The sequence below is a fragment of the Bifidobacterium leontopitheci genome (assembly GCF_009193355.1).
GTDB classification, from domain to species: Bacteria; Actinomycetota; Actinomycetes; order Actinomycetales; family Bifidobacteriaceae; genus Bifidobacterium; species Bifidobacterium leontopitheci.
The window spans coordinates 1-52,679 of record NZ_WBVT01000022.1 but is presented as its reverse complement, the minus strand read 5'-3'; the positions used below and the strand labels follow the sequence as shown (position 1 = coordinate 52,679).

Here is a 52,679-nt window from a genome sequence, read left to right as displayed (position 1 = left end):
CACTGGCACTGCTACCCTTGACCATGGAGGCTCCTTCGCTAGAACGGATAGGTTTAAGGCACCACCCATTCTGCCTAGAAGCCTCTCGTCATATCAACCCACCCATCAAAACAACAAACACGGTCGCTGAACGCCGCCTGCATGTCACTCGTACATGGCTGTAGTATGGTGAATTTGCGATGAAATGCGCCCCTTCCGATGCGTGACAGCCGGTGGGGGTGATACGCTAATGGTCATTGTCCGTGGTACGTCATGCGATGAGGAGCATGACGGCTGTCGATAGGAGGAACATAGGTCATGGCACAGAACATGCCTGAAGTCAACGCCGAGTTCGGTGCGGCCCCGGTCATCACGTTCCCGACGCCTGAGGCGCCGAAGGGGCTCAAGGCCGTGGAGGTCGTGGAAGGCGATGGCCCCATGGTGCGCCGCGGCGATACGGTCACGGTGAACTACCATGGCGTCGTCTGGGGCAAGGAGGAGCCGTTCGACTCCAGCTTCGCCCGTCACCAGCCCGCCAGCTTCGGCATCGGCGTCGGCCAGGTGATCCGCGGCTGGGACCAGACCGTCCCCGGCCATAACGTCGGCTCCCGTCTGGTCGTGTCCATTCCGCCGGAGTACGGCTACGGCTCGCAGGGCATGCCGGCCGCAGGCATCGGCGGCGGCGACACGCTGGTGTTCGTCATCGACATCATCTCGACCCGCTGACCTGTGCGAGGCCGTCTGTGTGCGGCCGCTTCTAGGCAAACGTATCGGCGCGCCGCCGGCATGACCATGATGCCGGCGGCGTCATGCATCATCGACGGTGGCGGTGCGGAGGTTCCGCCGGCCGTCCGCTGGATATCAGGAGGAAACATGAGCGAGGAAAAAACCGTTCTGCTCACGCAGGACGCCTATGACAAGCTGAAGGACGAGCTGGCGCACCGCGAAGGCCAGTATCGCGAGGAGATTACCAAGCGCATCGCCGCGGCGCGCGCCGAGGGCGATCTTTCCGAGAACGGCGGCTACCAGGCCGCCCGCGAGGAACAGGCGCGCAACGAGGGCCGCATCAACGAGCTGACCGTCAAGCTGCGCAACGCCAAGATCGTCGAGGCGCCGAAGGCCGGCAAGGTCGGCAACGGCTCCGTGGTCACCCTGGAGCTCGCAGGCCGTGAAATGACCTACGTGCTGGGCTCGCGTGACATCAAGGTCGCGACCGAGTACGACGTGATCAGCCCCGAATCGCCGATCGGCGCCGCCATCCTTGGCGCGAACGCCGGCGACACGGTCAGCTACGCGGCGCCCAACGGCCGCGAGATCTCCGTGCTCATCAAGGAGGCGAAGCCGCTCGGCTGACGTGCGGTCGCACGCCGTCAGGTGCTGCCACGGTAAATCGCTGTAGGCTACGGTAAAGGGCGGGGCCCGGCATTCGTGTGGATGCCGGGCCCCGCCCTTGCCATGTCACGGTTATGCCGTCACGGCCACAGCTGGACGATCACCATGTAGATCGCCACCATGTGGCAGGCGTATCCGGCGACCGTGCCGCAGTGGAAGATCTCATGGAAGCCGAACACGCGGGGCCACGGATCCGGCTTGCGCAGCGCGTAGACGATGGCGCCGAGAATGTAGCAGGCGCCGCCGGAGGCGAGCAGCACCACGACGGCGGGGCCGGCGGCGGGGGAGTTCCAGAACAGGGTCATGAACGCGACTCCCGAGACGCCGAACACGATGTAGACGATGGTGTACAGCCATCGCGGCGCTCCGATCCAGATCACATGGATGACGAGCGCCACCAGCGTGCACGACCACATGCCCGCTATGATGGCGTTGCGGATCGGCGCGGCCAGCGCGAACGACACGGGCGTGTAGGTGCCGGCGATGAGCAGGAAGATGTTCATATGGTCGATGCGGCGCAGCACGTCGGTGACTCGCGGCGACCAGTCGCCGAGATGATAGAGCGCCGAATTGCCGAACAGGATCAGCGAGCAGGTCATGAACACCGCGCACGCCCACTTCAGCGCAGCCCCATGGGCGAGGCAGATGAGCACGATGCCTGCCGCCAGCGACAGCGGTGTCGCCACCGCATGGATCCAGCCGCGCAGCAAGGGCTTCGGCCTGCCGTGCACGTCGAGGCGTATCTTGCGCGCCACCTCGGCCGGCGCGATGCCCTCGATGCGGGCTGCGCGCGCCTCGCCCTTGGCGATGACGGCGGACGCCTTGGCCTCCGCCTTGTGCCGGATTGCCTCCGCTTTGGCGAACGACTTCGCGCGCACGGCGTCGGCCTTGGCCTGCAGGGCCTCCTCGCGCGCCTTGATGACCGCCGCGCGTTTCGCGTTCACGCGCAACGTCGCCTCGTCCGGCGCGGTGGTACCGTGCGTGGCATCATGGGTTGCCGCCTTCGCGTTGTCCTTCACTCTGGTGGTGCTGTTCTTGCCGTTGCTGCTGCAATCCGTCATATGACCTCCCGTACCCCGGTTCTATATTACGGAACCGTAAGTTACGATACCGTAGGTTATTGACTTTCGATGTTCCACGTCGCCCATGGCCTTGCGTATGATGGATACCATGGCTGATTTCACACATATCTTGGTCACGCGCCCTGATTTTACCGAAAGCGACCGTGAATGGCTGCACCACCTCGTCGGCGACTGGCAGGTGATAGCCGATCTGAGCTTCGCCGACCTGCTGCTCATCGTGCAGGACGGCGACGGCAACTACCGCATCGTGGAACAGTGCAGGCCTTCCACGGTGATGACGCTTCGCGTTGACGATGCGGTCGGCGCATTGGTGCCGCCCGAGATGGTGCCCGAACTCGACGCCGCGATGCAGTCCAAGAACGTGTTCCGCTCCACCGTGCTGCGCACGGTCGGCAAGTCGACGGTGTGCAACGTCTACGCGCCGGTGCGTCACAACGGCAAGACGCTGGGCCTGGTCGTGCGTGAGACCAACATGGCCACGCGCGAATCCAACGGCCGGTACGAATCCGAAAGCATCAACGCCGGCAAGCAGCTCTACGAGATGATCGCGCGCGGACAGTTCCCCTACGTCAACGCGATCATGAGCCAGCGTCACGTGGCCCGCGTCTCCGACGGGTTCATCATGCTCACGCAGGAGGGCATCGTCCGCTACGCCTCGCCGAACGCGATCAGCTGCTTCCGCCGTCTCGGCTGCCTGATGACCATGCAGGGCCACTTCCTCAGCGAAATCGGCACCGACCTGCTCCACCAGAACGATCCGGTCCCCGAAACGCTGCCGATGGTCCTCATGGGCAAGGACGCCGTCGACTCGGAGATCAACGCCAACCGTTCCGCCGTGTCCGTGCGCTCGCTGCCGCTGTACGACAACAACGGCCGCAACGGCGCGATCATCCTGTGCCGTGACGTGACCGAGCTGCGCCGCCGTGAGGCCGAGCTGCAGACCAAGGACGCGACGATCTCCGAAATCCACCATCGTGTGAAGAACAACCTGCAGGCCGTCTCCGCGCTGCTGCGCCTCCAGGCGCGCAAGACGAAGTCGGAGGAGGTCAAGAAGGAGCTCGCCGAGGCGCAGCGTCGCGTGCAGACCATCGCCATGGTCCACGAGGGGCTCAGCCAGACCGCCGACGAGATCGTCGACTTCGACAAGGTCATCTCCAACCTGCTGAAGATGGCCGTCGACCTGGCCACCATGAAGGACCAGACCATCACCGTCGACTTCATCGGCAAGTTCGGCATGATGCCCGCCCAGGACGCCACGCCGCTGTCGCTCGTGCTCACCGAGCTCATCACCAACTGCGTCGAGCACGGCTTCGAGGGGCGCAAGCAGGGGCACATCACCATCTCCGTCGGCCGCAGCGGCAACAACCTCAACGTGGTCGTGGAGGACGACGGCTCCGGCCTCGACACTGAGGAGCACAACGGGCTCGCGCGCTCGTCCGGCTCCGGTCTCGGCACCCAGATCATCAACACGTTCGTCACCAACGACTTCGGCGGCAGCGTCCGCTGGGAGCCGCGCCGCGAAGGCGGCACCCGCGTCGTGCTCGACATGACCCTGCGCGCCGCGCAGAACGACTGACCGGCCGCGACGGATACGCAAAACGGGTCCCCTCCGCATCGTGGAGGGGACCCGTTTTGCGTTGATGCCGGTATGTGAACCGCATAAGACCATTGCCCGGCCGCCGGATGCCGCACATGCAGAAAATGCAGATGGCCCGCACCATTGGCACCGGTAGCGGCGCAATGGCGCGGGCCATCAAGGCGTCGACAATAGCCGACCGTGTGGATTCACACCTGAAGCTGCATGGCCTGGGAGCGACGCGCGCGCATGGCGCGACGCTTCAGCGCGCGGCGCTCGTCCTCGCTCAGACCGCCCCACACGCCATAATCCTGGTTGGTATCCAACGCGCACTTCAGGCAGGCGTCAATCACCTTGCAGGTACGGCACACGGCTTTGGCCTCTTCGATCTGCTGATACGCGGCACCGGTGTTGCCCACCGGGAAGAACAGCTCCGGGTCCTTGTCCCGGCAAGCCGCCTTGGCACGCCAATCGAAAGCACTGCTCATGAGAATTCGCCCTCCTCCCATCGCCTGTTGCGGCGACGAGTCTACAAGTCAACTAATAGGTAACCACGAAACGATTGTTTTTTCAAGGGGTTTTGCGAGGAAAAAACGCTCACGGCGGCAAAAGCCGGTGATTCGGCGGTGACTTGCGCACCGTCGCGCATTGCATCCACATCGCAGCGCCCTGCCGCAGCAGCACCGCCCGGCCGGATGTGGCGATGTCGTCATGGTCACAGGTGGCGAGCAGTTCGGCGGGGATGCCGTCCATCAGGTCGATGGTGCGTTCGCCGGTGGGGAACACCACGCGCGTGGTGCAATGCTCGGGCACACGCACATGCTTGGACGTCTCCACGGCGAACACCACGGTGGTCGACGGATCGCCCAGCGCCTGCTGGAACGCGGCGGCATGCGCATCCGCGGCGAACGGGTCGAGCAGGGCGTCGGCGTCGTCCACCAGCCACAGCGTCCGCGGGGCTGTGGGAGCGGCCGAACCGGAATGGAACGTGCGGGCCGCCGCGGCGTCATGGTGCAGCCGTTCGGTCACCATCTCGCCGCCGATACGTTGCGAGCGTCTCACCGACAGCCCCGGCAGGTTGCGCGACATGGCGGCGAGCGTGTCTAGCAACGTGGTCTTGCCTCGCCCATGGCCTCCGATGACGCCGATGTTGCCTGCCATGAGTTCCAAGGCCAGTATGGCGACGCCGACGCCGTCGTCGCCCAATGCGAACGGTACCGCCACGCCGGCCGGCGATGTCGTGGCCGCCGCCCGCATTGACGCTGCCGCATCGAGGAGGAACGATGACGGCAGGGGAGGGGTGAACAGCGGCGCGGCCGGATCGATGCCATGGAACGCGGCGGCGGCGCCGATGGCCGACACCAGCGAGTCGATGTCGTGTGAGGGGGAGCACCGCATCGCCGTGACGGACTGCCCGTCCGCCACCCAGGCGCCGCCCGGCGAGTTCGGACTGATCGCCGCTGCCCGGCCGTCGCCGAGCAGCTCCGCGGATTGAAGGGCGTCACGCACCCGAAGGCAGATGTTGAGCGTCATGTTCGCCTTCATGTCCGAGCCGACCTGGCCGAGCGGATTCTGCGTGCAGGCGATCAGGTGCATGCCGAGCGACCGGCCGAGCGACGCGATGCGCACCAGACGGTCGATATAGTCGGGCAGCTGGTTCTTCAACGCATGGAACTCGTCGATGACGATGACCAACCGCGGTTGCGGCCGCCGCAGTTCATGGATGGCCGAGACCCGCTCCTGCGCGACCAGCCGTTCACGACGTGTCAGCTCAGCCTCCAACGCCCGCAGCGCCCGCGCCGCATGTTTGAGGTCGAGGTCGCACACGCTGCCGACCGCATGGGGCAGCCGCTCCAATGCGCTGAACGCGGAGCCACCTTTGAAATCAAGGAACACGAAACGCAGCGCATCCGGCGAATTGTTCAACGCCATCGCCAGACACCAGCTTTGCAACAGCACCGACTTGCCCGATCCGGTGGTCCCCGCCACCAGCGCGTGCGGCCCCTGCGCCGCAAGGTCGATGCAAAACGGGCCGTCCACGCCGACGCCTACCTGGGCGCGCATCGACGGCGCCGCAAGCCAGCGCGGGGCGACTACGCGCCAGAGCAGCGGGTCGCGGTCCAGCCCATGCAGCGCCTCCAGGGATGGCGCCGACAGTCCTGAGGGATCGCCGGCAGTCCGACCATCCGCCGCCGCGCCGGAAGCGGCTGCCTGCCCGTCTGAACCGTGCGGCAATCCGTCATTGGCATCCTGCGCTGCCGCGCCTGGCTTCTGTGATTGCAATGCGGCGAGCATCGAGGCGAGACATCCCACCAGCGACGGTGCGATCATGACGGCGAACATCCAACGGCGTTCCACCAGCATGGCGACCAGCATGACGGTCTGCGCGGCAAGCGGAGCCCCCAGCGACAGCATGGTGAGCGTCGACGCGCGGCGTGCGCGATGCGGCGGCTTGCGATTGCGTCTGGCCTGCCGTCGCTTGCTGATGCGTGATAGTACGGTCATCCATTCAGTGTGGACGCCGACGGCGCGCCGGTGCAAGCGCGGACGGGGTATGTGGTCGGAGCTTCGCGGTTATCCACAGTACGGCGTGTCGCGGTGCCGCTACGCTGCTGCGACACGCCGTACTGTGGCCGCGACACACCGTACGGCGACCGTGCAACGTGCCTTGTTCACTGCGCAAGGGTGCCGACGGTGCCTGCCTTGTGGCTGCCGGCGGCGAGTTCACTGAACAGCGACAGGTTCTTCGCATCGTCCAACAGGACCGACGACCCCACGCCGGTGACGTAATAGTCGGGGTTCGTCCAGTACACGCTGCCGGTCACGCCGTTGCCGGACGTGGCGTCGCGGAAGGCGAACACCATCTGCGCCAGCGTGTACGGATTCGTCTGCGAGTCGACGGTGATGGAGGCGAGCGAGGCTTCCAGCGTCTTCTTCACGGTGCCGAAATTGGTGAGCGTCTGACGGGACATCGCCTTCTTCGCGATGGCGGCGATCACCTGACGCTGACGCGCCGCCCTGCCGAAGTCGCCCTGCGGGTCCGAGTAGCGCATGCGCGAGAACGCGAGTGCGGTGGCCCCGTCGGCGTTGTGGCAGCCCGCCGTCCAGTTGAGGGTGGAACGGGCGTCGTTCACGGTGCGGTCATAGCACAGCTCCACGCCGCCGAGCGCGTCGACCACATGCTGCAGCCCGTCGAACTTGATCTGCGCCACATGGTCGATGCTCTGCCCGGTGATCGCCTCGACCTGGCTGACCAGCGCCTTCCTGCCGGCGAGCTGGGCGACCGCGTTGATCTTCATGTACTGCCCGTTGACCTTCACCAGCGAGTCGCGGGGGATCGAAATCAGCGACCGGGTGCCGGAATTCGGCTTGGTGAGCACCAGTATGGTGTCGGTGCGGAACCCGGTGATGGTCTTCGCCTCCTCGCCGCTGCGCTCGTCCGAGCCGAGGATCAGCCAGCTCGTGCCGGACGTGTCGGCCTTGCCGGTCAGCCAGTCCTGCTTGTTGAGCTGGCCGTTCACCCAGTTCCACATGCCGAACCCGCCCAGCAGCAGGGCGACCAGCAGTGCGATGACGACGGCCGCGGCGATCCGCAACGGCGACATCCGTCGCAACGTCCGTCGCGCAGTCCCGGCCCTGACGCCGCCACGGGCGAAGGAGCCTGAGGATGCGCCGGGGCCGGCGCCCGGCCGGCCGACGCGCCGGAACGACGCCGCGGAACGGCGTGACTGCTCGTCGAGATACGCGCTGCGGACGCCTTCCTGGTCGGACGCCGCCGCCACACGGCCGGATCCGGCAGCGCGCCGCGGCGTGCGTGTCGGCTGCTGCGGCTCATAACTGGACGACTGCCTGTCGGCACGGCCTTGCGCTGCGCCGCGACGGGCCGACGCCGGGGTGAAGCTCGGCAGGCCATGCGAGGATGATCCGCGCGAAGAGCCATGCGAAGACGCTGCGCCGCGGACGCCATGGGCGTGGCCGTCGTGCGAGGCGCCTGCGCGCGGCGCGTCCCCCGCGCCCTCCATGTTTGCCGCGGCGCGCGGAACCTGGCCGCTGGGACGGCGTTTGCGGCTCCCGGAGGGGATGAAGCTGGGAGGGGTCCCCTGTGGCGTGAGTCCGCTGGTTCCTTCGCTCATTACTCCTCCAATACGATTCGTTCTCAGTAACTTTTACACGTGACCGACCGTTGCCCCGGGGTATCGGCCATTCCTCTGCAGTAACGGCACATACGTGAAGGGTGCGTGGCGGTCGCGGACCGGTGGGCCGGCGCCGTCGACCGCGTCATCATTAGCACAACAAGCCGCCGAACGGGGTATTGACACGGGAGGATTTGACAAAACCTATACTCGGTGTGTGTAATTGCTGGGACAAATGTTCTTGTGGTAACCGGCCGGGAGGGGGCAACGCATGTGGGGAGTTGTCGATGGTCCCTCTCGTGATCCGATGATGGCGCTGTGGGGGCTGTTCAAGTCCGACAACGACGTGTCGTGGCAGCACAAGGCGCTGTGCTCGCAGACCGATCCCGAGGCGTTCTTCCCCGAAAAGGGCGGATCCACGCGTGACGCGAAGCAGATATGCGCGCGATGCGAAGTGCGTGAGCAGTGCCTGCAATGGGCTATCGAGCATGACGAGCGGTTCGGCATCTGGGGCGGTCTGAGCGAACGCGAACGCCGGCGATACAAGAAGGAGCATCGGGGCCGCGCCTGATGCACGCCCATGGCGTGTCCGCGCCGCACGGCCGGGTGCGGCGGGCGCGTTTTCGCTACGCGCATATCAACCGGCATATAGACTGGAGACTATGACTTCCGCAGGCATGAGCGATATACAGCGTATTCTGGCCGACGCCATGGCGAACCGGCCGTACTCCCACCGGCAGGACGTCGATTCGTCGATAGCCGCCGTGGTGACCGTCGAATCGGATCTGCGGTTCCTTCCCGACACCATTGCGGCGGTGCTGCGGCAGACCGTCCTGCCCGGCGTCATCGTCGTCGCCGACTGCACCGGCGACACAGCGCAGCCGGTGCACGCCTCCTTCGAGGTCATCCCCGCGCCGTCCGGCGTGCTCGGACGGGTTCCCTCGCCGCGCACCGTCACCGTCGAGATCGTCCGGGCCAAGGGCGCCCGCTCGTTCTATGACGCCGTGGCGAAGGCGCTCGGCTATGCGCGGCTTGATTCCTCGACCCGCGCGATCTGGCTGCTTCATGATGATTCGCGCCCCGCTGACGAGCACTGCCTCGAAGCGCTGCTGGAGACGTGGCATAACGACCCGACCGCGTCGGTGTTGGGCGCCAAACAGCTTGACTGGCAGGCCGAACACCTGCATGAGGTCGGTTCGTACGCCTACCGTCATCGCACGCAGACGCTCGTCGTGGACGGCGAGCCCGACCAGGAGCAGTATGACGGCCGTCGTGACGTGTTCGCCGTGTCGCTCGCGGGCGCGCTGGTCTCCGTGGAGACGCTCCATGAGCTTGACGGCGCCGACGACTGGTTCACCACGTTCGGCGAGTCGCGTGATTTCTGCCGCCGCGTCTGCCTGAGCGGCCGGCGTGTCGTCATCGTGCCGTCGGCGCGCATCGCGCACCGCAGGGCACGGTTCGAGGGGGTGAGGAACCGCGCCGGCGAGCCGTTGGACGAGGGGGAGTCCGTCTCGAGCGTCAGGGCGCGGGTGCGTGCGGCGCGCCGGTACCGGATCACGGACGAGCGTCTGCTGCTGTGGCCGCTGCTGTGGGTGCTGTCCCTGTTCTCCGCGTGCGCGAAGGCGGTGTCGCTGCTGTTCGCGAAGCATCCGTTCGAGGCATTGTGCGAGCTGGTATCGCCGTGGGCGGCCATTGCGGAGTTCCCGCATGCCGTGGCGGCCCGGCGCAGGGTGAGCCGTCAGGAGTCGGTGCCGATCTCGCGGCTGTCCTCCCTGGTCGCGAACCGCCAGCAGGTGGCGCAATGGCGCGATCGCGTCCGTGCGTTGAACGACCAGCGTCATGTGGAGCTGCTGTCGCCGCTGGCCAAGGCGCATCTGCGCCGTCGCGCGTTGGAGCGGTGGGGATTGGCGTGCCTGATGGCCGTCGTGTGCTTCGGCGTCGTGGTCTGGCTTGAGTCCGGCGCGTTGCGCGCGGGGTTCGCCGGTGGATCGTTGTATTCGCGTTCGCTGCTGCCGTCCGACGGCGATTTCGCTTCGCTGTGGCGGTCCGCGACGATGACGTGGGTGTTCGGCGAATCCGTCGCCGCTCCGCCGGCTCCCTGGCTGATGGTCTGGCTGGTCGCCAGCGTGGTGACGGGCGGCAACATCACGGCGGCCATCACGATGATCGTCTTCGCAGCGGCGCCGCTCGCCGCCCTGTCATGCTGGGCGCTGATCGGCGTGTTCACACGTTCCGATGGCGTCAGGGTGGCGGGCGGCCTCATGTGGGTTTCGGCCGCCATCGCCATGGGATTGTTCGCGACCGGCGACGTGGCGATGCTCACGGTCATGGTGTTCCTTCCCGCCGCGTTCGCCTTCGCGTTCCGCGCCGTCGGGTTCTACCGGACCGAGGATCAGGTGCGTGCGCATCCTTCGGCCCAGGCCGGCGCGTTGGCCGCGTTGTGCTTCATTCCTCCGGTCGCCGCCGAACCGCAGCTTATGATCGCCCTGCTGGTCGTGTTCGTCGCGTTCCTCGTCGTCGTGCCACGGCATCGTGCGATGCTCCTGCTCATCCCGCTGCCCAGCGCGCTGGCCATCGCCCCCACGCTGGTCAACGCCGTGCATCATGCCTCCGAAGGTGCGTGGCGTCAGCTGTTCGGCGATGTCATGAGGCCGTCGTCCGCGGTGAACGGTTCGCCGGCTGCGACCGATGCCGTCACCTTGGCGTTGCGCGCGTTGGGCGTGCGGGCGGATTCGGGATGGTGGAGCGTGCTCGGCCTCGCGAATCCGTCAGGTCTGGGCGTGCTCGTCGTGCTGCTCGTATTGGCGGCGCTGGCCGTCGTCTCCCTGTTCCTACCGTTCGCGTTGCGCGCCTCCCGCATGATGTGGGTGGTGATCGTCAGTGGCATGGTGCTGTCGATGGCGTCGACGCGCACGGTCATCGCGGTCGACGGCGACGGCCCGGTCGCCGGCTCGGCGAGACCCGGCGTCGCATTGGCGCTGCTCGGCTTGATCGCCTGCACCGCGCTCGTGTCGGGCATGGCGGTCCGTCGTTTCAGGCTGCTGCGCAAATCGCGCACGGCGCAGCCTGCGGCGGCCCTTCCGGCTGACGGTCTCATCACGGCACACGCCGCCGCGACCGCTGACTCTGCAGACGCCGACTCCACGAACGCCGTCGCAGCGCATACGAGCGCGGCGCGACGCACGTTCGGCGCCGCGGCCCGCATTGTGTTGCCGAAGTTCGGCCGGTCGGTCATGGTGCTGCTGCTGGTGGCGTCCAGCGCGCTGTTCACGGCCATGCCGTTCATCGGCGGTCAGGGGTACGGCTCGCTGAACGGCACCCGGGGCGGGCTTCCCATGGTCGCATCCGACTATCTGGCCAAGGATTCCGGCCATCGCATCCTCGCGTTGGGTGCGCAGTCGTCGACGCAGGTGAGCTACACGACGCTGCGCAGCGGCCGCGGCGACCTGCTGGACAGTTCCCCGGCGGTACGCGCCCGGCAGGCGAGCGGCGGCACCGGCGGCCGGGATGCGATACTCGCCTCCGCCGGCTCCCGTCTGATGGGCGCCGCGGATGCGCAGGCCATTGCGGACATCAGCGCCTTGGGATACGGCGGCATCTTCGTGGTCCGCGACAATGCCGATGCCGCGGCGTCGCAGGCCGTCGAGCAGCTGATCTCCAACATCACCGCAAGCGAGGGGACGCAGTCCGTGGTCAGCAACACCGCTGGCGTCTACTACCGGCTGACGCTCAACGACAGCGCATCCCAGCGGGTGGACGAGCGCGGCCTTGACGAGCAGCGTCGGAACCCGTACCGCCGTGCATGGCTGTGGTGCCTGGGCGTCGTCGTCCTGCTGTACTGCATCGTGGCGTTCCCGCGCAGCACCCGCCGCATCATCGAGGAGGATCAATGAGTCACGCAAAACATGGCGGCAGGGTCTGGACGGCCGCCGCCGCGGTCGTCTCCATGATCGCCATCATCGTCCTGTTCGCCGCCATCGTCCTGTGCCCCTGGGCGCTTCCGGTCGATTCCACCACGGTGCGCGCCTCGGCCGTCGCCTCGAAGGTCGGGCAGCGGCAGGTCATCGCCTACTGCCCGTCGCGCATGGTGCTGCCCGATGACGCATCCTACGGCGACAGCGCCTACCGCACCAGCGAAGGGAACATGACGTCATCCGCGCGGTACGCCGCGTTCGGCGCGGTGTACGCCTCGCAATCCGAACCCTTCGGCGTGACCGACGGCGGTTCGTCCACCGGGCAGGATTCCACGACGTTGAAGGACACCGACCCCACGGACTCGTCGAACGTGATCACGGCGTCCGGCGACGTCAACACGTCCGCCTCCCTGTTCACCACGCAGCTGCTTGACTCGGCGCAAGGCTCGGGCGCCGCCGCGGCCATCGCATCATGGGCCACCAAAGGCGACATCCGCGGACTGTCGGCCGCATCATGCCAGACCCCCGCATTGCAGTCGCGGTTCGTGCTCTCCGATTCGGCCACCGGCTCGTCGCACCAGCTGATCATCGCGAACCCGTCCTCCAAGTCCACGGCCGTGCAGGTCCGCATCTGGGGCACCAAGAGTGCCGGCGCGCTGTCGCTGTCCACTGGCAGCACGGTCACCGTCGACGCCCGGTCGCAGACCGTGTTCGACCTGTCGGCGGCCGCTCCCGGACAGGACGGCCTGTACGTCGTCGTCTCCAGCGAGCAGACCCCGGTCGCCTCGATCGTCCGCAGCGTGAAGGTCAGCGGCCTGACCGCGCACGGATCCGATTACGAGACCGCGGCGACGCAGGAGTCCAAGACGCTGACGTTCCCGTCCGTCTCCGAAGGCGACCGCGTCCGCCTCTACATCCACGCGGCCCATGACGGCGACGCCTCGGTGCACTGGCTGGGCGGGGGCAAGGATTCCAAGCACTCGTTCAAGGCCGACCGTGTGACGGTCATCGACCTCGGCCAGGCGGCCAAGGGCGCGCTCGGCCTCACCGTGGACGCGTCGCAGCCGGTCGTCGCGGCCATATCCGTCACCCGCGCCGCGCAGGGCGGCCAACAGGATTTCATGATGGTCAATGCGGCGCGATTCGACCGCCATGCCGCTGCCGCACTGCCCGGCTCCGTCACCGCCGAGGTGACGGTGGTCAGCCGCGCGAGCCGGCAGTCGGAGGTCACCATTGCCGGCTATGACGACAAGGGCCGGCAGGTCGGCTCGAAGAAGGTCACGGTGCCGGCCGAAGGCGCCGCCCGGCTGCCGGTCTCGCAGATCGGCGACAACGTGGCGGTGATCGCCACCGCGGACGGCAAGGACGCCGGCTTCGGCGTCAGGCTGTCGCAGAAGGCCGTGCAGGATGCGAAACTCGCCGGCGTCGCGCATCTGGACGCCACGTCGCTGATGCCGCGCAGGGAGACGATTCGTGCGGACAAGGACATGTCGCTGGTGAGATGACACGCCGCACGGCATCAAGCCACGGCATTTTCGACAAAGGCTGGAACAGGCGTTGAGCCATGTCCCGGCCTTTGCGTTGCCGGCGTCACGTGGACGCTCACATGTTCCAGTCGGGGTCGATCTCTTCAGGGCGGCGGCCATAGAGTTCCGCAAGTCTCAGCACCACCTCGTCACGGATGATGAGCTGCAGGTCCACCCGGTCCTGCGCCTTCGACTGGATCGGCATCCGGTAGAGCACGATGCGCGCGGGGATCCCATGACTGGCGGGGAAGCACTGGGAGGAGAACGACGGTTCCGGCTCCCACGGCGCCGGCTCGGACGGCGGCACATCCTCGACCGCGAACTGCACCGGGCGGATCAGCTGCGGCCAGGCGCCGTTCAGCCGTCGGATCTGCGCGGCCACCATATCGTCGAACATGCCGCTGCGCGTCCGGTATCGCGGCAGGCGCGTGCCGAACATGGGCGTGCGGCTGCCCCGTCCGTGACGGTTGCGGTATACGGTTCTTTCCCAAGGTAGTTGCTGCATGGATTCCACTGTAAGCCAAGGAGCCGGCATTACGCTACAATCAAAACAACCATGCTCTGCGCGAGAGGAGGACGCGATGGGCCTGATGCCGTCTGCGATATCGTCGGAAACCGCCATGCCGCCGTCCCCGTCCGCCATGTCTGAGCCAGCCGTGTCTGAGCCGGCTGTATCTAAGACTTCAGCTCGCGTGCGCATATGCGCATGGGACGCGCCCGACGCGGCGGTCGACCCCGATGCCGTGGATGCGTTCGCGTTCGACCTCGACAACACGCTCGCGGTCTCCAAACAGCCGATGAAACCCGACATGACCGCATGCCTGGCGGCACTGCTGCGGTATCGCCCCGTCGCCGTCATCACGGGAGGCTCGTTCGCGTTGGCGTCCAGTCAGGTGATCGCCATGCTCGACGGTCAAGCCGATCTCGCCGGCCTGCATGTCATGCCCACCAGCGGTTCCAGCTATTACGTGTGGGACGGGGGCGCATGGGTCGTGCGATACGAGCGCACGCTGTCGCAGCCGGACCGTGACGCCGCCGCGGCCTCGCTGCGCAGGCGTGCGGAAGAACTGGGACTGTGGCCCGAACGGCCGTTGGGCGAACCGATCGAGGACCGCGGCAGCCAGATCACGTTCTCGGCGCTCGGGCAGCTCGCCCCGGCCGGCGCCAAACAGCAGTGGGATCCGGACGGGACGAAGAAGGCCCGTCTGGTCGCCGCTGTCGCCGCCGACCTGCCGCATCTGCTGGTGCGTGCAGGCGGCTATACGAGCGTGGACGTCAGCGCCGGCGCCGACAAGTCGTTCGCGGTACGCGAGCTGGCGAAGGCGTTGGGGACGTCCGTCGGTCGCATCGTGTTCGTCGGCGACCGCATGACGCCGGGCGGCAACGACTATCCGGCCGCTTGCGCCGGCACGTTCGCCGTCGCCGTCACCTGCCCGCAGGACACGGTGCGCTGGTGCCGTGGCGCCATCGCCGTGCTGGAAGGCCGATCACGTGGTACTTCGGATGTTACGTGACGTATTCGTTCGGCTGGCCTCAACCGCAGCGGCCCTCGCCCGTCTTGCACGCGACCTGATGATCCCCCGCGGCTGCGCCGGCTGCGACATGCCCGACCGCGTGCTCTGCGGCGACTGTACGGCACTGATGACGGAGCATGTGCGGTTCGATCTGCCGGGCACGCTCACGGGGGAGGGGCTGGCGTGCGGCGCGTACCGCGGACCGGTCCGTCACGCCGTACTGCAGTGGAAGGACCATGGCGACGAGGAGTGCGACGGCCCGTTCTCCCGGCTGCTCGCCGACTTGCTGACCGGTTCCGGACGGCTGGACGGCAGGCCGCTGCTGCTCGTCCCAGCACCGTCCACCAGCCGTTCCATGCATGAGCGGGGACGATGGCATATGCGGCAGCTGACCGTACGCATGGCCTCGCGGCTCAAACGGGACGGGTACGGCGACATAGCGGTCGTCCCGCTGCTGCGCACGGTCGGTGCCGGAGGCAAATCGGTGCAGATGTCCGGCGCGGCGCAGCGTGCGCAGCGGCTTGACGGGCATATAGCCGTCACCCGGCGTGCGAACGCAACCGGAGAGCGTCGGCAGGTCGTTCTGGTCGATGATATCGTCACCAGCGGCGCGACGATGCGCTATTGCGTGGATGCGTTGCGGAGGGGCGGATACGATGTGCTCACCGCTGTGGTGCTGGCCCATACGCCGTTGCGCCGCGTCGATCCAGAGCCGGCTGCGGATGGAAACTGCCGGTCACCACACCCCAGATGACCAGATCGGCGTGCTCTCCTGGCGTGAAATCCGGGTATCGCGGATTCTCCGCGTGAAGCCTCGGCACGCCGGCATGCCAGGTCAGCCGTTTCACCGTCAGTTCGCCATCGAGAACGGCGACGACTATGTCACCGTCCCGGGGCTCGAGCGAACGGTCGACCACCATCCAGTCGCCATGGAAGATGCCGGCGCCCTCCATGGAATCACCGGCGACGGTCACGATGAACGTGTGCGCGGGATTGCGGATGATATGACGGTCCAGACTGAACCCGTCGTCATGCCCGTCGCCGACGGTGGCGGGGAAACCTGCCGGGACCGCCTCGCCGGCGAGCGGGACGGGAACCGGCGAGACGACGGCAGGCATGGCGGCAGCCGGCACTGTCATATTCGACTGTGCGACGACGACCGCCCTGCACGGCGTGACCGCAGCGTGCAGGGCGGAATCGTCTGAAGCCGTCGCCATGGAAGCTCCTACAGCCGGGTGCGCGAGACGTCGCGCGAATCGTCCTCGGCGACATGGTACTTCGGCAGCACCACCTCGAAGTCGGCGCCGCGAGGATCGTCCACCACGCGCACCGTGCCGCCGTGCAGCTGCGCCGCCCACCGGGCGATCGACAGACCGATGCCGGTGCCGCCCGACTCCGTGCCCGGCGTGCTGCGGCCCTTGACGAACCTGCGGAAGATGTCGGAACGCTCCTCGACGGGAATCTGCGAGCCGAAGTTCACCACGTTCGTGATGATGGTCCCGTTGTTCGTGTTCTCGCGGGCCTCGATGAGCACCTTCGTGCCGTCGGGGGAGTGCTTGAGCGCGTTGGCGATGATGTTGGTGAACAGCTGGCGCAGACGGTCCTGGTCGCCCTCCAGCCAGATGTTCTCGTCGACGTGCATGACGATGTCATGCGCATGCCCGGCGTCGGCGATCTCCAACGGCTCGACCGTCTCGTCAAGAAAGTCCAGCAGGTCGAACTTCTCGACGTTCAGGCTGGCGGCGCCCGCCTCCATGCGCGACAGGTCCAGCAGGAAGGCGATCAGGTCGGACAGCCGGTGCGTCTGGTTGAGGATGCCCTCCAGATTCGCCGGGGTCGGCTCCACCACGCCGTCCGCCATGTTCTCGACCATCGCCTGCAGTGCGGAGACCGGCGTGCGCAGCTCATGGCTGACGTTCGCCACCACGTCGCGGCGCATCTGGTCGGCGTGCTGCAGCTCCTCGGCCATCTCGTTGAACGTGCGGGCGAGCTGTCCGATCTCGTCGTTGCTTTTGGTGCCGAGCTTCACGCGCACGCTGTAGTCGCCCTCCGACATGGCTTCGGCGGCGTCCCGTAGCTGGCGCAGCGGCGCGATGAGGCCACGCGAGAAGAAGTAGGTGATGCCGAGCGCCACGACCATGGTCAGCGGCATGGCGATCCAGCCGCTCCAGCCGTACTTGAGCAGGAACCATACGAGGATGAACGCGATGGAGGTCGCCATGACGATCACCACGCTCAATTCGATCTTCAGGGACGAAAACAACCCGATCGGACGTTTGGGGTCCAATCGGGTTGTCTTCGTCCGCCTGTTTCGCGGATCGTTCATCGGCTGCTCACTGCTCCGGAGGCTCGAACGCGTAGCCCACGCCGTGCACGGTGCGAATCGTCTCCGAGCCGAGCTTGTGGCGCAGTGCCTTGACATGCGAATCCACGGTCCTCGTGCCTGAAGCGTCGACCCAATCCCACACCTCTTCGAGCAGCTTCTCGCGGGTGAGCACGGACTTCGGCTTGCGCGCCAGCGTGGCCAGCAGGTCGAACTCGGTGGGGGTCAGGTGCACCTGCTCGCCGTTGACCGTGACCAGCCGCTGCGCAGGGTCGATGACGAGGGAGCCGAAATCGAGGATTTTCTCGTTCTCGGAGTTCTTCGCGATGACCTTCGCGCGCTCCACGCGGCGCAGCAGCGCCTTGCAGCGGGCGATCAGCTCGCGCATGGAGAACGGCTTGGTCATGTAGTCGTCGGCGCCGGCACCGAGGCCGATCACCTTGTCGGCTTCGTCGTCCCTTGCGGTCAGGATCAGCACCGGGACCGGACGGTCGGCGACGATGCGTTTCGTCGCCTCGAGACCATCCATGACCGGCAGCATGATGTCCATGATCACCAGGTCGGGCCGCAGCTGCTTGGCCGCCTGGACGGCGCTTGCGCCGTCCGAGGCCACGCGCGCCGTCCAGCCTTCCGCCGTGATGCGCTGCGCGACCGCGGTCGCGAGCGTCGGTTCGTCTTCGACCACGAGGATCGTGTGCGAGGCAGGGCGGGAGGCTCCCGCATGTTGGGGGGACTGCTGGTACAGCCCCTGCTGCGATGGAGAGTTAAGCATGTCTATTCGCCTTTCAGTCTTCAGGCTTCAAGAATACCGCTCCCAGTGCCGGAATGGTGAGTTTCGCCGACCAGTCGCGGGAATGGTACTCTCCCTCGACCGCCTCGAACGTGCCGTTGTGGATGTCGGAGCCGCCGTACTTCTTGTCGTCGGTGGTCAGCACTTCGGTCCACTTGCCGCCCTTGGGCAGCGGGACCTGATAGTCCTGCCATGCCTCGCCGGAGAAGTTGACCACGACGACGATCGTCTCGCCGTGCGAGCCGACACGCATGAAGCTCAGCGTGTTGTGGTCGGCGTCGTCGCTGGTGAGCCACTGGAATCCGGCCGGGTCGAAGTCCTGGCTCCAGATGGCCGGCGTGTCCTTGTAGAACTCGTTGAGGTCGGCCACGAGACGCTGCACGCCACGGTGGTCGGGCCACTCGAGCGACGCCCAGTCCACGGAGCCGTCATGATCCCACTCGCCCCACTGGGCGACCTCGTTGCCCATGAACGTGAGGTTCTTGCCGGGGTGCGCCCACTGGTAGGCGAACAGGGCGCGCACGCCCGCGTAACGCTGCCAGTCGTCGCCCGGCATCTTGCCGAAGAGCGAGCCCTTGCCGTACACGACCTCATCGTGGCTGATGGGCAGCACGTAATGCTCCGAATAGGCGTAGACCATGGAGAACGTGATCTCGTTGTGGTGCCACTTGCGGTTGATCGGCGTCTCGTGCAGGTACTGGAGCGTGTCGTGCATCCAGCCCATGTTCCATTTGAGGCCGAAGCCGAGGCCGCCGGCGTCCGTGGGGGCGGTGATGCCCGGGTACGCGGTGGACTCCTCGGCGATCATCATGATGCCGGGGTTGTTCTTGTACGCGGTGGCGTTCGCCTCCTTGAGGAACGCGATGGCCTCCAGGTTCTCGCGTCCGCCGTAGATGTTCGGACGCCACTGGCCGGGGTTGCGGCTGTAGTCGAGGTACAGCATCGAGGAGACCGCGTCCACGCGCAGCGCGTCGACATGGTACTCGTCAAGCCAGAAGCAGGCGTTGGCCACGAGGAAGTTGCGCACCTCGTTACGGCCGAAGTTGAAGACGTACGTGCCCCAGTCCGGGTGCTCGCCGCGCAGCGGGTCGGGGTCCTCGTACAGCGGCGTGCCGTCGAAGCGGCCGAGCGCGAAGTCGTCCTTCGGGAAGTGCGCGGGCACCCAGTCCATGATCACGCCGATGCCGGCCTGATGGAACTTGTCGACCAGGTACTTGAAGTCGTCGGGGCCGCCCAGACGCGAGTCCACGGCATAGTAGCCGGTCACCTGATAGCCCCACGAGCCGGAGAACGGGTGCTGGGCCAGCGGCATGAACTCGACGTGCGTGAACCCTTCCTTGGCCACGTAGTCGACGAGCTCGTCGGCCAGCTCGCGGTAGTTGCCGATGCCCTTCTTCCAGCTGCCGGCGTGCACCTCGTAGATGCTCACCGGGCCGGAGTGCGGGTCGGTGGCGCGGCGGCGGTCCATCCAGGCGTCGTCATGCCAGGCGTGCGTGGAGTCCACGACGATCGAGCCGGTCGCCGGCGGGATCTCGTGCGACCGCTCCATCGGATCGGCCTTCATCTTCCACTCGTGGTTGGCGTTGAGGATCTCGTACTTGTAGACCTCGCCGGCCTTCACGCCGGGGATGAACAGCTCCCAGATGCCGGAGGAGCCGAGCTCGCGCATGGCGTGGCGGCGGCCGTCCCAGCCGTTGAAGTTGCCGACGACGCGCACGGCATGCGCGTTCGGCGCCCACACGGAGAACGAGGTGCCGACAACCTGCTCGCCGGCGGTGCCGTCGTTGCCGCCCATGGGATCGTCGTAACGGCGCACGTGCGCGCCGAGCGCCTCCCACAGCCGTTCGTGGCGGCCCTCGCCGAACAGGTAGGCGTCCATGTCGCCGATGGTGGGCAGGTAGCGGTACGGATCGTCCTCGACCAGCGTCGTGCCGTCGGCGAAGACGGTGCGCACGCGGTAGTCCGGCACGGAGTACGAGGGGGAGCCGTCACGCTGGGTGCCGTCGCGGTGCGCCGGGATGACGGCGGCGAACACGCCGTTGAACTCGTGCGCGGCGTTCGCCTCGCCATCCTGCGTGATGATGGTGACGCTCTTGGCCATCGGGCGCAGCACGCGGATGGTCACGGTGCCCGCATGGTCGCCGCTGCCGAGATGGCCGCCTAGCACCTCATGCGGGTTGTAGAACGTTGCATTGCTCACCGCGCTCAGGTCGCTCTGGCTCACCGGCACGGGGGCGATATCCTCATTGATGTTCGTTAATGTAGCCATGTGCAAAAGGGTAATACTTTTGGCCCCCGCGCGCGACGTCGCGGCGCGTCACGTCTCACCAGTCGGTATGGTCGAGACTTACTGGCATAATATGTAAGGTTTTATGTCATTTTTTCACGGAGGATTCATGGGGTACAAGGTCGGCGATATGGTCGTCTATCCGCGTCACGGCGCGGCAAGGGTCGAGGCCATTACCGAGCGTGTGGTGAAGGGCGTGAAGCGCGAATATCTGCAGCTGTCCGTGCTGTCGTCCGACGGGCTGGTCATCAATGTCCCGGTCGAGAACGCGCAGAAGGTCGGTGTGCGCGACATCGTCGACGCCAACGAGGTGGCGAAGGTGTTCGAGATCCTGCGCACTCCCATCGTCGAGAAGGAGATGAACTGGTCCCGCCGCTACAAGCTGAACGTCGAGAAGCTGGCCACCGGCGACGTGAACAAGATCGCCGAAGTGGTCCGCGACCTCGCGCAGCGCGACGTGGACGAGCACGGCCTGTCCGCCGGCGAGAAGCGCATGCTGACCCGCGCCCGTAGCATCCTCACCTCCGAGATCGCGCTGTCCGAGGACCTCGACGAGTCCGAGATCCAGCGTCTGCTCGACGTGAACCTGGGCTTCAGCGAGCCGCGCCCCGGCGACGAGAAGCATCACACGCAGGCGCCGCAGGAGCCCGCGGACCGCACGCTGGCCCGCATCGAGGCCGAGGGGAAGAAGTCGCGCCGCAAGTAGCCGCAGCCGAATGCGGAATGTGCATACGCCCTGTCGTCGCGAGGATGCGACGACAGGGGAGGCTTCGATGGGTGGCCTTGACCGGTGACCACGTTGGACGGCCATGATGGACGGCCGCATGAATCATGATGGGATGGGTATGCTCGACGATCTGAACGCTTCATTGCCGATGCCGCGCATCGGGCAAGGATTCGACGCGCACCGGTTCGCGCCTGAGGACTCCGCGCGCCCGCTCTGGCTGGCATGTCTCAAGTGGGACGGTACGGGCATCGAGGGCGACTCCGATGGCGACGTCGCCGCGCATGCGCTCATCGACGCGTTGCTCGCCGCTGCGGGGCTCGGCGACATCGGCACGCTGTTCGGTGTCGGGGCCGGGTCCTCTGGTGCGGGGAAGCATGGGGCCGAGATGCTGCGTACGACGGTGGAGACTTTGGCGGCCCACGGGTGCCGGCCCATATCCGCGAGCGTCGTTGTGATCGCGCGACGGCCCAGGTTCTCCGCTCGCCGCGAGGAGGCCGCACAGGCGTTGTCCGAGGCCGTCGGCTGCCCGGTGTCGGTTACGGCGACCACCACGGATGGTATGGGATTCACCGGAAGCGGTGAAGGCATCGCCGCAATCGCGAACGCCCTCGTCCTCAAGCTTTTGTAAGCGAGGTGCGGGACGCTTTCATCGAGACTAGAGCGCCAAGGTGCTGTCCCGGACTTGGCCCACTCGGTGGAGGGGGCTCCCGCGTAGCGGGTGGGGGGGAGCGTCACCCGCTACGCGGCTACTGTCACAGCGTGTACCTACCCGCTGTGATATTACTAGGCGATGACGGGTTGACTGCCGTCGCTGAACGTCACAGCGTGTACCTACCCGCTGTGATATTACGACGCAATCCTCGGTAAGCGGCAAGGACGGCCATCCCGCCTTTGGCCCCCTCGGTGGAGGGCCGAGCCGTACAGCAAACAGCAGAGCTGTTTGTAGGTGAGGTGCGAGCGACAGCGAGCCAGTATTGAGTCTGCCGTAGGCAGTCCGTAATTGCAGGACGCTGTCAGCCGTAGGCTGACTGGGGGAGCGTCACCCGCTTCCGCAATCATCCGCATCACCGGCCACCCCCATCACCGGCTGCGAACCGCGCTCACACCCTTCGCGACAGCCCAGAACAGCGTCGACAACGTGACGATGATGAAGCTCGGCGGTGCCGGGAACATCGCCGCGATCACCAGGCCACCCCAGATCGCGACCAGGCACAGCAGGGTCGCCGTGACCATGGCCTTGAACGGGGACGCGGTGATGATGTTCGCCGTCGCGGCCGGCGTGATGACCAGCGCGAAGATCAGCAGCGTGCCTACCGCGGGCACGGCGATGGTGATCACGCCGGCCATGATGGCCATGAACGCGAGGTTCATCAGTCCGATCGGCACGCCTTTCGCCTGCGCCACCTGCTCGTCGACCGAGCTGAACAGCAGCGGACGGTAGATGAGCGTCAGCACGGCGAGCAGCACCACGTCGAACACCGCGAAGCCGACGATCTGGCCGTCGGTGATCGTCAGGATCGAGCCGAACAGGATCGACTGCATCTGCTGGGACGCCGAAGACGACAGCCTGGCGAAGAACAGGCCGAGACCGGTGGCGAAGGCGAGCACCGTGCCCGTCGCTATCTCACGCTGCGTCGCGCGCTTGCCCAAGGCGCCGATGACAAGCGCGCCACCGAGCGCGAACACGCCCAGTCCCAAGGAGACCGGCAGACCAAGCAGCACTGCGCCGGTCGCGCCGGGCAGCCCGATGTGGGCGAGCGCGTGCGCGGCGAACGTGGAATGCCGCGCAATCGTGAAGTATCCCATGACGCCCGCGGCGATCGCGATGCACAGACCGGCGATGAACGCGTTGGTCATGAAGGGGACGGATAGCGTCTCCAGCCAGTTCGGGTCGAAGCTGAAGTCGATGTCGCTCATCGTGCGTTCCTTTCCGTCGTCTGCTGTGCTGCTTGCTGAGAAGCTGCGTCCGCATGGTGGCCGGCATGCTGGTGGAACCGGGCGACCTCCTGCGGCGCATGGGTGTCCTGCACGACGTCGTCCGCCTCGTCGGGGGTGGGGGTGACGAACATGTCGCCCTGCGGCGTGGTGACGACCTGCACGGTCGTGCCGTACAGGTGGGTGAGCAGCTTGGAGTCGAGCACTTTGTTCATCGCGGCGTAATGCGGGTGTCCGTCGAGCAGGTAGATCGCGCCGGTGAGGATCGGCAGCAGCATGTTGAGGTCATGGGCCACGACCTGGATGGTCATGCCGAGCTCCTTGTTGAGGCGTGCCAGCACGTGCACGATGGCACGCTGGCTGGCGAGGTCGAGATTGGCGAGCGGTTCGTCGAGCATCAGCAGCTTGGGGTCGGAGACGAGCGCCTGCGCGATGGCGACGCGCTGTCTGAGACCGCCGGAGAGCTGCGAGAGCCGGTAATGCGACTTGTCTTCGATGCCGGTGAAGGCCATGGCCTCATGCGCTTTGGCCCGCTGCGCCTTGCTGATACGGTGGAAGCCGAACCGCGCGCCGATGAGCCCCAGCAGCACCGACTGCTCGGCGGTGAGGTTCGCGTCGATGTCAGAGGTGTAGCTTTGCGGCACGTATCCGATCTGGTGGTTCATCGTGCCTGCCGGCTGGCCCAGTACGGTCAGCGAGCCGCTTGCCAGCGGCAGCAGGCCCAGTTCGGCTTTCATCATGGTGGTCTTGCCGGCTCCGTTGGTGCCGACGATCGCGGTGACCGATCCGCTGGGGATGGCGAGGTTGCCGTTTCGCCAGATGATGTGGTCGCCGCGTTTGATCGAGGCGTCCCGGAACACGATGCAATCCTGCTGCTCCTGCTGCCCGTTGTCTCTCATGTGCCGCCTCTCCTGACGATGATGTGAATGGTCCACGCGCGGCGCGGACCGCATGGGTCATACGGCGGTCATTATTGCAATAGACTTTGACAATCATTCTCAATAATGACGTCGAAGAGGTAAGACGTCGTACGGCGACGTACAACGGCGACGTACGACTTGCAACGTACGACTGCAACGTACGACTGCAACGTCGGCTGCCGGCCGTATCTGCGGACTCAGTTCGATGAGGTGGCGGCGTCGTCGGACGTGGTGTTGCCGGACTGAGCGTCGTCGGACGTGGCGTTATCTGACGACGCTCCGTCACCGTCCGCGTTGTCGTTTGCGGAATCGTCCGTCGTGTCGCCATCGGTCTCGTCTTCCTTATCCATGGCGGCGTCGAGCTCCTCCACCAACGCGGCGATCCAGTCGGTCAGGGAATCGTACTTGTCGGGAAGCTGCTCGCTGACGTCGAACACCGGCACGTCGGAACGGTGGGCGGTGCCGGTCAGCATGTTCGACGCGTCGGACGCCTCCTGCGTGTTGTTGACCAGCACGTCGATATCCTTCGCCTCGATCAGCGACTGGAACTTCTGCAGGTCTGCGGGAGCCGGCTCGCCTTCGGCGGCCGCCGAGCTCGCGTATCCCTTCGGGGTGACGTCGTCGAAACCCATGTCCGCCATCAGATAGTAGACGACCGGTTCGGTCGCCGCGTACGTCGCGCCGTCATGGTCCTTGGTGAATTCGTCCATGGCCTGCTCGACCTTGCCCTCGGCGGTCTTCCACGCGCGCAGCCGCGACTGGAAGGCCTTCTTCTTGGCTGGCAGCAGCTTCGAGAACGCCTCCGTCAGCTCGGTCGCCATGCCGTTGCGCGCGTCCTTCGAGAACCACAGGTGCGGGTTGTCGCCCTCCATCGCGCCCACGGTCTGCGCGGCGGAGACGCCGATCGCGTTGCGTCCCAGCGTCTTGGTCGCCCACGAGTCGTATCCGGCGCCGTTCGAGACCACGACCTGCGCCTTCTGCAGCTTCGCAAGGTCGGATGTCTTCGGCTCGAAATCATGGGCGTCGACGCCGGTCGAACTCAGGATCGAGGTGACTTGCACATCGTCCCCGCCGATCTGCTCGGCCAGGGAACCCCACTGGTTGACCGAGGCGACCACGGTGATCGGGCCGGTCACGGCCTCGCTCTTCTTCTCGTCCTCGCCATTGGAGGACGTGCCGCATGCCGCGCTCAGGACAAGCATGACCGTCGTCGCGGCGGCCGCGACGAATCTTGGGATGCGGTGTGAATGGATGTTCATGGCATTGTCCTCTTCAGATGTGCTATTACGGTTCGTGGTTTCGTATCAAGCGTCGTTGACCTGAGTCCACGATAGCCTAACGCTACGAGCAATGAGCCGGCAACAAGGAAGGAAGCACATGACCATCAAACTCGACGGCAAGAAGGTCGCGGCGGACATCAAGGCAGATCTCGCCGAGCGGGTGGCGCGGCTGAAAGCCGTCGGGATCACGCCCGGCCTGGGCACGTTGCTGGTCGGCTCCGACCCAGGCTCGGTCCGGTATGTCGCCGGCAAGCACGCCGACTGCGAGGAGGTCGGCATCCGCTCCATCAAAAGCGAGCTTCCCGCCGACGCGTCCCTTGACGAGGTGGAGGCCGCGGTCAGGACCCTCAACGAGGACCCCGACTGCACCGGATTCATCGTCCAGCTGCCGCTGCCGAAAGGCGTCGACGAGACCGCCGTCATCGACCTGATCGATCCGGCGAAGGACGCAGACGGCATGCACCCGTACAATCTCGGCGAGCTCGTGCTGCACGTGCACGGCGACATCCGCACCCCGCTGCCCTGCACGCCGCGCGGCGTGCTGCAGTTGCTTGACGCCTACGACATCGACCTGGACGGCAAGGAGGTGTGCGTGCTGGGACGCGGCATCACCATCGGCCGCACGATCGGGCTGATGCTCACGCGCAAGGCGGTGAACGCCACCGTCACGCTGTGCCATACCGGCACGCGCGACATCCGCGACCATATCCGCCGCGCCGACGTGGTCATCGCCGCGATGGGCTCGGCCGGATTCGTGCGGCCCGAGGACGTGCGCGAGGGTGCCGTGCTGGTGGACGTCGGAGTGTCCCGCGTCTACGACGCCGACGAGGGGCGTTACCGCATCCGCGGCGACGTTGACCGGGGCTGCTACGAGAAGGCGTCCGCATATTCGCCGAACCCCGGCGGGGTGGGGCCGATGACGCGCGCCATGCTGCTCGCCAACGTCGTGGAGATGGCGGAGCGACGCGCCGGAATCCGCCCGTGACGGCATGCCGACGGCCCATCCGGCGCGATTCTTCGCCCAGAATGAAACTTCCGGGCGTGTCGCGGCCGCTGCTGCTTGATATTTGGCCATGGCCGCTGTTATCGTTATAGCTTGTGTCCGTAGGGCATACCCATAACTGAAGAACGATTTTATCCATCCACTAGTTATTAAGAAACCACATTAATGGCAGAGAACAATAACGAAGTCACCAAGGTCGCCATCAACGACATCGGCACCGAAGAGGACTTCATCAAGGCAGTCGATTCCACCATCAAGAACTTCGATGATGGCGATTTGGTTGAGGGCACCGTCGTCAAGGTCGATCACGACGAGGTTCTGGTCGATATCGGCTACAAGACCGAGGGTGTGATTCCCTCCCGTGAGCTTTCCATCAAGAAGGACGTCGATCCGGACGAGGTCGTCGAGGTCGGCGATCCGATCGAGGCCCTTGTCGTCACCAAGGAAGACAAGGAAGGCCGTCTGATCCTGTCCAAGAAGCGCGCCCAGTACGAGCGCGCCTGGGGCGACATCGAGAAGATCAAGGAAGCCGACGGCGTTGTCGAAGGCACCGTCATCGAAGCCGTCAAGGGCGGCCTCATCGTGGACATCGGCCTGCGTGGCTTCCTGCCGGCCTCCCTGGTCGAGATGCGTCGCGTGCGCGACCTGTCCCCGTACATCGGCCAGAAGATCAAGGCCAAGATCCTCGAGCTCGACAAGAACCGCAACAACGTGGTCCTGTCCCGTCGCCAGTACCTCGAGGAGACCCAGTCCGAAGTTCGCGAGACCTTCCTCTCGCAGCTCAAGAAGGGTCAGATCCGCGAGGGTGTCGTCTCCTCCATCGTCAACTTCGGCGCGTTCGTCGATCTCGGTGGTGTTGACGGCCTGATCCACGTCTCCGAGCTGTCTTGGAAGCACATCGACCACCCGTCCGAGGTCGTCAAGGTCGGCGACAAGGTCACCGTTGAGGTGCTCGACGTAGATCTCGACCGCGAGCGCATCTCCCTGTCCCTGAAGGCGACCCAGGAGGATCCGTGGCAGCGCTTCGCCCGCACCCACGTCCCCGGCCAGATCGTCAAGGGCAAGGTCACCAAGATCGTGCAGTTCGGCGTGTTCGTTTCCGTCGAGGATGGCATCGAGGGCCTGGTCCACATCTCCGAGCTCGCCAACCGTCACGTCGAGAACCCGGAGACCGTGGTCAAGCCGGGCGAGACCGTGTTCGTCAAGGTGATCGACGTCGATCTCGATCGTCGCCGCATCTCCCTGTCCCTCAAGCAGGCCAACGACTCCGTTGACCCGGCTTCCGAGGACTTCGATCCGGCGCTCTACGGCATGCCGGCCGAGTACGACGAGCAGGGTAACTACAAGTACCCCGAAGGCTTCGACCCGAACACCAACGAGTGGATCGCCGGCTACGAGAAGCAGCGCGAGGAGTGGGAGTCCCAGTACGCGGCCGCCCACGAGCTGTGGGAGGAGCACAAGGCGTTCGTCGCCAAGGAGCTCGAGAACGCCGCGGCTTCCGCTGCCGAGGATGGTCAGGCTCCGAAGGAAGAGAAGGTCGAGGAGACCTCCAACTACTCTTCCGACAACAGCTCCACCGGTACGCTCGCCGACTCCGATCAGCTCGCCGCCCTGCGCGACCAGCTGCTCGGCAAGTGAGTTTACGCGGACTCAGCTGCTGACTGAAGCTCGATAAAGGTCTGTTCCGATACGTGCAACCGTACCGGAACAGGCCTTTTCGCATATTCCGTGTCATCCCGAAGCCGGTCTACGTGCTCTTGGCCCCCTCAGTGGAGGGCCGAGCCGTCAAGCAAACAGCGGAGCTGTTTGTAGGCGAGGTGCGAGCGACAGCGAGCCAGTATTGAGCCTGCCGTAGGCAGTCCTCAATTGCAGGACGCTGTCAGCCGAAGGCTGACTGGGGGAGCGTCACCCGCATAAGCGGCAGTGAGCCAGTATTGAGTCAATCCCAGCGCCTTCGTCCGACCGCAGAATCTCGCTTGACGACGGTCGAAGGCACAATGGGCGCATGATGATACGCGTGGGACTCACTGGCGGCATCGCCGCAGGCAAAAGCACGGTTGCGGCGCATATGCGTCAATTGGGCGCCGTACTTATCGACTATGACGCGATCGCACGCGCGATCACGCGGCCTGGGGGAGCGGCGCTGCCGGCGATCGAGGAGGCGTTCGGGCCTGACAGTCTGCTCCCGGACGGTTCGCTCAATCGTTCCTGGATGGCCGACCATGTCTTCGGCAGCCACGCCGAGCCGGGTGCGCGCGAACGGCTTGACGATATCGAGCACCCGCTGGTCTACGCCGAAGCCGAACGTCAGGATCGTCAGGCATACGCGACGCATCGAGCCGCAGCCGACGATGCGGTGGTCGTCATCCATGACGTGCCGTTGCTCGCCGAGGTGATCGACACCATTCCGTTCCGTTTCGATCATATCGTCACGGTCGAGGCTCCCGAATCCGTGCGCATCGCCCGCATGATGGACGAGCGTGGCATGAGCCTCGAGCAGGCTCAGGGCCGTATCCGGCATCAGCCCAGAGCCGCGGCACGCCGAGCGATCGCTGATATCGTCATCGATTCCACACAGTCGATAGAACAAATGTTTGATGCTGTTGATAGGCTGTATGCACAATGGACCGGACGGAAGGGGTAACGGATGGGATTCAATATCGAACGTACGAACAAGCCGTTCGTCGTCAAGGCTCCGTACAAGCCGTCGGGCGACCAGCCGCAGGCGATCGACGAGCTGGCGCGTCGCATCGAAAGCGGCGAGAACGACGTGGTGCTCATGGGCGCCACCGGCACCGGCAAGACGGCGACCGTGGCCTGGCTCATCGAACGGCTGCAACGGCCGACGTTGATCCTCGAGCCGAACAAGACGCTCGCCGCGCAGCTGTGCGCCGAGTTCCGCGAACTCATGCCGGACAACGCGGTCAGTTATTTCGTCAGCTACTACGACTACTACCAACCTGAGGCGTACATCCCGCAGACGGACACGTACATCGAAAAAGACTCGAACATCAACGACGACGTGGAGCGGTTGCGCCATGCCGCGACCGCGAACCTGCTTACACGCCGTGATTGCGTGGTCGTCGCCACCGTCTCGTGCATCTACGGCCTCGGCACGCCGGAGGAGTACGCCGGCCGCATGCTGTTCCTCAAGGAGGGCCAGCAGATCGACCGCGACGTCCTGCTGCGCAAGTTCGTCGACATGCAGTACAAGCGCAACGACATCGCCTTCACGCGCGGCACGTTCCGCGTGCGCGGCGACACCGTGGAGATCATCCCCGTCTACGAGGAGCTGGCCATCCGCATCGAGTTCTTCGGCGACGAGATCGACCGCATCTCCACGCTGCATCCGCTCACCGGCGACGTGATCGCGCATGAGCCGTCCGTGCACATCTTCCCTGCATCCCATTATGTTGCCGGTCCGGAACGCATGGAGCATGCGCTCAAGACCATCAAGGAGGAGCTTGACCGGCGTGTCGCCGAACTGCGCAAGCAGGGCAAGGAGCTTGAGGCGCAGCGGCTCACCATGCGCACCACCTATGATCTGGAGATGCTTACGCAGGTGGGCGTGTGCTCCGGAGTCGAGAATTATTCGCGGCATTTCGACAACCGTGCGCCCGGCACGCCGCCGCACACGTTGCTCGACTTCTTTCCCGACGACTTCCTGCTCGTCATCGACGAGTCGCATGTGACGATTCCGCAGATCGGGGCCATGTACGAGGGTGATGCGTCACGTAAGCGCACGCTGGTGGAGCATGGGTTCCGCCTGCCTTCCGCAATGGACAACCGACCGCTCAAATGGCCGGAGTTCCTGGACCGCATCGGCCAGACCGTATACCTGTCCGCGACCCCCGGCGACTACGAGCTGGGATTGTCCGACGGGGTGGTGGAACAGATCATCCGCCCGACCGGACTGCTCGACCCGCAGATCGACGTGCGGCCCACCAAGGGGCAGATCGACGATTTGCTCGCCGAAATCAAGGACAGGGTCTCACGCAACGAGCGTGTGCTGGTGACGACGCTCACCAAGAAGATGGCCGAAGACCTGACCGATTATCTGGTCGAGCATGGCATCAAGGTCGAGTACCTGCATTCCGATGTCGATACGCTGCGCCGTGTGGAGTTGCTGCGTGAGCTGAGGGAAGGCAAGATCGACGTGATCGTCGGCATCAACCTGCTGCGTGAGGGCCTTGACCTGCCCGAGGTGTCGCTCGTGGCGATTCTCGACGCCGACAAGGAAGGGTTCCTTCGCTCATACCGGTCGCTCATCCAGACGATAGGCCGTGCGGCGCGTAACGTGTCCGGCAAGGTCATCATGTATGCCGACGAGGAGACCGACGCCATGCATAAGGCCATCGACGAGACGAACCGTCGACGCGCCAAGCAGATCGCCTACAATACCGAGCATCATATCGACCCGAAGCCGCTCATCAAGAAGATCAGCGACGTCAACGACATGCTCGCCAAGGAGGATGTGGACACGGAGACGCTGCTTGCGGGAGGCTATCGCAACGCCGGCAAGGCGGGCAATACGCATCTTGGTGTGCCGAAGGCGAACGCGGACGAGGCGGACAAGCGCCATGAGGAGATCCTCAAGGCGGGACTGCCCGCGCAGGATCTCGCCGACCTTATCCGTCAGCTCAGCGAGCAGATGCACACCGCCGCCGAACAGCTGCAGTTCGAGCTCGCCGCCCGCTTGCGCGATGAGATCCGCGACCTCAAGAAAGAGCTGCGCCAAATGACCAAAGCCAACGAGTAATCCCTAACCCCCGCCCGTCCTCAGGGGGGCGATTCGGCGAGCGAGGTCGTCGTGCAGACGGCCGCCCCGTCCTTGGCCCCCTCGGTGGAGGGCCGAGCCGTGAAGCAAACAGCGGAGCTGTTTGTAGGTGAGGTGCGAGCGACAGCGAGCCAGTATTAGTCTGCCGAAGGCAGTCCTTAATTGCAGGACGCTGTTTCCCCAGCCGGCTGTCCCCGTCCCTTGGCCCCCTCGGTGGAGGGGGCTGTCGGCGGAGCCGACTGGGGGGAGCGTCACTCCTTCAAGAATTCTCGCCCCCGCCCGCGTCAGCGCCTTTTCCTATGCTGGGAGCCATGTCTGAAACCCCTGTAGCATTCATGATTGCCACGTTCGTCGTGCTGATCGCGTTCTTCATAGTCGACCTGTTCGTCATCGGCCGCAAGCCGCATGTGCCCAGCACCAAGGAGTGCGTGCAGCACATCGCGTTCTTCGTGGTGATGGCGCTCATCTTCGGTGCGCTGGTCTGGACGTTCGCCGGCTCGAAGCCCGCCATCGAGTTCTATTCCGGATGGCTGACCGAATACTCGCTGAGCATCGACAACCTGTTCGTGTTCGTCATCATCATGTCGAATTTCGCCGTGCCGAAGATGCTGCAGAAGTATGTGCTGAGCGTGGGCATCACCGTGGCGCTGATTCTGCGCGGCTGCTTCATCCTGGTCGGCGCCGCCATCATCCAGCGGTTCACGTGGGTGTTCTTCCTGTTCGGCGCGTTCCTCATCGTCACCGCCATCAAGCTGGTCGCCGGCGGCGATGATGACGAGGAGTATCACGAGAACGGTCTCATCCGCGCGCTGCGCAAGGTGATCCGCATCACCGACGAATACGACGGCGAGCGTCTGCGTACGGAGCGTGACGGCGTGCGCTACTTCACCCCCATGCTCATCGTGTTCCTCACCATCGGCACCACCGACGTCATGTTCGCGTTCGACTCCATTCCCGCCATCTTCGGCCTGACGAAGGACCCGTTCATCGTCTTTACATCGAATGTTTTCGCATTGTTGGGATTGCAGCAGCTGTACTTCCTGCTGGGTGCGCTGCTCGACAAGCTCGTCTATCTGCCGGTCGGTCTGGCGTTCGTCCTCGGCTTCATCGGCGTCAAGCTCGTCATGGAGGCGCTCAGCGGCAACTCGCTGCCGTTCATCAACGGCGGACGGCCTGTCGAGTGGGTTCCCGAGGTGCCGACCTGGCTGTCCTTGGTGGTCATCGTCGTGGCGATCGGCTCCGCCGCCATCGCCAGCGTGGTGAAGATGAAGGCCGTCGAGGCGAAGCAGTCAAAGTGACGTCGTCCGGTGCGGCAAATATACTGTGAGCGTTCACAACACGCCCGGGAAAAAGGTGGCCTACCGCACCAAAAGCTAGTACACTATCCCGTGGCAGTGGGAGTCGGAAGACTTCTTCACGAACAGATAAACCAATACAGAATAGGCAGGCACTCATGCGTAAAGCCAAGATCGTAGACACCATCGGTCCCGCGACCCAGTCACTCGAAGGCATCACCAAGCTCGTCGAGGCGGGCATGGACGTCGCTCGTCTGAACCGCTCCCACGGTACGCCCGAGGATCACCTCAAGGTGTACAACAACGTGCGCGCCGCCTCCAAGGCGACCGGCCGCAACGTGGCCGCGATGGTCGACCTTCAGGGCCCGAAGATCCGCTGCGGCTGGTTCAAGAAGAACGCCGAGGGCGAGGATAAGGTCCAGCTTGAGGAAGGCCAGGAGTTCATCATCACCACCGACGATGTCGAGGGCGACGAGCACATCACCTCCACCACGTTCAAGGGCCTGCCCGGCGATTGCCACCCCGGCGACCCGATCCTGATCGACGACGGCAAGGTCCGCCTCGAGGTCACCAAGGTCGAGGGCAACAACGTGTACACCAAGGTCGTCGTCGCCGGCCCGGTCTCCTCCCACAAGGGCATCAACCTGCCGGGCGTGGCCGTGAGCCTGCCCGCGCTGACCGCCAAGGATGAGGAGGACCTGCGCTGGGCCATCCGCACCGGCGCCGACATCATCGCCATGTCCTTCGTGCGTTTCGCCACCGACATCGACCGCGCCCACGAGATCATGGACGAGGAAGGCCGCCGCATCCCGATCGTCGCCAAGATCGAGAAGCCGCAGGCTCTGGAGAACCTCGAGGACATCGTCAAGACCTTCGATGGCGTCATGGCCGCCCGTGGCGACATGGCCGTCGAGTGCCCGCTGGAAGAGGTCCCGCTGGCCACCAAGCGCATCATCGAGCTGGCCCGCCAGTACGCCAAGCCGGTCATCGTGGCCACCGAGGTCCTCGGCTCCATGGTCCACTCCCCGGTTCCGTCCCGCGCTGAGGCCTCCGACTGCGCCAACGCCGTCCTCGACGGCGCCGACGCCACCATGACCTCCAACGAGACCGCCGTCGGCGAGTACCCGACCGAGACCGTGGCCACCATGAGCCGCATCTCCGGCTTCGCCACCGAGCACGGCTTCGACCGCATCCCGGAGCTCAAGAACCTCGACATGTCCAGCACCGGCGCCGTCTCCTCCGCCGCCGTCGACCTGGCCGAGAAGCTCAACGCCAAGGCCATCGTCGCCTACACGCAGACCGGCAACACCGTGCACCGCGTGTCCCGCGAGCGTCCGGCCGCCCCGATCTACGGCCTGACCAACAACGAGCACACCTACCACTGGCTGGCTCTGTCCTGGGGTACCGAGGCGTTCCTCCTCAACGAGGACTACCACGACAAGTCCCGCAAGGACCTCATGGCCTTCACCGACAAGGTCCTCAAGGACGCCGGCAAGGTCTCCGACGGCGACAAGATCGTCGTGCTGAGCTCCGCTCAGGGCGAGCACGCCGCCGGCAGCACCGACACCATCTACGTGCACACCGTCGGCTCCAACGACTGATCTGCACGATGACCCCGCCGGCATGACATCCGGCTGGCGTCGGTTATGGCGAAGGGCTTCCGCTCCATTCGTGGGGCGGAAGCCCTTCATCATATCTCAGCATCCCTGCCCCCTCGGTGGAGGGGCAGGGTCTCGGCGGCGGCACGACGAGTATGGTGCGGGATCCCTGCCCCCTCGGTGGAGGGGGCTGTCAGCGACAGCTGACTGGGGGAGCGCCACACCCGCCTTGCGGCAGAGTCGGTCATCAGCCCTTGATGCTCTTCAGCAGACCGTTGTTGAGCCGCAGAATCGCGATGATGGTCTTGGCGTCGACGATCGTGCCGTTGATGATCAGCCGCACGGCCTCCTCCGGCGTAAACAGACGTACGTCCGAACGCGGCGACTCAGGACCGATGACCGCACGCTCCACCTGACTCAGCGACGTGGCGAGGAACAGGGACGTGTACTGCGAAGAGAAGCTCGGCTCGTCGATGAAACGGGTGAACTGGACCAGCTCCTTCGCCTCATAGCCGGCCTCCTCGCGCAGCTTGCGCTCCGCTACCTCGGACGGGCGCTCTGTCGGCGTGGCTGGATGGCCGCCGGGAATCTCCAGCGTCCACCGGTGCGTCGGAATGCGATACTGTTCGACCAATGGCACCATGCCGTCGTCGGTGACCGCCAGCACGCCGACGGTGTCGCCGTTGTTGCCATGCAGCACATACCGGTCGAACGTGCCGGATGCTGCGGATTCCAGATTGACGTGATCGATGTTGAAGTAATGGCTGTTGAAGATTTCCTTGCGCCCGTTCTCCTTCACCGGCGAAGGGCGCCACGGATCGAACGGCCTATAGGTTTCATTGCCCATAATCGTTGCCCCCTTATACTTGGCTACATCTTCATTGTATGAGCGCACGGGGTGAAATCACAGAAGCGGCACGCACATTTACGCACAGAGCAGCATGTGAGGCTTTTCGTATTCGTCACCGATTGCGTTTGCAAGCGATGCGGAGCCGCAGCGAGACGGTAGTTGGTCTGCCACGGGCTGACTGGGGAAGGCGGCTGGCTGTTCGTCATGTGCCGAATATGACGTGCCGTATGTGATGGTCGGGTAGGTCATGTGGGTCCCGCTGCCGTCGCGCCCGCCCTGTGATTGGTACGCGGCGTCAAAAAACGAGGGGAATCGGCTCGCGTCCCATCGGCCATTGGTACGTGAGACGATGTGAGCGATTACGGGGTGTCTTGTCCCACGAAATCGTAGGACGCGGGCTCAATAACACCGGTTTTCCACCTCGCGTCCCAATGCCCAATGGTACGCGAGACGAAAAACAGCCGATTCACGCTCGCGTCCCAACAGCTCATGATGTGCGGAAGTCTGTCCGGCCCATGTGCGGATGCAACCGCCGGCTGAAACGCGTCAAACCTGCGGTAGTGATGACCGTCGCCGGGACTATCGTCGAATGCGGACAATGATTCGCCGCCGATACGCGCAAAAGGCAGCGGTTCTCATTGCAAGTAATGTCAAGTGCCGGTGCAGGCTCGGGCCGGCACGCCTCGGGCCCGCTCCTCATGATGACGGTGCGGGTGATGTGCTCCATTCCGTTATGGTCTCGAAGACCGTCGCGCGACACGCTAGCCCATTGTCGCCGATGTCTGTTATTCTTTTCCCTTTGTACGCCCCCGTATCCCAATTGGTAGAGGAAGCAGCCTCAAAATCTGCGCAGTGTGGGTTCGAGTCCCACCGGGGGCACCCGATGTTCGGCGGGGACGTGCCTGCCGTCTCTTCTTCCGGATAATCCTCAATAAGCCGTATTGGCAAGCTGTAGCCCGGTGTCATCCTGTGCATTTCACGTGCGTACTGTGAGGAAACCTTGTGTATGTGCGCTTGCGTCACCGCGTTCTGCTGTTATCGTTATACTGATATCCGTATTAAACGTCACTGCGATGTGAAAAGAGGGTGTAAGCATGGCGGCAACAAACAAGACCCCTGAAACCGAAGGACAGGTTGAGGAGGTGCTTTCCGCGGACGAGCTGAAGGCCGTCTCCGAAGGTGAGCCGGTGGAGAGCGCCATTCATAAGAAGCGCACCGTCGTGGTCGCCGAGGATGAGTCGGTGAACCGCATGGATCTCGTTGCGATGCTTGAGGACAACGGCTACAACGTCGTCGGCGAGGCCGCCAACGGCGAGGAGGCTGTGGAACTCACGCGCAAGTACCGTCCCGACGTGGTATGCATGGATGTGAAGATGCCCCGCATGGACGGCATCGCCGCCGCCGGGATCATCTGCGACGAGAACATCGCCCCTGTGGTGATGCTCACCGCGTTCTCCCAGCCTGACCTTGTCAAGCAGGCGACCGGCGCCGGCGCGATGGCGTACGTCACCAAGCCGTACGAGGAGTCCAAGCTTCTGCCGGCACTCGAGGTCGCGATGGGCCGCTTCTCCGAGATCAACGACCTGCTCGACAACGTCGAGGCCACCGAGACCAAGCTCAAGGAGGCCGAGGAGCAGATTCACAAGATGGAGGAGCGCGTCAAGAAGGCCGAGGACACGCTTGAGGAGCGCAAGCTCGTCGACCGTGCGAAGGGCCTGCTGATGGACAAGGCGGACTTCTCCGAGCAGGGTGCGTTCCGTTGGATCCAGAAGACCTCCATGGACCAGCGCATCCCGAAGAAGCGCCTCGCCATGGCGATCATCTCCAAGTACGGCGATCCGAAGCCCGCCCCCACTGCGGAAGCAGGCGAATGACAGGCGCGGCGCAGCAAGCCGCAACGACAACGACGCGTGGAACGCTGCTGGTGGTCGATGGCCACTCGCTGGCGTTCCGCGCGTTTTTCGCGTTGCCGGCAGAGAATTTCAGCACGAAGGACGGCCGTGCCACCAACGCGGTCTGGGGTTTCGCCACGATGCTGTCGCAGGTGCTTGACAGCGAGAAGCCGGACCATCTGGCCGTCGCCTTCGACATGAAGGGCGGCACGTTCCGCAACCAGATGCTGCCCCAGTACAAGGGCACGCGCGAGGCGGCGCCGCAGGAGCTGCTCGACCAGCTGCCTGTCATCCAGAAGATGCTGGCCGACCTGGGCGTCACCTACATCGAAAAACAGGGTTTCGAAGGCGACGACATCATCGCCACCCTGGCCACCATGGGCGAGCAGGCAGGCTATGACACGCTCGTGCTGTCCGGCGACCGCGACGCCTTCCAGCTCATCACCGACCGCGTCACCGTGCTGTACCCCGGCCACCATTTCAAGGACCTCAAGCACATGACCCCGCAGGCGGTCGAGGAGAAGTACCATGTCTCGCCGTCGCAGTACCCGGACCTTGCGGCGCTGCGCGGCGAGACCGCCGACAACATTCCCGGCGTGCCCGGCGTGGGCGACGGCTTCGCGGCGAAGTGGATCAACCAGTTCGGCGGCCTTGAGAGCATCATCGAACACGCCGACGAAATCAAAGGCAAGAAGGGCGAGGCGCTTCGCGAGAGCATCGATCAGGTCCGGCTCAACCGCAAGGTCAACGCGCTGCTGCGCGACGTCGACCTTGGTGTCGACGTCGACGATCTGACGTTCGGCGGCGCCGGCATCGACGTCGACGCGATCGACAAGCTGTTCACCGACCTGGAGTTCGGCGTAAGAACAAAGTCGAAGGTGCTCAAGTCGTTCAACGGCGGCGCCCGGCCTGCCGCAAGCCGTGCGGCCGGGGCCGACGCTGCCGGCAAGGAAGACGACGACCGCGCGCTCACGCTGCCCGCGCTCGCCGACGACGTCCATGACGCGGCCCGGCTTGCTGCATGGCTGGATGCGCTCATGCCTGCGCGATCCGGCAAGCCATCTGCCGACACCGCGACGGCATCCGATACGTCGGCCGACGCTGAGGATACGGTCCTCGCCGACCGTGTGCGCGCCGCGGCCGTGTTGGACGTGACCGGCTGCGCGAAGCCGGGACGCGCCCGGTGCGACAGCATCGCCCTGTCGGCGGAAGGCCATGCGGCCATGTTCGCCGTTCCGACGGCCGATGACGGTGCCGAAGATAGCGGCGTCAAAGATAACGACGCCGCACATCACGGTCTGCAGACGATACTGGACCGTTACGCCGGACGCATCATCGTCCACGGCTACAAGGAGCAGCTGCACATGCTCGCCGCGGCGGGGCTGACCTTGCCGGAGCCGCTGTTCGACACCAAGCTCGCCGGTTATCTGATCGACCCGGACTTCCACGCGGAATCGGTCGAGCAGGCCGCCGAGCATTTCCTCGACATCCGCCAGGACGATGATGAGGAACCCAGCCAAGGACAGCTCGACTTCGACGTGGATGATGACGGCGCAGACGCAGCGGCATCACAGGATGCCGGCAAGACGGACGAAAGCCGCGAACTCACCCAGCTTGCCATGATCCGCGCGCTTGCCGACCACCTGGCGCCGGCATTGGACGGCAACCATCAGTCGAAGCTGCTGCGGAGCATCGAACTGCCGGTGTCGCGCGTGCTCGGCGGCATGGAGCGCGCCGGCGCGAGCGTCGACATGATGCGCCTGACCGCCATGCGCGACCAGTTCGCCACGGACGCCCGCGAAGCGCAGGAGACCGCCTGGCGGTATGCGGGCAGCCGCATCAACCTGCAGAGCCCCAAGCAGCTGCAGAAGGTCCTGTTCGAGGACATGGGCCTCAAGCCTACCAAGAAGACGAAATCCGGGTCGTACACGACCAACGCCTCCGCCTTGCAGGACCTGGCGTTGCGCACCGTGGACGACGAGCGGGCCAACGGGTTCCTCACCGCGCTGCTGCGCCACCGCGAGACCAACAAGCTCAAGCAGATCGTGCAGACCCTCATCGATGCGGTCAACCCGCAGGACGGTCGCATCCACACGACGTTCGAGCAGACGGTCGCCGCCACCGGACGTCTTAGCTCGGTCGACCCGAACCTGCAGAACATCCCCAACCGCAACGCCGAAGGCCGTGAGATCCGTTCGGCGTTCGTGCCAGGCGACGGCTACGAGTCGCTGCTCAGCTGCGACTATTCGCAGGTCGAGCTGCGCATCATGGCCGACCTGTCCGGCGACGAGGCGCTGATCGAGGCGTTCCGTTCCGGCGCCGACTTCCACAAGTACGTGGCCAGCCTGGTCTACGGGGTCCCCGTCGAAGAGATCACGCCGGACCAGCGCACGCACGTGAAGGCGATGAGCTACGGTCTTGCTTACGGCCTGAGCACGTACGGTCTGGCGCAGCAGCTGAAGATCCGTCCCGGCGAGGCGGAGAAGCTGAAGAGCCAGTATTTCGCGACGTTCGGCAAGGTGCATGACTATCTCGAGTCGCTGGTGGCGGACGCGCGGCGCGACGGCTACACGGAGACGATGTTCGGCCGCCGACGGTACTTCCCGGGGCTCAAGTCCACGAACCGCAACATCCGCGACGCCGCCGAACGCGGGGCGCTCAACGCGCCGATCCAGGGTTCGGCCGCCGACATCATGAAGATCGCGATGGTCCGGGCCGGCGACGCGCTCGCCAAAGCGGGGCTCGCCAGCCGGATCATCCTGCAGATCCACGACGAACTCGTCGTGGAGGTCGCTCACGGCGAGGCCGAACAGGTGACGCAGCTGGTGCGCGACGCCATGGAGCATGCGGTCGACCTGGCCGTGCCGCTCGACGTGTCCACCGGCCTCGGCTCCGACTGGCAGCTCGCCGCCCACTGAGACCGCCCGCCCTCGGCCCCCTCGGTGGAGGGGCTGAGGGCGGTAGCTGACTGGGGGAGCGCCACGCCGTCCACAATCGGATTCATGAACAAGCAAGGAGCAATGACATGGCAACACTCAAACAGGTCGTCGACGTTCTGGAGACCCTGTACCCGCTGCGATATGCGGAATCCTGGGATGCGCCCGGCCTGATCGCCGGACGTCTCAGCCTGCAGGTGACGCGCATCGTGTTCGCTGTGGACCCGACGCGGGCCGTGATCGCCAAGGCGACCGACGAGCCGGGCACGCTGCTCGTATGCCATCATCCGCTCCTGTTCCGCTCCGTGCACGCCGTCTCCGGACTGGACGTGCACGGGGCGATCGTCGGTAAGCTTTACGAGTCCGGCTGCGCCCTGTGGGTGGGCCACACGAACGCCGACAGTGCGTACCGCGGCGTCGGCCAGGCTGCGGCGGACGCGTTCGGCCTGACGAACCAACGGCCGCTGGTGCCGATCGACGACCTGGCCGCGAGCCACGCCGTCGGCTTGGGCAGGATCGGCGAGCTTGCCGAACCGGTGACATTGGAGGCGTTCGCCCGAGCCGTCGCGGCCGTGCTGCCGCACACCGAACTCGGCGTGCAGGTGGCCGGCGACCTGACGGCACCGGTGCGGACCGTCGCCGTGCTGCCGGGTTCCGGCGATTCGTTGTTCGACGAGGTGCGCGCCAGCGGCGTCGACGTCTACGTGACCAGCGACCTGCGGCATCATCCGGCCACCGACGCCATCGAACAGGCGCGATACGAGGCGGCGCTGCGCAAGCAGGGCATCGCGGCCGGATCCGCGGCGGGTGACGTGCTGACACCGCTCGCCGCCCGTCCCGCACTCATCAACACGCCGCATTCGGCCATCGAGTCGCTGTGGTTCCGCTACGCGCCGCAGGATATCGCCGACGCGGTCGAGCAGGCCACGGGCGAACGTCTGGAGACGCATCTCCTCACCATGAACACCGACCCCTGGACCCTCACCATCCCCAACTGACCGTCTCATGCGCAGGAGCGAGCCGTGAGCGCTGAACCGCTACCCTTGGCCCCCTCGGTGGAGGGCCGAGCCGTCAAGCAAACGCCGGAGGCGTTTGTAGGCGAGGAGCGAGCGACAGCAAGCCAACATTGAGTCGGCCGAAGGCCGTCCTTGATTGCAGGACGCTGGCAGCCGTAGGCTGACTGGGGGAGCGTCACCCGCTTTTCTCAATCTGACGTCGGGGTTGTCTGTAGCGCCTGTCTACCCCTCAGTCAGCTTCGCTGACAGCTCCCCTCACAAGGGGAGCCAAGAGTGGGTAATACCCCGCACCGCACCCACCACCACCTACGAAACGAAAGGAAGCCACATGCCAGCCACCAACCCGCATCAATCCGCAACCCGCGCTGCCATAACCGCCGAAGTCGACGCGCTGCTCGACCGTTCCTGCGACGGCATCGTCATGGACGGCCCGGCCGACAGGACGGTGAGCGTGCTCACCCGCGAGACCGTGTACCGCGGCGCCGTGTTCACCGTCGAGGACATGCGCCTCGCCCTTCCCGGCGCCGACGGCAAAACCACCGAAGTACGTCGTCAGGTGTTGCGCCACGCGCCTTGCGTCGTCATGCTCGTGCATGACGAGGCGCGCGACCTGTACCTGCTGGAACGCGAATACCGGGTCGGCTCCGATCTGTTCGCCTACGGGCTGCCGGCCGGGCTCATGGACCCGGGCGAACAGGTCGAGCCCGCCGCGCTGCGCGAACTGGAGGAGGAGACGGGCGTGGCCCCCGCGACGCCCGAGGACGTGACCTTCGACCATGTGGGCGCGTTCTACTCGTCCGAAGGCATGAGCGACGAGCTCGCGAACATCATGGTCCTGCATCTGCGCCGTTGGGTGAGCCGGCCGAAGCATTTCGACCCGGATGAGCACGTCGAATCCGCATGGGTCACCTGGGAGCAGCTCACCGGCGTTCCGGTCACCGCATCCAACTCGGTCATCGCCATCCAGCATGAGACGATCCGTCGTCTGCGCGAGGGCGGCAACGTCTGAAACCTGAGCCGGTCACGGCGTTACCGTTGCGTTCCCACCGTGCCCAAGCTGTGTTCCCGCCGCACCCAAGCCGCTCTCGCGCCCGCTGTTGCGAAATCGTCACGAGGAATTCGCCTTCCGGCGACGCGGCGTGACACGAAAACGCAGATTCACGTGCGATAATCGAAACCATGCAGCAGATTAGACCCGGTTCCATGTATCCGTTGGGTGCCAACTATGACGGTTCAGGCGTGAATTTCGCTCTCTTCTCCCAGGTCGCCGACAAGGTTGAGCTGTGTCTCTTCGACGAGAACGACAAAGAGACGCGCATCGAAATGACCGAACAGAACTCCTACGTGTGGCACAACTACGTGTCCGGCATCCAGCCCGGCCAACGCTACGGGTACCGCGTATACGGCCCGTACAATCCGGCCGCCGGCCTGCGATGCAACCCGAACAAGCTGTTGCTCGACCCGTACGCGAAGGCCATCGAAGGCAACATCGACGGCGACGAGAGCCTGTTCTCCTACTGGTTCAACAATCCCGGCAACGGCGAGATGAACACGCTCGACTCCGCGGACCACACGATGAAATCCGCCGTCGTCAACCCCTACTTCGACTGGGGCAACGACCAGCATCCGAACACGCCGTACCACGATTCGGTCATCTACGAGGCGCACGTGCGCGGCATGACCAACCTCAACAAGGACGTCCCCCCGCAGATCCGAGGCACCTACGCGGGCCTCGCGCACCCGTCCGTCATCGAATACCTCAAGAAGCTCGGCATCACCGCACTCGAGCTCATGCCCATCCACCAGTTCGTCAACGATTCGTTCCTGCAGGAGAAGGGCCTGAGCAACTACTGGGGTTACAACACCATCGGCTTCTTCGCCCCGCACAACGCCTACTCCAGCTCCGGCCAGCGCGGCGAACAGGTCAACGAGTTCAAGGCCATGGTCAAGGCGTACCATCGCGCCGGCATCGAAATCATCCTCGACGTGGTGTACAACCACACCGCCGAAGGAAACCACATGGGCCCCACCCTCAGCTTCAAAGGCATCGACAACCAGGCGTACTACCGTCTGGTCGACGGCGACCCGCGCTACTACTTCGACACCACCGGTACCGGCAACTCGCTGCTCATGCGCTCGCCGCACGCCCTGCAGCTCATCACCGACTCGCTGCGCTACTGGGTCACCGAAATGCACGTCGACGGCTTCCGCTTCGACCTGGCCGCCACGCTCGCCCGCCAGTTCCAAGAGGTCGACAAGCTGTCCGCGTTCTTCGACATCGTCGAACAGGACCCGGTCATCAGCCGCGTCAAGCTCATCGCCGAACCATGGGACCTCGGCTCAGGCGGCTACCAGGTCGGCGGCTTCCCGTCCAGCTGGTCCGAATGGAACGGTCGGTACCGTGACTGCGTGCGCGACTTCTGGCGCTCGCAGCCGTCCACGCTGCCCGAGTTCGCGAGCCGTCTGCTCGGCAGCTCGGACCTGTATCAGCAGAACGGCCGTCGTCCGGTCGCGTCCGTGAACTTCATCACCGCGCACGACGGGTTCACCATGTACGATCTCGTTTCGTACAACAACAAGCACAACGATGCGAACGGCGAGGACAACCGCGACGGCGAAAGCAACAACCGTTCGTGGAACTGCGGCGTGGAGGGGCCGACCACCATCGCCGACGTCAACGAGCTGCGTCAGCGGCAGCTGCGCAACATGTTCTCCACGCTGCTGGTCAGCCAGGGCATTCCGATGATCTGCGGCGGCGACGAAGTGGAACGCACCCAGCAGGGCAACAACAACGCCTACTGCCAGGACAACGAGATCTCCTGGCGCAGCTGGGATTCGACGCCCGAGCAGGAAGGCATGCTGCGGTTCGTCTCCAAGCTGATCAACCTGCGCCTCAACCATCCGGTGCTGCACCGGCGTCGCTTCTTCTCCGGGCGCGAGCCGGGGGAGGACGCGTCGTCGATCCCGCAGGTCGAATGGTTCGACCACACCGGCTCCATCATGGACATGGACGATTGGTCGAACACGCACGCGTTCTCGATGATGGTGTTCCTCAACGGTTCACGCATCCCCGAGGTCGACTGGTACGGCTCGCCGATGGTCGACAATGATTTCATCCTCATCTTCAACGCGCACTACGAGCCGATCATGTTCACGCTGCCGGACGAACGCTACGGGCGCAAGTGGCAGCTGATCATCGACACGTACAACCCGGACGGCCCCGAACTCAGCTACGAGGCCGGGTTCGCGATCACCGCGCAGGCGCGCAGCTTCCTGCTGCTCAAGAGCTCCGACCGTCCCGCGGTTCGCGGCAAGGTGGAACGCAAGTCCCACCTGCTCGCCTAAGGGCTAGACCTTTCGGCCCCCTCTCGGAGTGGGCCGACCGCGTAGCACCGTTCGCCTCGGCCCCCTCTTGGAGGGACCGAAAGCGTAGCGCCATATTGCTCTCGGCCCCCTCGTGGAGGGGGCTGTCAGCGTAGCTGACTGGGGGAGTTCCCCGCAACAGCGGTGCCCCGCCCAACCACCACCACCGACCCTCGTCTGTCAGCGGTCGCTGGCGAGACGGGACTGGATTCTCGTGACCGGTTCCGCCTCGCCGTCATCGTCGCCACGCGACAGCCGGATGATGCCTTCGTCGTCGAGGGCGTCCGGCATCTGCGTCTCGCCCGCCTTCATGGTCTGCAGCATGAGCAGCTGCTCCTGGATGCGGTCCGCCTCGATGGCGGCGATCTGCCGGGAGAACACGATGAACCAGCCGAGGAAGATCAGACCGGCAAGCGCCTCAAGATTCGTCAGCGAGTTATAGCCGAGCAGCGTGCGCACACCGACCGCCACGCACAGGGCGATCATCAGGATCGACACCACGAACATCGCCTTGGGCAGTCGCGGCGCCAGCCAGGGGATCGCCAGCATGAGCACGCCCATGATGACCGTCAGCCCCTGCGCGCACACGTTGTGCATGATCGGATGCGGCGTGTAGCGGAACACGCCGATGCCGATGAACGCGAGGCCGGTCACGGTCAGCAGCACGGAGAGGATGCCGGTGCGCAGCATGAAATGACGGACGTCACGGTCGTCGCCATGGTCGCCGTTCTGTTCGTGCACCTGCCGGCGCAGACGCCGCATGCGTTCGGTGGTGATGAGTTCCGATATCGCGAAGTAGCTGACGATGATGATGCAGGTGCCGGCCAGCATGAGTGTGGAGTTGAACATGCGTGCGGCGAACGTGGTTCGGTCGCCCAGCTGTGAGAAGTTGTTGTGCCACCAGTACGGGTCGTCCGTGGTGAGCCCGGCCGTGCTGACGCCGGCGACCACGAAGAACGGCAGCAGCGACGCCAGCGTCTTCGCATTCATCATCTCCGCCTGGACGAACGTCATGTACCCGGTCACGCCGGCGAACACCGCGCAGACGGGGATGAGGTAGCCGGCGAAGATCGTGGGCCCCATCATCTCGTTGATCGCGGCGAGCAGGGCGAACGACGAGAAGAACACGGTCGCCGCGTAGACGATCGACAGGGCGAACGTCTCGATGAGACGCCTGATCGGCGTGAACCAGCCGCGTTTGAGGTTCCATGAGCGGGAATGACTGGCGTAGCCGGCGCAGAACGATAGGACCGCGCAGCCGGCGATCGCCGCGGCGCAGGCCATGAACTTGCGTTGCGTCACCTGCCAGATTGCGGGGGCGAAGTGCAGGTACAGCGCGATCGCGGCGGAGCCCAATCCCGCGCAGACCAGGAACGAGACCAGTCCCATGGTCTCCGCGCGCTGATGACGTCCCATAGTGCCTCGCTTTCGTCCCTTGGTGGTGTGGTTGTTCCCCGCACCCCAGTGTAGCCGCCCCTCATCCTCGGCCCCCACGTGGAGGGGGCTGGTTCGGCGAATGCCGAGACTGGGGGAGCGTCACTCCCTTCGCGACAGTCCCGTCCCTCGCCCCCTCGGTGGAGGGGGCTGTCAGCGCAGCTGACTGGGGGAGCGTCACCCGCTAAGGTAATCTCCGCGCCATGCCGTTGACACGCAGCACAACTCGTATGGTATACTGTTCTCTTGTGCCTGCACGAGCAAGCACAGACGGGCTGTAGCGCAGTTTGGTAGCGCGCCTGCTTTGGGAGCAGGATGTCGCAGGTTCAAATCCTGTCAGCCCGACCGGTAAGCCCTACTCCCGACTGGGATGCAGAGACTCTTCTTTCTGCCCCAAGGTCGTCCGTTAACACAGTTCTAGCGTTAACGGATCGGATGAATCTGCTAACATTTTCTGCTCACACCGTGCGGCACTCGCAATCCCAATGATCCCAAGGGGTTTGGGTATGATTGAGTGCATGTCCACGAGTATTGACATCTATCCGACGACGAATTACATCCCTTTGGTCGAAGAGACGAGACAACGTACTCAAGAGCTGTATCAGCAATTGCTGGACAGCCATGGCATCGACAGCACCGTAGAGGTGAAGGCGCTTCATCCATTCAGGGATGGCGAAGAAATCCGGTACATAGATCCTACGGTACGATGGGACTTGCACTTGGGTGTCACTTTTGCGTATTGGGTCAATGGAACGTGGGCGGCGAGCTCATGGCCGTGCATGTTCGAACGCGAACGTGTCACGCATTTCGAGGTGGAAGACTACGAACAGCTTGGCCCGGAATACGGTTACCCGGCTTCCATGTTGGGAGAACTGATTCCTGTAGAGGACGAGTTCGACATACAGCTTTCCCCGGAGGAAATCAAGTTGGTGAACTCACAGGATCACTGCTGGTCCGACGAGCGCAATATGGGCGGGCACGCCGTCTCTTCCATCGGATACGGGTTCGTAGCTGCCGCCTTAGCGGAAGAAACGGCGGGCCGCATATCATCCGTTGATTGTGCTCTGCCCGAAGGGCATAGTGGAGAGACCGCTGAGCAGTTCCTCACATGGTGGGGCGACTCGCAGCTCAGCTTCTACGGCACAAGGCGCTTCCAATAGCAAAGTCATATGATGCCGGCACCTATGAGATTGGATTCATGACAGAATATCGGCTCTGCCTTCCGCAGCAGGCCTCGGTTGCCCCATGAACGGATCTCGCTGGCGGGTAATCGTAGTCGGCCTTCGCGCACTCCGCGCTCGGATCAACAGCCGCCCCTGACCTCGCTGCCGATCAGACACGGTACGGCGGCTCACCCGTTCGACGCGACCCGCGCACGTCCCATATCATTCTTCCTGCATTGCCCCACACCGCTCCTCCGCAATTCAGGCACGCGCCGAACGTAATGCGCGGACCGGCCGGGATGACTGCCTTGTGGATCCACTCGACGATGTCCTCGTACTCACCAAACGCATCACTGCAGACCAGCAACGGATCCATATCAGTGAACGTCAAGCTCGCCGCTCCAATCACCGTGGCGTGAGGGTCCGCCGCAAGTACATCCCAGCCGACTACGTGGGCCTGACCAGCCTCGGCGTGAGCATCCTGCTCGGCGTCATCGCCATCGCCGTCACCGACGGCTTCCACGGCTACGGATGGGGCATCGTCCTCACCGGCGTGGTCGGCGTCGCGCAAACCGTCTACACGCTCGTCAATCAGGCGTTCAGCGGCAAACTGAGCAAGGATGAAGCCTCAGTATGAGCCAATATTGCCGGCACTCATCGCCTGTTTTGGCGTCGGGTGCCGGCTTTTTTGTATTTACTGAAACATCCCGGGAAGAGGGGCTTTCCGGTTATCGGCTACCAGCGTACGGAGATGCGCTCGGCCACATGCGCATCGGACGGGCCGGCGGTCGCCTCGTCGATGACGGCGATGGCGTAGTCGGCGTAGCTGATGGCGCTCTGGCCGTCTTCGTTCGTGGTGAATTCCTCGCCGGCCCGCACGTATGCACCGGTGCGCGGACCATTGGCTTGGAAATCGGCGGCGGGGGAAACGTACGTCCACTTGATGTCATCGCGCTTGCGCAGTTCGGTGAGGGCCTCGCCCATCGCCGTGGCGAGCGGCACGAACGCGGCCGGGAAGGTGTCCGTCTGGCTCAGCTGCAGCGTGTGCTCCGGGTTGAGGTACAGGCTGCCGGCTCCGCCGACCACGATCAGCCGGGTGTCGGTGCCGGAGAGGATGTCTGCCAGATGCTTCAGGGAGGTGGCGTGCTGCGGCAGGGTGTCCGGCGTCCATGCGCCGAATGCGTCGATGACGACGTCGAAGCTGGCGAGATCGGCCGCGTCCAGATCGAACAGGTTCTTGATGATCGCATGCTGGGCCGTGGTCCTGTTCTCGCCGCGTACGACCGCAGTAACGTCAAGCCCGCGGTTGACGGCCTCCTCGACGATGAGCCGGCCGGCCTTACCGTTGGCGGCGATGACTGCGATGTTCTTGGTCATGATGTGCTCCTTTGATGGATTGTGTTGTTGTCCTGCTGACATGATGCACGATACTGGAGTACAGCCAATAATGGAAGAAGGCACAATAAAGTGCTATAGTAACCAAAAAGGAACTATTGGAGCATTCCAACGGTTACAGGAGGTTGGGTTATGGTCGATGTCAACACACTTCCGGCGTGTCCCGTGGAGACGACGCTTACGCTCATCTCCGACAAATGGAAGGTCCTCATCATCCGTGATCTGCTGGACGGCACTAGGCGTTTTAGCGAGTTACGCCGCTCAATCGGCCATATCTCACAGAAGGTCCTCACCTCGAATCTACGCCAGATGGAAAATGATGGTCTCGTGCACCGCGAGGTCTACGCGGAGGTGCCACCACGTGTGGAATACTCGTTGACTGAAACCGGTCAGAGCCTTAAACCCGTCATCGACGCTATGTGGAACTGGGGCGAAGCATACAAGGCCAAACTAACGGCCGACTGACACGTCCCGATAAAAGAGAACCCCCAGTGCATCACGGCTCAGCCGAAGACCGTCCGGAGAGGCCCATTGGGGGATTTCATGGAATATGATAATGATTCATGAGCCGACAGTCAAACCCAGCACCCGCTTTCCTCTCACAGGCCCCTCGCAAGGGAAGTCCGCAGGAGAGGGCGCTGCGCGCGTGCATCACCGACGAACGGCTCGCATCCTACGATTCCGAAGCACGGCGGCGCTCATGCCCGGCATTGCGACTGTACCTGTGGGATCATGACATGGCCAGCGCCTGCATGGGCGACATCGCCATCCTCGAAGTCGCCCTGCGCAACCACATGGACCAGCAATTGTCACTCATCTCCTTGGAACAGTCCGGCACCGAGGACTGGTACATGGCGGGACTCCGTTTCGACGACCGCACCCAACGCCAGATCCGCGAGGCATGGGGCCATCTCACCGTCCAGCAGAAGAAACGGCACACGCACGGACATCTCGTCGCGGCGTTGACGTTCGGATTCTGGCGCAACCTGCTGGAGAACGGCGGAGCCATCCACGCTCACTGGCCGGACGAGGGCAGCGCCGACTACGAAAACGACCTCTGGCGCAAAGGCATCGTCAAGGCATTCCCAGGCGGGCGCCGACACGCATCGGCTGCGAACGCCAAGTGGACGAGGAACTACGCGCTGAACATCGTCAAGACCGTGCACGCCCTGCGCAACAGGGTCGCCCACCACGAGCCGCTCGTCAACGGCATCCCGCTGCCGGGCGAGAACCGGCGCATCACGTTGGCGGACGCGGTGCAGTCCTGTTTCGGTCTGGCGATGATCCTGGACCGGGATTTGTATGCGTGGCTGATGGACAACAGTAAGATGAAACTCGTGCTCGAACACGAGCCGCAACCCAATGAGTAGGCGACCGCTGCCGTTCTCTTCAACCACCTCTTCGGAGAAGGACGGCATGGCACAGAGAAAGAGCGGTAACAAATTGTTTTGACCGTGTGTCGACACGCCGCGCTATTCCGCCGTTCCGATGCTCAAAGCCAGTAACAAACTGGTAACAATGACCATCACGATTCGCCAATCTGGGTGGTCTCAACAAAGAAACTTAAAAACGGAGAATGGCTTTATTCCAACGGTTCCGAGGTGAGCCAAGACCGCTGGCGTGAGCCAAGAACCCCCGAATCCTAACAGGATGTCGCAGGTTCAAATCCTGTCAGCCCGACCCATAAGCCCTACTCCCGCTTTGGATGGAGGGTCTTTTTATGCCGTTAAATGGCTCTCGAGCGCTGTGAATTCTCAATGACTCTAAATGGCTCAGAAAAGAAAATCCCCGGGGTTTCATGATGTTTCGCATGAGTGACGTTCCGGGGCATTCTCGAGAAGTATAGCCAGCATGAGTCCCGAAAGTCAACACGTTACGCTCGCCGATTTGCAACGATGGTTCTCCATTGAACGCATGGACACCTATATCAATTCCGCGCAAGCCACCGGCTGCGATGCAGTCGATTTGTACGTGTGGAACGGGCGCGTCTCCAAGGCTCTGCTCGAAGACGTCGCGCATGTAGAGGTGCTGCTGCGCAATTTCATGTCCGTTCGTCTCGCCCAAGCATGCGGGCATGACGACTGGTACAAGGATGATGCGAGGTTCCGGTTCAACTCGTCCAAGACGAGACGATTCGAGAACTCTGTTGACGAGATTGAGCGCCAATTGCGTCATGCGGGTAAGCCGGTCACGCCAGGGCGTGTAATTGCCGACATGTCACTCGGGTCGTGGTGCTTCCTACTCTCGTCCAGGCTGGAGCAGACCGTGTGGAGGGCTCTTCGCGACCCCGCGAACGGTGGCATGCCGAATTATCCGTCTTGCAAGCGTGCTGTGTTCGAGAGTCATGTCAAAACAATGGGCGACCTACGTAACCGTCTATCCCATCAGGAGCACATCGTGCTTGATGATCTTGTCTCCGAACAGCGCTATTTGGATGAACAGTGCGCTAATCTCGATTGGATTGCCCGCGTCATCGACCCGAAGGCCGCCGACTGGATTCGTAGCCAATCGCGGGTGACGATGGTACGTGCGCAACGCCCATAATTACCTTCCTCCAACCGTGTTTCGGTACGTCCCAGCCCATGCCACTGCGGCGCAAGAAATTACGGAAATCGGCCCTACTGGCCGTAAATACTGACGCTGGCAGCGTCTCAGCGCAAGAAATTACGGCAGAAGCCTTTGATATCCGTAAATCCTTGCGCTCATCAAACCTCAGCGCAAGGATTTACGGAACGTCGCACCGGTTCGCCGCATGCGAGGCGTCTCTCATCATCGGAGGATGGCTTCCACTCATGGGACAAGCAATCCGGAACCAGTGAATTCGCAACCGCCCACTCCAGGCCGCCCACTCCAGCCCGTCTACTCCACGCGCTGCAGATACCGTGCGGGGACCGTCCTGGTCAGCCATACGCCGTTGACGGAACGGTAGAAGACGTGACCGTCGCGCCGCATCCGCGCGGCGTCGACCAGATAGACCGCCGGATCCCCGTGCCGTCTGCCCACCTTCTTCGCCGTCTGCTCGTCGAGGGAGAGGTGCACGTACAGGCGGCTCTGCGGGAGCAGGCCGTTCGCGTTAATGGAGGCGGTGAAACGCCGGGCGGTGCCGTGATAGAGCATCTGAGGCGGTTCGGTTTCGGGCAGCTCCACGTCCACGGGAATGGAGTGGCCTTGGTTCGCCCGGATCTTCGTCCCGTCCTCGCTGAACGAGTACCGTTGCTTGCTGTCGGTGCGTACGATCTCCTCGAGCATGGCACGGTCAAACGTCGGATACTCCCTGCCGATGCCGGCAATCAGCGCGTCCATGTCCGCCCAGCCGTGCCGGTCCAGCGTGATGCCGACGACCTCCGGCTTGTGCCGCAGAATCAGGCTCATGTACTTACTGATGTGCGTCAGGCGGTCGGGTGCGGCGTCCTGCCTGCCGCGCTGTGCGTCACGTTGCATACCTTGTCTTCCTCACGTTTTCGTCATAAGCCAATACGCTGAACGGTGGGTGGCTACCGGGGAGCGGCCATGCGTCATCGTCGGCTACCGTATGACAGGATTGACCTTGTAATATGACGCTATGGCCTCTTTGCCGATGATATTGTTGCAGGAGGCATTGGCCGGCAGTCCCTGACGCGAATTGCACCAAGGCGCCTCGCGGTGTGTGCGGGCACTGAGCTCGTTGCCGGTCTTGACTGCCAATGCGATGCAGACATCGTCTACAATGCCGCGTTCCGTCCTGTTCAGCGCATCACTGTCGGCGGCAAGGTCGCCGTCACGGATGATGAACATGCCGCGGTGACGAGCATAGAGAGTCTTGCAAACGGGGCCTCCGCGCCATGCCTGAAAGTCGTCGGCGAAGAGAGGACTCCCATGGTGCGCCAGCGACTCTGCTTGCGCGTAGAACGCGAGTTTCTGCAGTTTCATTGTGGTCATCGGTCCGTATCGGCGAAGAATATAAGCCGCCACGTCAATGATGTTCGCCATGATGTCCTCCTTTCCTGAAGCTATATTGTAAGTCATGACTTCAGACAATGGTTGTTCGCGGATCGTGAGCAGAAGCCGTGCCTCGGCAGCTGGCAAGATTCTGCGGGATGGTGCGGTCGCCGGCCGTGAATCCGAGTATGCGCAGGCTTTGGAGATCGCTCAGCAATGGCGTGCGCAGCATGCGGAGCCGACGGAACGTTGCTTCGAGCAGGTGCTGGAGTGCGCTCGCCGGATGCCGGGTTCGGTGTCGACGTATCGTCTGAAGCGAATGATTTCCATCGTCAGGAAGCTGCAGCGGTCCAACGCCCATTTCAAACTTGGCGAACTTGACGATATCGGTGGATGCCGTCTGATTGTCGAGACGAACGATCAGGTTGGCGAAGCCGCGAATTGGCTTGCGGCCAGATTGCCTCTGAAGAACGGCTCGGGCGATAAGGATTACATCGCCAGGCCTCAGAATAGCGGTTATCGTTCACGGCATCTCACCGTGTTTATTTATCTGATGGGTTGAGTGGCGACGCTGACGCTCGCACCATGCGTGGTGTTGTTTGAAAACCTACGCGTGGGAGGGGACTTCAGCGTGTGGCGCGTCGTGCGGCGCGTTTGCGGT

44 protein-coding genes and 2 tRNA genes are annotated in these 52,679 nt (G+C 64.3%); 29 read left to right on the top strand and 17 right to left on the bottom strand.

Features of this window, described 5'->3' with window-relative positions:
• The first annotated feature begins 297 nt into the window (after positions 1–297).
• Both F7D09_RS07450 and F7D09_RS07445 read left to right on the top strand, forming a co-directional pair.
• Positions 298–705 (top strand): FKBP-type peptidyl-prolyl cis-trans isomerase, encoded by a 408-nt coding sequence (locus F7D09_RS07450; RefSeq protein ID WP_152234764.1) that lies wholly within the window; start codon positions 298–300, stop codon positions 703–705.
• Between the two features lie 147 nt (positions 706–852).
• The gene (locus F7D09_RS07445; RefSeq protein ID WP_152234763.1) at positions 853–1,332 is read left to right on the top strand and encodes a GreA/GreB family elongation factor; all 480 of its coding nucleotides are present in this window, start codon (positions 853–855) and stop codon (positions 1,330–1,332) included.
• A 119-nt stretch (positions 1,333–1,451) separates the two neighbouring features.
• Here F7D09_RS07445 and trhA read toward each other — a convergent pair whose 3' ends face one another.
• A complete protein-coding gene (trhA, locus tag F7D09_RS07440) occupies positions 1,452–2,432 on the bottom strand; it encodes a PAQR family membrane homeostasis protein TrhA (RefSeq protein ID WP_226836082.1) in 981 nt (326 codons plus the stop codon).
• Between the two features lie 109 nt (positions 2,433–2,541).
• On the opposite strand from trhA, the gene F7D09_RS07435 reads away from it, so the two are divergent.
• Positions 2,542–4,029, top strand: a complete 1,488-nt coding sequence (locus tag F7D09_RS07435) for a sensor histidine kinase (protein ID WP_152234762.1) — start codon at positions 2,542–2,544, stop codon at positions 4,027–4,029.
• 209 nt (positions 4,030–4,238) lie between these two features.
• Here F7D09_RS07435 and F7D09_RS07430 read toward each other — a convergent pair whose 3' ends face one another.
• The 3 genes from F7D09_RS07430 to F7D09_RS07420 all read right to left on the bottom strand — a co-directional run bounded on the left by F7D09_RS07430 (position 4,239) and on the right by F7D09_RS07420 (position 8,162).
• Complete coding sequence (locus F7D09_RS07430) at positions 4,239–4,517, bottom strand: WhiB family transcriptional regulator (protein ID WP_003812680.1); 279 nt, start codon at positions 4,515–4,517, stop codon at positions 4,239–4,241.
• A 109-nt stretch (positions 4,518–4,626) separates the two neighbouring features.
• Positions 4,627–6,534: an FtsK/SpoIIIE domain-containing protein gene (locus tag F7D09_RS07425; protein ID WP_376863539.1), complete on the bottom strand. Its 1,908-nt coding sequence runs from the start codon at positions 6,532–6,534 to the stop codon at positions 4,627–4,629.
• A gap of 167 nt (positions 6,535–6,701) precedes the next feature.
• The gene (locus tag F7D09_RS07420; protein WP_152234761.1) at positions 6,702–8,162 is read right to left on the bottom strand and encodes an LCP family protein; all 1,461 of its coding nucleotides are present in this window, start codon (positions 8,160–8,162) and stop codon (positions 6,702–6,704) included.
• Between the two features lie 271 nt (positions 8,163–8,433).
• Here F7D09_RS07420 and F7D09_RS07415 point away from each other — a divergent pair, with 271 nt between their 5' ends.
• The 3 genes from F7D09_RS07415 to F7D09_RS07405 all read left to right on the top strand — a co-directional run bounded on the left by F7D09_RS07415 (position 8,434) and on the right by F7D09_RS07405 (position 13,581).
• A complete protein-coding gene (locus F7D09_RS07415) occupies positions 8,434–8,733 on the top strand; it encodes a WhiB family transcriptional regulator (RefSeq protein WP_152234760.1) in 300 nt (99 codons plus the stop codon).
• 91 nt (positions 8,734–8,824) lie between these two features.
• On the top strand, positions 8,825–12,055 hold the full coding sequence (locus tag F7D09_RS07410) for a glycosyltransferase family 2 protein (RefSeq protein ID WP_152234759.1): 3,231 nt from the start codon (positions 8,825–8,827) through the stop codon (positions 12,053–12,055).
• Complete coding sequence (locus tag F7D09_RS07405; protein ID WP_152234758.1) at positions 12,052–13,581, top strand: DUF5719 family protein; 1,530 nt, start codon at positions 12,052–12,054, stop codon at positions 13,579–13,581. The genes F7D09_RS07410 and F7D09_RS07405 overlap by 4 nt, the downstream gene beginning before the upstream one ends.
• Before the next feature lie 97 nt (positions 13,582–13,678).
• Here F7D09_RS07405 and F7D09_RS07400 read toward each other — a convergent pair whose 3' ends face one another.
• Positions 13,679–14,107: a metallopeptidase family protein gene (locus F7D09_RS07400; protein WP_152234757.1), complete on the bottom strand. Its 429-nt coding sequence runs from the start codon at positions 14,105–14,107 to the stop codon at positions 13,679–13,681.
• Positions 14,108–14,300: 193 nt separating this feature from the next.
• Between F7D09_RS07400 and F7D09_RS07395 the strand changes: the two genes are divergently transcribed.
• Together F7D09_RS07395 and F7D09_RS07390 are read left to right on the top strand one after the other, a co-directional pair.
• A complete protein-coding gene (locus tag F7D09_RS07395) occupies positions 14,301–15,116 on the top strand; it encodes an HAD-IIB family hydrolase (protein WP_226836088.1) in 816 nt (271 codons plus the stop codon).
• A gap of 127 nt (positions 15,117–15,243) precedes the next feature.
• Positions 15,244–15,870, top strand: coding sequence for a ComF family protein (locus tag F7D09_RS07390; RefSeq protein WP_226836080.1), 627 nt, complete (start codon positions 15,244–15,246; stop codon positions 15,868–15,870).
• Here F7D09_RS07390 and F7D09_RS07385 read toward each other — a convergent pair.
• From F7D09_RS07385 to glgB, 4 genes are all read right to left on the bottom strand, one after another.
• Positions 15,779–16,234, bottom strand: a complete 456-nt coding sequence (locus F7D09_RS07385; protein ID WP_152234767.1) for a S24 family peptidase — start codon at positions 16,232–16,234, stop codon at positions 15,779–15,781. The two genes, F7D09_RS07390 and F7D09_RS07385, sit on opposite strands and share 92 nt — an antisense overlap.
• 107 nt (positions 16,235–16,341) lie before the next feature.
• Complete coding sequence (locus F7D09_RS07380) at positions 16,342–17,442, bottom strand: sensor histidine kinase (RefSeq protein ID WP_152234754.1); 1,101 nt, start codon at positions 17,440–17,442, stop codon at positions 16,342–16,344.
• Between the two features lie 7 nt (positions 17,443–17,449).
• A complete protein-coding gene (locus tag F7D09_RS07375) occupies positions 17,450–18,211 on the bottom strand; it encodes a response regulator transcription factor (RefSeq protein WP_376863534.1) in 762 nt (253 codons plus the stop codon).
• Between the two features lie 13 nt (positions 18,212–18,224).
• Entirely contained in the window at positions 18,225–20,498 is a 2,274-nt protein-coding gene (gene glgB / locus F7D09_RS07370; RefSeq protein ID WP_152234753.1) for a 1,4-alpha-glucan branching protein GlgB, read from the bottom strand.
• Between the two features lie 127 nt (positions 20,499–20,625).
• Between glgB and F7D09_RS07365 the strand changes: the two genes are divergently transcribed.
• Both F7D09_RS07365 and ispF read left to right on the top strand, forming a co-directional pair.
• A complete protein-coding gene (locus F7D09_RS07365) occupies positions 20,626–21,222 on the top strand; it encodes a CarD family transcriptional regulator (protein ID WP_152234752.1) in 597 nt (198 codons plus the stop codon).
• A 139-nt stretch (positions 21,223–21,361) separates the two neighbouring features.
• On the top strand, positions 21,362–21,871 hold the full coding sequence (gene ispF / locus F7D09_RS07360) for a 2-C-methyl-D-erythritol 2,4-cyclodiphosphate synthase (RefSeq protein WP_226836076.1): 510 nt from the start codon (positions 21,362–21,364) through the stop codon (positions 21,869–21,871).
• 452 nt (positions 21,872–22,323) lie between these two features.
• On the opposite strand, the gene F7D09_RS07355 is transcribed toward ispF, so the two are convergent.
• From F7D09_RS07355 to F7D09_RS07345, 3 genes are all read right to left on the bottom strand, one after another.
• Positions 22,324–23,160 carry a metal ABC transporter permease gene (locus F7D09_RS07355; protein WP_152234751.1) on the bottom strand — a complete coding sequence of 279 codons (837 nt, stop codon included), beginning with the start codon at positions 23,158–23,160 and terminating at the stop codon, positions 22,324–22,326.
• Entirely contained in the window at positions 23,157–24,077 is a 921-nt protein-coding gene (locus tag F7D09_RS07350) for an ABC transporter ATP-binding protein (protein WP_152234750.1), read from the bottom strand. The genes F7D09_RS07355 and F7D09_RS07350 overlap by 4 nt, the downstream gene beginning before the upstream one ends.
• Positions 24,078–24,295: 218 nt before the next feature.
• The gene (locus F7D09_RS07345; RefSeq protein WP_152234749.1) at positions 24,296–25,357 is read right to left on the bottom strand and encodes a metal ABC transporter solute-binding protein, Zn/Mn family; all 1,062 of its coding nucleotides are present in this window, start codon (positions 25,355–25,357) and stop codon (positions 24,296–24,298) included.
• A 118-nt stretch (positions 25,358–25,475) separates the two neighbouring features.
• Between F7D09_RS07345 and F7D09_RS07340 the strand changes: the two genes are divergently transcribed.
• The 6 genes from F7D09_RS07340 to pyk all read left to right on the top strand — a co-directional run bounded on the left by F7D09_RS07340 (position 25,476) and on the right by pyk (position 34,054).
• Positions 25,476–26,363: a bifunctional methylenetetrahydrofolate dehydrogenase/methenyltetrahydrofolate cyclohydrolase gene (locus F7D09_RS07340; protein ID WP_152234748.1), complete on the top strand. Its 888-nt coding sequence runs from the start codon at positions 25,476–25,478 to the stop codon at positions 26,361–26,363.
• 183 nt (positions 26,364–26,546) lie between these two features.
• Positions 26,547–28,019: a 30S ribosomal protein S1 gene (rpsA, locus tag F7D09_RS07335; RefSeq protein WP_152234747.1), complete on the top strand. Its 1,473-nt coding sequence runs from the start codon at positions 26,547–26,549 to the stop codon at positions 28,017–28,019.
• Between the two features lie 367 nt (positions 28,020–28,386).
• Complete coding sequence (gene coaE, locus F7D09_RS07330) at positions 28,387–29,025, top strand: dephospho-CoA kinase (RefSeq protein WP_152234746.1); 639 nt, start codon at positions 28,387–28,389, stop codon at positions 29,023–29,025.
• Positions 29,026–29,028: 3 nt separating this feature from the next.
• A complete protein-coding gene (gene uvrB, locus F7D09_RS07325; RefSeq protein ID WP_152234745.1) occupies positions 29,029–31,140 on the top strand; it encodes an excinuclease ABC subunit UvrB in 2,112 nt (703 codons plus the stop codon).
• 329 nt (positions 31,141–31,469) lie between these two features.
• Positions 31,470–32,456 carry a TerC family protein gene (locus F7D09_RS07320; RefSeq protein WP_152234744.1) on the top strand — a complete coding sequence of 329 codons (987 nt, stop codon included), beginning with the start codon at positions 31,470–31,472 and terminating at the stop codon, positions 32,454–32,456.
• A gap of 155 nt (positions 32,457–32,611) precedes the next feature.
• Positions 32,612–34,054: a pyruvate kinase gene (gene pyk, locus F7D09_RS07315; RefSeq protein WP_152234743.1), complete on the top strand. Its 1,443-nt coding sequence runs from the start codon at positions 32,612–32,614 to the stop codon at positions 34,052–34,054.
• Positions 34,055–34,298: 244 nt separating this feature from the next.
• Here the strand turns inward: pyk and F7D09_RS07310 are convergent, their stop codons facing one another.
• Entirely contained in the window at positions 34,299–34,898 is a 600-nt protein-coding gene (locus F7D09_RS07310; RefSeq protein WP_152234742.1) for an NUDIX domain-containing protein, read from the bottom strand.
• Between the two features lie 808 nt (positions 34,899–35,706).
• Here F7D09_RS07310 and F7D09_RS07305 point away from each other — a divergent pair.
• The 6 genes from F7D09_RS07305 to glgX all read left to right on the top strand — a co-directional run bounded on the left by F7D09_RS07305 (position 35,707) and on the right by glgX (position 44,090).
• A tRNA-Leu gene (locus F7D09_RS07305) sits at positions 35,707–35,780 on the top strand.
• A gap of 215 nt (positions 35,781–35,995) precedes the next feature.
• On the top strand, positions 35,996–36,775 hold the full coding sequence (locus F7D09_RS07300) for an ANTAR domain-containing response regulator (RefSeq protein ID WP_152234741.1): 780 nt from the start codon (positions 35,996–35,998) through the stop codon (positions 36,773–36,775).
• Positions 36,772–39,711: a DNA polymerase I gene (gene polA / locus F7D09_RS07295; RefSeq protein ID WP_152234740.1), complete on the top strand. Its 2,940-nt coding sequence runs from the start codon at positions 36,772–36,774 to the stop codon at positions 39,709–39,711. The genes F7D09_RS07300 and polA overlap by 4 nt, the downstream gene beginning before the upstream one ends.
• 107 nt (positions 39,712–39,818) lie before the next feature.
• Positions 39,819–40,727 (top strand): Nif3-like dinuclear metal center hexameric protein, encoded by a 909-nt coding sequence (locus tag F7D09_RS07290; RefSeq protein WP_152234739.1) that lies wholly within the window; start codon positions 39,819–39,821, stop codon positions 40,725–40,727.
• A gap of 346 nt (positions 40,728–41,073) precedes the next feature.
• Positions 41,074–41,754 (top strand): NUDIX hydrolase, encoded by a 681-nt coding sequence (locus F7D09_RS07285; protein ID WP_152234738.1) that lies wholly within the window; start codon positions 41,074–41,076, stop codon positions 41,752–41,754.
• Positions 41,755–41,924: 170 nt separating this feature from the next.
• The gene (gene glgX, locus F7D09_RS07280) at positions 41,925–44,090 is read left to right on the top strand and encodes a glycogen debranching protein GlgX (RefSeq protein ID WP_152234737.1); all 2,166 of its coding nucleotides are present in this window, start codon (positions 41,925–41,927) and stop codon (positions 44,088–44,090) included.
• A gap of 198 nt (positions 44,091–44,288) precedes the next feature.
• On the opposite strand, the gene F7D09_RS07275 is transcribed toward glgX, so the two are convergent.
• A complete protein-coding gene (locus F7D09_RS07275) occupies positions 44,289–45,524 on the bottom strand; it encodes a DUF998 domain-containing protein (protein ID WP_226836074.1) in 1,236 nt (411 codons plus the stop codon).
• A 289-nt stretch (positions 45,525–45,813) separates the two neighbouring features.
• Between F7D09_RS07275 and F7D09_RS07270 the strand changes: the two genes are divergently transcribed.
• The 3 genes from F7D09_RS07270 (at position 45,814) to F7D09_RS07260 (ending at position 47,342) form a co-directional block, all read left to right on the top strand.
• Positions 45,814–45,887, top strand: a tRNA-Pro gene (locus tag F7D09_RS07270).
• A gap of 173 nt (positions 45,888–46,060) precedes the next feature.
• A complete protein-coding gene (locus F7D09_RS07265; protein WP_152234736.1) occupies positions 46,061–46,702 on the top strand; it encodes a hypothetical protein in 642 nt (213 codons plus the stop codon).
• Positions 46,703–47,120: 418 nt separating this feature from the next.
• Positions 47,121–47,342 carry a hypothetical protein gene (locus F7D09_RS07260; RefSeq protein ID WP_152234735.1) on the top strand — a complete coding sequence of 74 codons (222 nt, stop codon included), beginning with the start codon at positions 47,121–47,123 and terminating at the stop codon, positions 47,340–47,342.
• Positions 47,343–47,440: 98 nt separating this feature from the next.
• On the opposite strand, the gene F7D09_RS07255 is transcribed toward F7D09_RS07260, so the two are convergent.
• A complete protein-coding gene (locus F7D09_RS07255; protein WP_152234734.1) occupies positions 47,441–48,082 on the bottom strand; it encodes an SDR family oxidoreductase in 642 nt (213 codons plus the stop codon).
• 150 nt (positions 48,083–48,232) lie between these two features.
• Between F7D09_RS07255 and F7D09_RS07250 the strand changes: the two genes are divergently transcribed.
• The 3 genes from F7D09_RS07250 (at position 48,233) to F7D09_RS07240 (ending at position 50,644) form a co-directional block, all read left to right on the top strand.
• Complete coding sequence (locus F7D09_RS07250) at positions 48,233–48,565, top strand: winged helix-turn-helix transcriptional regulator (protein WP_152234733.1); 333 nt, start codon at positions 48,233–48,235, stop codon at positions 48,563–48,565.
• Positions 48,566–48,663: 98 nt separating this feature from the next.
• A complete protein-coding gene (locus tag F7D09_RS07245) occupies positions 48,664–49,470 on the top strand; it encodes an Abi family protein (RefSeq protein WP_152234732.1) in 807 nt (268 codons plus the stop codon).
• A 481-nt stretch (positions 49,471–49,951) separates the two neighbouring features.
• The gene (locus F7D09_RS07240; protein WP_152234731.1) at positions 49,952–50,644 is read left to right on the top strand and encodes an Abi family protein; all 693 of its coding nucleotides are present in this window, start codon (positions 49,952–49,954) and stop codon (positions 50,642–50,644) included.
• 315 nt (positions 50,645–50,959) lie between these two features.
• Here F7D09_RS07240 and F7D09_RS07235 read toward each other — a convergent pair whose 3' ends face one another.
• Entirely contained in the window at positions 50,960–51,541 is a 582-nt protein-coding gene (locus tag F7D09_RS07235) for an RNA 2'-phosphotransferase (protein ID WP_152234730.1), read from the bottom strand.
• 84 nt (positions 51,542–51,625) lie between these two features.
• Entirely contained in the window at positions 51,626–52,069 is a 444-nt protein-coding gene (locus tag F7D09_RS07230; protein WP_152234729.1) for a Panacea domain-containing protein, read from the bottom strand.
• 34 nt (positions 52,070–52,103) lie between these two features.
• On the opposite strand from F7D09_RS07230, the gene F7D09_RS07225 reads away from it, so the two are divergent.
• Positions 52,104–52,580, top strand: coding sequence for a RelA/SpoT domain-containing protein (locus F7D09_RS07225; protein WP_152234728.1), 477 nt, complete (start codon positions 52,104–52,106; stop codon positions 52,578–52,580).
• The last annotated feature ends 99 nt before the right edge of the window (positions 52,581–52,679 follow it).

What these genes read in the sequence shown, in the direction of transcription:
- F7D09_RS07450 (WP_152234764.1), top strand. Translation starts at nt 298, where the DNA reads ATGGCACAGAACATGCCTGAAGTCAACGCCGAGTTCGGTGCGGCCCCG.
- F7D09_RS07445 (WP_152234763.1), top strand. Translation starts at nt 853, where the DNA reads ATGAGCGAGGAAAAAACCGTTCTGCTCACGCAGGACGCCTATGACAAG.
- trhA (WP_226836082.1), bottom strand. Translation starts at nt 2,432, where the DNA reads ATGACGGATTGCAGCAGCAACGGCAAGAACAGCACCACCAGAGTGAAG.
- F7D09_RS07435 (WP_152234762.1), top strand. Translation starts at nt 2,542, where the DNA reads ATGGCTGATTTCACACATATCTTGGTCACGCGCCCTGATTTTACCGAA.
- F7D09_RS07430 (WP_003812680.1), bottom strand. Translation starts at nt 4,517, where the DNA reads ATGAGCAGTGCTTTCGATTGGCGTGCCAAGGCGGCTTGCCGGGACAAG.
- F7D09_RS07425 (WP_376863539.1), bottom strand. Translation starts at nt 6,534, where the DNA reads ATGACCGTACTATCACGCATCAGCAAGCGACGGCAGGCCAGACGCAAT.
- F7D09_RS07420 (WP_152234761.1), bottom strand. Translation starts at nt 8,162, where the DNA reads ATGAGCGAAGGAACCAGCGGACTCACGCCACAGGGGACCCCTCCCAGC.
- F7D09_RS07415 (WP_152234760.1), top strand. Translation starts at nt 8,434, where the DNA reads ATGTGGGGAGTTGTCGATGGTCCCTCTCGTGATCCGATGATGGCGCTG.
- F7D09_RS07410 (WP_152234759.1), top strand. Translation starts at nt 8,825, where the DNA reads ATGACTTCCGCAGGCATGAGCGATATACAGCGTATTCTGGCCGACGCC.
- F7D09_RS07405 (WP_152234758.1), top strand. Translation starts at nt 12,052, where the DNA reads ATGAGTCACGCAAAACATGGCGGCAGGGTCTGGACGGCCGCCGCCGCG.
- F7D09_RS07400 (WP_152234757.1), bottom strand. Translation starts at nt 14,107, where the DNA reads ATGCAGCAACTACCTTGGGAAAGAACCGTATACCGCAACCGTCACGGA.
- F7D09_RS07390 (WP_226836080.1), top strand. Translation starts at nt 15,244, where the DNA reads ATGACGGAGCATGTGCGGTTCGATCTGCCGGGCACGCTCACGGGGGAG.
- F7D09_RS07385 (WP_152234767.1), bottom strand. Translation starts at nt 16,234, where the DNA reads ATGCCTGCCGTCGTCTCGCCGGTTCCCGTCCCGCTCGCCGGCGAGGCG.
- F7D09_RS07380 (WP_152234754.1), bottom strand. Translation starts at nt 17,442, where the DNA reads ATGAACGATCCGCGAAACAGGCGGACGAAGACAACCCGATTGGACCCC.
- F7D09_RS07375 (WP_376863534.1), bottom strand. Translation starts at nt 18,211, where the DNA reads ATGCTTAACTCTCCATCGCAGCAGGGGCTGTACCAGCAGTCCCCCCAA.
- glgB (WP_152234753.1), bottom strand. Translation starts at nt 20,498, where the DNA reads ATGGCTACATTAACGAACATCAATGAGGATATCGCCCCCGTGCCGGTG.
- F7D09_RS07365 (WP_152234752.1), top strand. Translation starts at nt 20,626, where the DNA reads ATGGGGTACAAGGTCGGCGATATGGTCGTCTATCCGCGTCACGGCGCG.
- ispF (WP_226836076.1), top strand. Translation starts at nt 21,362, where the DNA reads ATGCTCGACGATCTGAACGCTTCATTGCCGATGCCGCGCATCGGGCAA.
- F7D09_RS07355 (WP_152234751.1), bottom strand. Translation starts at nt 23,160, where the DNA reads ATGAGCGACATCGACTTCAGCTTCGACCCGAACTGGCTGGAGACGCTA.
- F7D09_RS07350 (WP_152234750.1), bottom strand. Translation starts at nt 24,077, where the DNA reads ATGAGAGACAACGGGCAGCAGGAGCAGCAGGATTGCATCGTGTTCCGG.
- F7D09_RS07345 (WP_152234749.1), bottom strand. Translation starts at nt 25,357, where the DNA reads ATGAACATCCATTCACACCGCATCCCAAGATTCGTCGCGGCCGCCGCG.
- F7D09_RS07340 (WP_152234748.1), top strand. Translation starts at nt 25,476, where the DNA reads ATGACCATCAAACTCGACGGCAAGAAGGTCGCGGCGGACATCAAGGCA.
- rpsA (WP_152234747.1), top strand. Translation starts at nt 26,547, where the DNA reads ATGGCAGAGAACAATAACGAAGTCACCAAGGTCGCCATCAACGACATC.
- coaE (WP_152234746.1), top strand. Translation starts at nt 28,387, where the DNA reads ATGATGATACGCGTGGGACTCACTGGCGGCATCGCCGCAGGCAAAAGC.
- uvrB (WP_152234745.1), top strand. Translation starts at nt 29,029, where the DNA reads ATGGGATTCAATATCGAACGTACGAACAAGCCGTTCGTCGTCAAGGCT.
- F7D09_RS07320 (WP_152234744.1), top strand. Translation starts at nt 31,470, where the DNA reads ATGTCTGAAACCCCTGTAGCATTCATGATTGCCACGTTCGTCGTGCTG.
- pyk (WP_152234743.1), top strand. Translation starts at nt 32,612, where the DNA reads ATGCGTAAAGCCAAGATCGTAGACACCATCGGTCCCGCGACCCAGTCA.
- F7D09_RS07310 (WP_152234742.1), bottom strand. Translation starts at nt 34,898, where the DNA reads ATGGGCAATGAAACCTATAGGCCGTTCGATCCGTGGCGCCCTTCGCCG.
- F7D09_RS07300 (WP_152234741.1), top strand. Translation starts at nt 35,996, where the DNA reads ATGGCGGCAACAAACAAGACCCCTGAAACCGAAGGACAGGTTGAGGAG.
- polA (WP_152234740.1), top strand. Translation starts at nt 36,772, where the DNA reads ATGACAGGCGCGGCGCAGCAAGCCGCAACGACAACGACGCGTGGAACG.
- F7D09_RS07290 (WP_152234739.1), top strand. Translation starts at nt 39,819, where the DNA reads ATGGCAACACTCAAACAGGTCGTCGACGTTCTGGAGACCCTGTACCCG.
- F7D09_RS07285 (WP_152234738.1), top strand. Translation starts at nt 41,074, where the DNA reads ATGCCAGCCACCAACCCGCATCAATCCGCAACCCGCGCTGCCATAACC.
- glgX (WP_152234737.1), top strand. Translation starts at nt 41,925, where the DNA reads ATGCAGCAGATTAGACCCGGTTCCATGTATCCGTTGGGTGCCAACTAT.
- F7D09_RS07275 (WP_226836074.1), bottom strand. Translation starts at nt 45,524, where the DNA reads ATGGGACGTCATCAGCGCGCGGAGACCATGGGACTGGTCTCGTTCCTG.
- F7D09_RS07265 (WP_152234736.1), top strand. Translation starts at nt 46,061, where the DNA reads ATGTCCACGAGTATTGACATCTATCCGACGACGAATTACATCCCTTTG.
- F7D09_RS07255 (WP_152234734.1), bottom strand. Translation starts at nt 48,082, where the DNA reads ATGACCAAGAACATCGCAGTCATCGCCGCCAACGGTAAGGCCGGCCGG.
- F7D09_RS07250 (WP_152234733.1), top strand. Translation starts at nt 48,233, where the DNA reads ATGGTCGATGTCAACACACTTCCGGCGTGTCCCGTGGAGACGACGCTT.
- F7D09_RS07245 (WP_152234732.1), top strand. Translation starts at nt 48,664, where the DNA reads ATGAGCCGACAGTCAAACCCAGCACCCGCTTTCCTCTCACAGGCCCCT.
- F7D09_RS07240 (WP_152234731.1), top strand. Translation starts at nt 49,952, where the DNA reads ATGAGTCCCGAAAGTCAACACGTTACGCTCGCCGATTTGCAACGATGG.
- F7D09_RS07235 (WP_152234730.1), bottom strand. Translation starts at nt 51,541, where the DNA reads ATGCAACGTGACGCACAGCGCGGCAGGCAGGACGCCGCACCCGACCGC.
- F7D09_RS07230 (WP_152234729.1), bottom strand. Translation starts at nt 52,069, where the DNA reads ATGGCGAACATCATTGACGTGGCGGCTTATATTCTTCGCCGATACGGA.
- F7D09_RS07225 (WP_152234728.1), top strand. Translation starts at nt 52,104, where the DNA reads ATGACTTCAGACAATGGTTGTTCGCGGATCGTGAGCAGAAGCCGTGCC.